This is a genomic window from Xanthomonas boreopolis (assembly GCF_046529185.1).
GTDB lineage: Bacteria > Pseudomonadota > Gammaproteobacteria > Xanthomonadales > Xanthomonadaceae > Pseudomonas_S > Pseudomonas_S boreopolis.
Map to the genome: position 1 here is coordinate 2,717,262 of NZ_CP097162.1, position 56,211 is coordinate 2,773,472.

Sequence of the window (56,211 nt, forward strand, 5' to 3'; positions counted from 1 at the left end):
CGAGCGCCTGCACCAGCGCGTGCGTACCGAGTTCTGGGGCTACGCCGGCGACGAAGCGCTCGACAACGAAGCGCTGATCGCCGAGCGCTACCGTGGCATCCGCCCCGCCCCCGGTTATCCGGCCTGCCCCGAGCACAGCGAGAAGGCCACGCTGTTCCGCCTGCTCGACGCCGGGGCCAACGCCGGCATGAGCCTGACCGAGAGCTTCGCGATGCTGCCGACCGCGGCCGTGTCCGGCTACTACTTCAGCCATCCCAAGAGCCAGTACTTCGTGGTCGGCCGACTCTCCAAGGAACAGGTCGCCGACTACGCCCGCCGCAAGGGCGCGGACCTGGCCCAGGCCGAGCGCTGGCTGGCCTCGAACCTGGACTACGATCCGGAGTGATCGCGATGAAGATCCTGGTCACCGGCAGCGCCGGCCGGGTCGGGCGTGCCATCCACGTCCGGCTGTCTGCCGCGCACGAGGTCGTGGGGCTGGACACCACCCCGAGTTCCACCAGCGAGCTGGTCGGCGACTTCACCGATCCGGCACTGCTGGCCAGGGCATTGGCGGGCACGGACGCGGTGGTGCACACCGCCGCGCTGCATGCACCGCACGTGCCCTATGCGTCCGAAGCGACGTTCCGCCGGATCAACGTCGACGGCACCCGCCGCTTGCTCGATGCGGCGGCGACGGCCGGCGTGCGGCGCATCGTGTTCACCAGCACCACCGCGCTGTACGGTACCGCGGCGACGCCGGCCGGGCGCGCTGGCTGGGTCGACGAAAACCTGCCTCCGGAACCGCAGACGATCTACCACCGCACCAAGCTGGAAGCCGAGCGGCTGCTCGAGCAGGCCGCGCTCCAGGGCGGTCCTTCGCTGCGGATCGTCCGCATGTCGCGCTGCTTCCCCGAGCCGGTACAGGTAATGGCGGCGTTCCGCCTGCACCGCGGCATCGACGTGCGCGACGTGGCCGCCGCCCATGCCGCTGCCGTCACGCACGCCGGCGCGGCGGCGGAGCGCTTCGTGGTCTCGGGCGCCACGCCGTTCCTGCCCGAGGACGCCGCGGAGCTGGCACGGGATGCGCCCAGCGTGCTGGCCAGGCGCGCGCCGGCGCTGGTGAGTCGCTACGCCGAGCGCGGCTGGGCGCTCCCGGCCGCCATCGACCGGGTCTACGATCCGGCCCGTGCCATCGCCCGGTTGGGCTGGCGTCCCCGCTTCGGCTTCGACGAGGTGTTGGCCCAGTACGATGCCGGCGTACCCGAGGTGCTGCCCTACCGCGCGGACGCGAACGTCGCGCGCGAGTGACGCCCCCCGGCGGCGGAGGCCGGCAGGCCGCCGGCCCCGTCGCCCCTGCGGGTCGCTCAACCCTGCCGCGGCCGCACCACGTTCAGCACCTCGTGGCAGGCGCCCATGGTGTGGTAGTCGGTCTTGCCGGCCGGGCTCTTCTCGTCGCTGTACTTGCGGTTGTCGGCGTCGAGGATGCGGTACCACGCGCCGTGGCGGTGATCGACCATGTGCTTCCAGGAATAGTCCCAGAGCCGGTCGTACCACTGCCAGTAGCGCTCATCGCCGCTGCGCTCGGCCAGCAGCGCCGCCGCGGCCAGCGATTCGGCCTGCACCCAGAAATACTTGTCGTCGTCGCAGATTTCCGCGCTCGTCAGCGCGGCGCCGGCGCGCTCGGACGCGGTGGGCGCGAAGCCGTAGTACAGACCGCCGCGCTTGTCGTCCCACGAGCGCGCCACCGCGGTATCGAACAGGTGCCGCGCGACCGGCAGCAGCCAATCGGCACGGGTGTAGCGGTCCAGGATCATTAGCAGCTTGGCCCACTCGGTCTGGTGGCCGGGCTGGAAACCCCACGGGCGGAACAGGTGCCTGGGGTTGTCGCGGTTGTAGTCCCAATCGATCTCCCATCGCGCGTCGTAGTGCTCCCACACCAGCCCGCCGGCCTTGGCGGCCTGGCGGCGGGTCATGTGGTCGGCCAGCAGCAGCGCGCGGTCGAGGTAGCGCTGCTCGCCGCTGGCCTCGTAGGCCGCCAGCATCGCCTCGCACATGTGCATGTTGGCGTTCTGGCCGCGGTAGCCGGTAAAGTTCCACCGCGCATCGGCCTCGTCCCTGTACAGGCCGTACGCCGGCTCCCAGAAGCGCTGCTCGAGCAGGTTCCAGGTCTCGTCCATCCACGCTCTCGCCTGCTCGATGCCGGCCTTGAGGCCGCACGAGTAAGCCAGCAGCACGAACGCCAGGCCGTAGCAGTGGTTCATGTCGTCCTCGACCTTGCCGTCGCGCAGGGTCCAGGCGTAGCCGCCGGTGGCGGGGTTGCGGTGCACGTCGCGCAGGTAGGCCAGGCCGTGGCCGACCGCGTCCAGGTATTCGGCATTGCCGAACTCGCGGTACGCCATCGCGTAGTTGAAGACGAAGCGCGTGCTGCTGACCAGGTGGCGGTGGCCGGCGTCGTAGACGCTGCCATCGTCGCGGAAGTAGTGGAAGAAGCCGCCGGCCGGATCGATGCAGCGCGGGTGGTAGAACGCCATCGTGTCGGCGATGTGGCTGCGCAGGAAATCGGCCGAACGGAAGTCCGGCGCGGGATGCTCGGGAAGTGGGGTCATGGTTGTTCCTGGATCAAGGTATCGACATCGGCGAGCGTCGGCATCGCCGCGAAAGCGCCCTTGCGGGTGACCGCGAGGGCACCGACCGCGGCGGCGAAGCGCAGTGCCTGCGCGATGGCCTCCCGGTCGGCGCAAAAGCCGTCCAGCGCCGCCGCGCCCTGCAGCCGCCGCGCGAGCTGGTAGAGCAAGCCGCCGACGAAGGCGTCGCCGGCGGCCGTGGTGTCCTGCACCTTCACGCGGAACGCCGGCACCTCGCCGCGTTCCGCGCGCGTGGCCCAGCGCAGCGCGCTGCCGCCGTCCGTCACCAGCAGCAGTCGTGCGCGGCCCTGCCAGAGCTTCCGCTCGACGGCCGCCGCATCGGCCCCGAGCGCGCCGGCCAGGTAGTCCAGTTCCTCGCGCGAGAGCTTGACCACGTCGGCCAGGGCCAGCGCCTGCCACAGCCACGGCGCCGGATCCACGCCGGCGGGCCACAGCATCGGCCGCAGGTTGAGGTCGAAACTGACGATCGCGCCGGCCGCCTGCGCGCGGCGCATGCCTTCCAGCGTGACCTCGGCGATGCCCGGCTCGGTCATGCTGTTGGAACACACGTGCAGCACCGCCGCCCCTTCGAACAGGCCCGCGGCGAAATGCTCGGCGCGGAACAGCAGGTCGGCCGCCGGCGGCCGGTAGAAGCTGAAGCTGCGCTCGCCGTGCTCGTCGAGCGCGACGAACGCCAGCGCGGTCTTGGCCTCGCGGGTGCGCACCACGCCATCGGTGGCGACCCCGGCCTCGCGCAGGCTCTGCAGCAGGAAATCGCCGAACATGTCCTCGCCCAGCATGCCGGCGAAATGGCTGTCGCCGCCGAGCCGGGCGACGGCCACGGCGACGTTGGCCGGCGCCCCGCCGGCGAACTGCAGGAACGCGCGCGGCGCGTCGGCGGTGGCCGGCGACTGCGCCAGCATGTCGATCAGCGCCTCGCCGAAACAGACGATCTTGTTCGCTCCGCTCACGCGCCAGCCTCCTTGGCCAGCTCGCCGCGCAGGCGCGAACCCCATACGCCGTAGAACACGATGTACAGGTAGCACAGCGCCGGCAGCAGGAACGACGGATGCAGGCCGATGTGGTCGGCCAGCTGGCCCTGCAGGTACGGCACGATCGCGCCGCCGACGATGGCCATGACCAGCAGGCTCGATGCGCGCCCGGTCAGCGGGCCGAGCCGCTCGATGCCCAGCGCGAAGATGGTCGGGAACATGATCGAGTTGAACAGCCCGATCGCCACCAGCGAATACACCGCGACCATGCCGGTCGTGGACACCGAGACGATCAGCAGCAGCGCGTTGACCAGCGCGAACAGCGACAGCAGCAGGCGCGGCGAGATCTTCGCCAGCAACGCCGAACCGACGAAGCGGCCGATCATCGCCATGGTCCAGTACGCCGACACGTAATGGGTCGCCTGCGCTTCGCTGAAGCCGCCGATCTGCGGCATCGAGAAATAATTGACCATCAGGCTGCCGATCGACACCTCGGCCCCGACGTAGAAGAAGATCGCCAGCACGCCGAACGCCACGTGCGGATGCCTCAACGCCTCGCCCAGCGTGTGGTGGTGGCCGGCGTCGCCCTTCTCGGTGGCCTCGGTCAGCGACGGCAGGCGGAACAGGAAGACGAACACCGCCAGCAGGAACAGCACGACCGCCAGGCCCAGGTACGGCCCCTGCACCGATTGCGCCTCCTGCACGCGGTAGGCGATCTGCTCGGCCTGCGGCAGCTGCGCGAGCTGGTCGCCGCTCATCACCGTGTTGGACAGGATCAGCCAACCGCCGATCAGCGGCGCGATCGCGGTGCCCAGCGAGTTGAACGCCTGCGCCAGCGTCAGCCGGCTCGATGCGCTGCGCTCCGGCCCCAGCAGCGAGACGTACGGGTTGGCCGCCACCTGCAGCACGGTGATGCCGGTGGCCAGCACGAACAGCGCGCCGAGGAAGGCGCTGTAGACGCGCAGCTCCGCCGCCGGCCAGAAGCCCAGCGCGCCGATGCCGGCGATCGCCAGTCCGGCGACGATGCCGTTCTTGTAGCCCAGTCGCGCCACCAGGCGCTCGGCCGGCAACGCCATCAGGAAGTAGGCGCCGAAGAAGGTGAACTGCACGAGCATCGCGCGCGCGAAGTTCAGCTCGAACACCGACTTCAGGTGCGGGATGAGGATGTCGTTGAGACAGGTCAGGAAGCCCCACATGAAGAAGATCGTGGTGACGACCGTCAGTGCGACGCGATGGGTGACGGAGCGTTGGGTGGTAGTCATCGGGATACCGGCCGGGTGGAAAGGACACCCGCACGAGGACGTGCGGCGCTGGGTGATGGAGTGGTTCGAGGTGGTCCGCCGCGGGCGCGCAGGCACGGAGCCGCCCTGGAAGGCAGCGTCCGTGACGGTACGGCGGGGACTTTCGGGCGTTGCAACAGGAATCCCGCCGCCCCACCCCGTCGGTCCAGGCCCCGACCCGTGCGGGTCATGCAGGATTACGCCACGGCGGGGGCAAGAAAATGGCGCGGAGCATCGCGGTCGGCAGGCCTGTCGTTTGGATCGATCCAATTAGACGGGTTCGCTCGCCCGGACGCATGCCGCACCGCACCATTTCATCGCCCGGCCGGTCTCTTTCCGGCGGGCACTGCCGGTATTCAGCCTGCCGGCGGCAACCGCAGCAGGTGCGCCCGGAACGCCGGCAGCAACACCCGGTTGCCATGGCCACTGAGGTGGTCCGCATCGAAGTACAGGGGCCGCCCATCCTGCTCGCCCGTGCACTGCGCCGGCCCGCACAACAGGGGGAACGGGTCCCACAGGCTCGCGTTCGGGAGCCGCGCGACGATCTCCTGCAAGGCTTCCAGCGCCGGCGCGCGATAGGCTTCCATCGCCGCGCGGCCGATGGGGATGCCTTTCGCGCAGACCGGATTGCCGCGATTGAACCCGTCCGAACAGCGGTAGGGCGGCGCCTGCAGCAAGGGCTTGGGCGCTTCGACCACCACGTGCACGCCGCGTGCGTCGAGCGGACGCAATTGCGCGACGGTGGCCGCGGCCAGCGCCGCCCGGCCGCTGACTGCGGCCGGGTCGCGCATGCTCGCCAGGTTCGAGGAAAGATCGAACAACTCGTCCTGCTCGGCCAGGCGCGGCATCCTCAGGCCGGGCAGGAACAGCACGTCGCCGGGGCGGGCACGGGCAAGCACGTCGTCGAGCGCGGCCTGCAGGCGGGCGGCGCATTCCGGCTGGGGCCCCTGCCAGGCCTGCATGTCCGCGATGGCGCAGCCGCCCGCTCCGTACAGGCGTACCGGCACGCCATCGACCAACGCCAGGCGCCGCAGCATCTCGTTGTAGGCCAATGCGTGAGAATCGCCGATCACGAACAGCCGGCGCCCGATCGCGACGGGCAGGTCGCAGCTTCCGCGCCCGAAGACCCGCACCTGCACGCCGTTCGCCGATTCGGTCGAAGAAGCTTGCCGGCAATGCGGGTATTCCTTGCGCAGGCCGCGAGCATAGGCGTACCAGTCCAGGGGATGCCGGCTGACCGTGCTCAACGAGGTATAGGGCTGGCTCTTGACCACCAGCGATTGCAGGCCTGCCGCGAGCACCAGCGCAGCGACGCCGGCGAGCACCAGGCGCCCGTTCCGCCACCGGTGCGCCCCACCGTGCCGGAACGGCGTTTCCACCCAGCGGTACGACACCGCCGCCAGCGCGAACGTGAGCGCCAAAGCGGCGGCTTTCACCGCCAGCGAATCGAGGCCGACGGTCCAGCGCAACACCACCAGCACCGGCCAATGCCACAGGTAGAGCGAGTAGGACATGCGGCCGATCGCCACCAGTGGCGGGATGGAAAGCCAACGCCCCACGCCATGATGGCCATGGCCGTGCAGGCACGCGATCAGCCCCAGCGTTCCCAGGACCGGCCATGCGCCGTCCGGCCACGGCGAATGCCCCGGTCGCGCCCAACCGAGGCCATACCCTACGGCGGCCAGCGACGCCAGCGCCAACAGCCATCGCACCGGCGCCGGCATGGCCACGCCGGCATCGGATCCGCGCACGTCGTCCCGGCTCTCCCGCCATGCCAGGACTTGGTAGAGCAGCACGCCGGCACCCAGTTGCCAGAAGCGCGTCGTGGTCAGGTAGAACGAATCGATCTCGTGCCCGGGTACGCGCGAACGCGTCCAGGCGTATGCCAGCGATCCCGCGCCCGCCAGGGCGAACAGCGCCAGCGACAGCGCACGCCCGCCCCGCCCGCGCGTCCAGGCCGCGAACAGCCAGGGGAACAGCAGGTAGAACTGCTCTTCCACGCCGAGCGACCAGGTATGCGTGTACCGATTGAACTCGGTGCGCGGCGAGAAGTAGTCGTTGCCGGTGCTGGCCAGCACCCAGTTGCTCAGCCCGACGAACGCCATCCGCCCGGTCTTGTCGCTGGTCTCGCTCAGCCAGGATTCGGGAATGAACAACGCGCTGGCAACCGAGGTCGCCAGCAGGCAGGCCACCAGCGCCGGGGCGATGCGGCGCAGGCGGCGCGCATAGAACCGCAACAGCTCCGCCGCGCCCCCGAGCCTCGGCAGGCGGTCGACCGAGGCGCTGACCACGAAGCCGGAAATGACGAAGAACACGTCCACGCCGGTGAAGCCGCCGGGCAGCCAACGGGCATCGAGGTGGTAGGCGATGACGGCCAGCACCGCGATCGCGCGCAAGCCGTCGATATGGGCGAAATAGCCATTCCCCTGGCGTGGGTTCATCCCTGCCTCGTCGATCAATGGGTCATCGTTCGGGCCGGACGAGGACCGCCGGCGATCGTTGCCTGGATGGGGCGGCGTCTACCAGACCAGATCGTCCGGTACCTGGTACTTGGGATCGGCGTACGGATCCTCCTCGGCCGGCGCGTCGGGATCCACCTTCAACGCGACCGCGGGCGCGAAGATCGCCTCGACCTCGGCCAGCACCTGGGCGGTCACCAGCAGGTAGCGGCCATTGAGCTGCACCACGCCCAGTTCGCCGGCATTGAGCGCCTTGAGCTGGTCGGCAGTCACGTAGATGCGCTTGATCTTGCCGCCGTAGGGAAAGTGCCGGGCAATCTCGGCGTCCACCTGGTTGAGGGCCTTGTCCTTGAGCATCGCTTCCAGCTTCGCGCGCGCCTCGCGGCGCTGGCGCGCCTCTTCCTGCTTGATGCGCTCGGCCTCGATGCGCTCGTCCTTTTCCTTCTGCGCGCGGATCGCATAGGCCTTGGCCAGGTCGATGTCCTCGCGCTCGCGCGGCTTGCCGCCGTGCGGGCGCTTGCCCTTCGCGTGCGCCGGATGCGGCTTGCCGCCTGCCGGCCTGGCGCCCTTGTCGGGGCGTGGACCGCGCTGTTCGGGTTTGCGTTCGGGCTTGGGGGCCGGCTTGAAGCCAAGGCCAAGCAACTGGTCGCGCAGGGAATTGCTCATGGGACGGACAACTCGATGGAACGTCGATGGGACTCGGCGGTCCGGCCGGCCGCGGCGGCCGGGCGGACCCGGTTGGGGCGCCATGGGCACCGGGACGGATGCGCATCCCGACGCCCGTGGCGTGCCTAGTAGTGCGGTGGCGGCGGCTCGTCCGCCGGATCGGAATACAGGGCCGAGCGCACCTTGCCGAGATCGTCCAGCAGGTGCCGGATCACCTCGGCGTTGCGCGCGCTGGCCATGCGCGCGTCGGCCAACGCCTCGCTCAGCTCGGCCAGGGCCTGCTCCTGGAACGACAGGCGCATTTCCAGTTCCACCAGCCGCGCCTCGATGGCCTGCTCGCGCGGCGTCATTTCCTCGTGCATGCAGCGAACGACCTCGTCCAATTGCGTCTCGGGCCACGGGGCCCCGTCGATGTCCGGCGGATCGTACCGATTGCCGCCGGCCAACACCATGCGGCCCCGGTACGCCCGGCCTCCCTGGGAGCCTGCACCGGCCACCGACGGGACCGTCGCCGGTCCCGTCGGTCGCGCGGACAGGGCCTCGCGCGGGATTACGGCAGGATGCCCAGCAGTTCCACGTCGAAGGTCAGGGTCGAATCCGGGCCGATCGGGCCGCCCGGCGTGCCATCGGGACCGTAGGCCAGGTTCGACGGGATCCAGAAGCGGTACTTGGAGCCCACCGGCATCAGCTGCAGGCCCTCGGTCCAGCCCTTGACCACTTGGCCGAGGCCGAACTCGGCCGGTTCGCCGCGCCCGTAGGAGCTGTCGAATACCGTGCCGTCGAGCAGCTTGCCCTCGTAGTTCACGCGCACCTTGCTGGTGGCGGTCGGGCGCTCGCCGCTGCCCTGGCGCAGCACCATGTACTGCAGGCCCGAGGCCGTGGTGATCACGCCCTTCTCGTTCTTGTTCTTGGCCAGGAAGGCATTGCCCTCCTCGCGGTTCTTGCTGGCCGCCGCCGCTTGCTTGGCGGCGCCGAAGGCCTGCAGCGTCGCGGCCGCTTCCTGCTGGGTCAGCGCCGGCGTGCCCTTCTCGAACACGGTGCGCACCGCCTGCATCAGCACCGGCAGCTCGATGTCGTCCTGGATGCGCGCCAGCGACGGGCCGACCGCGCGGTCGCCCAGCATCAGGCCCACGTTCTCCTTGGACACCGCCGGCGGCTGGCTGCCCGGCGCCATGCCCGGGACCTGCTGGCCGTTGCGCACCGCGAGCGCGGTACGCAGCGCGGTGTCGGTGGCCTGGGTCTGCTCGTCCGAGAGCAGCGGCTTGCCGCCCTTGAAGGCGTTCTCGATCGCGCGCTGCATGGCGGCCAGGTCGATGTCCTGGGCGATCGGCTCGAACGAGCGCGCCACGTCCAGGCCGATGGCATAGCTGACCTTCTGTCGGTCGGTAGTCAAAGTCTGAGTCTCCTTGCTGGCCGCCGGGGCGGCGGGTTGTTGCGACATTGCAGGCATGGAAACCGACATTGCCATGATCATCAGCGACGCTGCCGCGCCGCGCATTGCCATCTTCATTCGCTGCGATTCCTGGGTGATGAGAACAGCGCCGCCGCCGGCGCAAGTCTGATGTAAATCCCGGCACAGGGATGTGCCGTGCTGTTGTGGGGGACCCACGTCATTGTCGCATGCAGGCACGGCCGAAGTAGAGCGTCCGGCGCGATGCCGCGGCTCAGCGCGGGCGAGTGGGCGCCGGCGCCCTGAGCTCGCGCTCGATCGCGGCCAGCAAGGCCGGGTCGTCGGGACGCACCTTGCTCGGGAACTGCGCCACGACCCGGCCGTCCCGCGCGATCAGGTACTTGTGGAAGTTCCAGCCCGGCGCCACGCCGGTGTCGCGGGCCAGGGCCTTGTAGAGCGGCGTGGCCTCGCCGCCGACCACGTGCACCTTTTCGAACATCGGGAACTTGACCCCGTAGGTGAGCGTGCAGAACTCCTGGATCTCCTTCTCCGATCCCGGCTCCTGGCCCTTGAAGTCGTTGGAGGGGAAGCCCAGCACCGAGAACCCCTGGGGGGCGAAGCGCTGCTGCAGCGCCTCCAGCCCCTCGTACTGCGGCGTGAAACCGCACTTGCTGGCGGTATTGACCACCAGCAGCACCTTGCCGCCGTAACGGGCGTTCAGGTTGACCGGCGTCTTGCCGGCCAGCGGCCGGTAGTCCAGATCGAGCAGCGTCGCGGCCGATGCCGTCCCGGCGATTGCGAAAAACCCTGCGAATACAACGCTCAACAGCTTCTTGAATGCGCTCATGCGGACCCCGGTGCGGAGGTGGCGGGACCGGGCCGCCCCTGTCTTTGGTTGGGTATGACAGCGGGTTGACACCCTGCGTGCCGGTGTTATAGTCACATACAACACCAGTCATCCAGCGCAGGGGGCACCATGTACTCCAGGCTCTTCAAGCGACCGTTTCCGTTGTTGCTGTGTAGCGCCGTACTGCTTTCCGCGGGATGCCTGGGAGCCGCTTCCGGTCGGGTCACGGACACCGGCGCCGATTATGGCGCCTCGGAAACGGATCAGGAAAACGCGACGCCCCCCGGGGCCCCGAAGCGGCCTGCACGCCGCCAGCGCGCCTCGATGTCGATGCCCTACTTCTCCTTCGCGCAGATCCTGCGCCCACGGAGCTGACCTATGAGTGACATCCAGTGGAGCGACGGCGCTCCGATCTACCGCCAACTGAAGGAACGCGTCATCGCGATGATGCTGGACGGCATCCTGAAGCCGGGCGATGCCCTGCCCTCGGTACGGCAGGTGGCCGCCGAGTACCAGCTCAATCCGATCACCGTCTCGCGCGCCTACCAGGAACTGGCCGACGAGAACCTGGTGGAAAAGCGCCGCGGGCTGGGCATGTTCATGACCGAGGAAGCGGCGCTCAAGCTGCGCGGCAGCGAGCGCGAGCGCTTCCTCAACGAGGAATGGCCGGCCGTGCTGGAGCGCATCCAGCGGCTGGGATTGAGTCTGGAAGAATTGCTGCCCCCGGGGAAATCCTCATGAACGCCGCACCCGAACACGTCGTATCCGCCCATGGCCTGCGCAAGGCCTACAAGAACAAGCTGGCCCTGGACGGCGCCTCGTTCCAGATCGGTGCCGGCCGCATCGTCGGCCTGATCGGCCCCAACGGCGCCGGCAAGACCACCGCGCTGAAGGCGATCCTGGGCCTGACCCCGTACGAGGGCGAACTGAGCGTGCTGGGCCTGGACCCGCACACCCATCGCGACCGGCTGATGAACGAGGTGTGCTTCATCGCCGACGTGGCGGTGCTGCCGCGCTGGCTGCGGGTCGGCGAGGCGATCGACTTCGTCGCCGGCGTGCACCCGCGCTTCGACCGCGCCAAGTGCGAGCGCTTCCTCGCCAACACCCAGCTCAACCCGAAGCTGCGCGTGCGCGAACTGTCCAAGGGCATGATCGTGCAGCTGCACCTGGCGCTGGTGATGGCGATCGACGCGCGCCTGCTGGTGCTGGACGAACCCACGCTCGGCCTGGACATCCTCTACCGCAAGCAGTTCTACCAGCGCCTGCTGGAGGACTACTTCGACGAGCAGAAGACCATCCTGGTCACCACCCACCAGGTCGAGGAGATCGAGCACATCCTCAGCGACGTGATGTTCATCCGCGACGGCAAGGTGGTGCTGTCGGCCGAGATGGAACACCTCTCCGACCGCTACACCGAGCTGCTGGTGGCCGGCGAGCGCGTGGACGAGGCCCGCGCGCTGCGCCCGATCGACGAGCGCGGCCTGCCCTTCGGCAAGACCGTGATGCTGTTCGACGGCGTCCCCAAGGACCGGCTCGCCGCCCTCGGCGAGACCCGCACGCCCGGCCTCGCCGACCTGTTCGTCGCCATCATGAAGGGGACCTACGCATGAACGCCGTTTCGCTGAAGACGTCCAAGGGCAGCACCTTCGCCTGGCTGCTCAGGCGCGAGTTCTGGGAGAACCGCGGCGGATTCCTCTGGGCGCAGGTGATCACCGGCGGCATCGCGGTGTTCTTCGCCGCGCTCGGCGCGGTGATCAGCGTGATCAGCGCACGCCACAACATGGTCATCGAGGACGGCAAGGTCCGGATCGACGACGTGCAGGAGTACACCCGCACGCTGGGCTCGATCGGCGACGGCCTCCTGCTGGGCGGCATCGGCATCGCCTCGATCGTGCTCGCCTTCGTGGTGTTCTTCTACGCGCTGGGCAGCCTGTACGACGATCGCCGCGACCGCAGCATCCTGTTCTGGAAGTCGCTGCCGATCTCCGACACCCAGGCCGTGCTCGCCAAGGCCGCCTGGGCCTTGCTGCTCGCGCCGCTGATCGCGATCGTCATCGGCCTGTTGGTCGGCATCGCGTTGTGGCTGATCGCGATGCTGGGAGCGGCCGCCGCCGGCATGCCCAACCCGTGGGCGATGGCGACCCATTCGCATCCGTTCCGGGTGCTCGGACTGGTGGCGATGACCGTGCCGATGGGGCTGCTGTGGTCGCTGCCGACGGTCGGCTGGCTGATGTTTTGCTCGGCCTGGGCAGGCAGCAAGCCGTTCCTGTGGGCGGTCCTGGTGCCCTTGCTGGCCTGCGTGATGATCAGCATCCTCGCCGCGATGCCGGGCGTGCACCTGCCGCTGGGCTGGATCTGGTACATCGTCGCCTATCGCGGCCTGCTGAGCGTGTGGCCGGGTTCCTGGTCGCCGCGCGGCCTGCAGGGCAGTTCGATCGACAGCGACGCCCTCCATGGTCCGGCCGACCTGCTGAGCTGGGCCTTCCAGCACGGCAACCCGGCCAAGGTCTACGGCAACCCCGATATCTGGATCGGCGCGGTCGTGGGCATCGCCTTCATCGCCGCCGCCATCTACCTGCGCCGCCGCAACGGCGAGATCTGATCCTCCTGCACCGAGATGCGGGGCCGTCGAAGGCCCCGCCACGACCAAGGACATGACCATGCGACTGTTGCTTACCGCTTCCCTGCTGATGCTGGCCGCACCGGCGATGGCCGAGGACCAGTGCAAGTTCAGCGAGCCGCACTCGCTGGCCCTCGACCTGGCCGGCGCCAGGTCGGTGCTGTTCAAGGTCAACGCCAACGACCTGCACCTGCAGGCCGCCCCCGGCACCGGCAGCGCGCTGAAAGGCCGCGCCTGCGCCTCGAACGAGGACCTGCTGAAGGACCTCAAGGTGACGCAGAGGCGCGAGGGCGACCGCCTGGTCGTCGAGCTCGCCAACGACCGGCCGCTCAAGCTCACGTTGGGCCACAGCTATTCGTACCTCGACATCCAGGCCACCGTGCCGGAAGCGCTGCTGGTGCAGCTCGACGTCGGCTCCGGCGACGCCTGGTCCACCGGCGGCACCGTGCTGAGCGCGGACGTGGGCTCCGGCGACGTCGACATCCGCAACGTCAAGGGCATGGTCACCGCCAAGACCGGCTCGGGCGACATGAAGCTGCAGGACATCGGCGGCCTCAAGCTGCTCGACGTCGGCTCCGGCGACGTCACCGCCCGCACCGTGCGCGGTCCGGTCGAGGTCGGCGAAGTCGGCTCCGGCGACGTGAAGATCTCCAGCGTCGCAGGCTCGGTCCGCATCGGCCGGATCGGTTCCGGCGACGTCGAGCTCGCCGACGTCGACGGCAGCGTCACCGTCGATTCGATCGGATCGGGCGACCTGGGCGTGCGCAACGTATCCGGGAACCTGGAGCTGAGGCGCAAGGGCAGCGGCGACGTGCACCACAGCGGCGTGCGCGGCAGCGTGTCGCTTCCGCGCAAGGATTGAGCGTTCCCACGAACCCACAAGGCATCGTCCCCATGAAACTCCATCGACTCGTCCCGCTCCTGGTACTGACCGTCGCGCTCGCCACCGCCTGCAACCAGTCCGAGACCGCCCGCGTGCAAAGCAAGGACGGCGGCCACAGCATCCTGTTCCGCGACGGCAGCCTCGTGCTCGATGCCGACGGCCTGCCTTCGGCCACGATCACCGCCAGCGGCGACCTGCTGATCGACGGCAAGGCGGTGACGCTGACCGACGCGCAGCGCCAGCTGGCCCTGGACTATCGCAGCCAGCTCGGCGCGATCGCCCAGCAAGGCGTCGAAATCGGCAAGCAGGGCGCCCTGCTCGGCGTGCAGGCCGCCGGCGATGCGCTGAAGGGCGTGCTCAGCGGCGACACCGACAAGATCGGCGAGAAGGTCGAAGCCCAGGCCGACAGGATCAAGGAGCAGGCGCTGAAGATCTGCGACCACCTCGACCGGCTGAAGGCCGCGCAGGACGCCCTCGCCGTCCAGGTACCGGCGTTCAAGCCGTACGCCCACCTCGACACGGACAGCGCCACGGACTGCCGCAACGGCTGAGCCAGGACCGGGCCACCGCTCCCCACGAAGCCCGCGCGGCTGGGTGTGCGCCGGCGGCGGACTTGCCACCCCCTCATCTCATGGAGATAGCGATGCGTTCGAAGCTCCTCGCCATCCTGTTCGCCGCTTTCGCGGCTTCCGCCATCACCCAGGCCAACGCCCAGTCGGTCACGCCGTATGCCGACTACCTGTTCATCGGCAGCTACCACATGAACAACCCCGGGCGCGACGTGCACAACACCCAGGCGGACGACGTGCTGTCGGAGCGGCGGCAGCGCGAGATTGCGGAGGCCGCCGGCCTGATCGAACGCTACCGGCCGACCAGGATCATGCTTGAGGTGGATGGCGAGCAGCAGGAGAGGATCCGCCAGAACTATGCCGAGTCCTGCAAGGGCTCGCGCCCGCTGGGCAGGAGCGAAGCCGAACAGCTCGGGTTCCGGATCGCCTGCAGCCAGGGCTCGAGCCCGACAAGATCTACGCCGTGGACTCGGACGGCATGGGTGCCATCAAGGACGAGGAGAGCATCAACTACCCGAAGGCCATCGAACGCCATCAGCAGCAGAAACAATACGAGGCGTTTCTGGCGGAAGGAAAAATCTGGGCCGACAACGATCAACGCGTTCTCAACCAGGGTTCCATCCTGGACATGCTGAAGAACCTCAACTCGGACCAATGGCTCCGCAAGAACGCCAGGAGCTACTACCTCGTCGGCCTGTTCGGCACGCCTGACGACCCGATCGGCGCGAACTGGGTGCAGTACTGGTTCGGAAGAAACCTGGCGATCTTCAACAACATCGCCAGGAATACCGCCGAGGGCGACCGCATCCTGGTCATCTACGGGGCCGGACACGGCAACTACTTGCGACAAATGGCCGCAGAATCCGGCATCTATCGCATCCACGAGCCGCTGGACTTGCTTTCGGCCCAGTGAGGCAACCGGCGTGGGCCGGCGACATGCCAGCCCCTGAACGCAGGAGCGGCTTTTGTGGGGAGCGGCTTTAGCCGCGATGGGGCGTTGCCGGTAACGCCCCATCGCGGCCAAAGCCGCTCCTACAAAAAACGGACGGGACCCATAGAATGGCGCAATCTTCCTCCGCGCCGTTCTCCCATGAAGAAACTCCTCCTTCTTTGCCTGGCCGCGCTCCTGCTGCCCGCGCTGGTCGCCTGCGGCCGTTCGTCCTCCGACCGCGCCGAGCGCTCCAAGCCGCGCGTCTCGATCAGCAGCGACGCCGTGCTGCTGCGCCGCGCGCCGGCCGCCAATGCGCAGATCAGCCCCGACGGCACCCTGCGCATCGACGACATCGTGCTGCCGCAGCAGGCGCCCAACCGCGCCAAGCTGCAATTGCTGTTCGGCCACCTGCAGATGCTGCGCCAGCAAGCGCTGGCCGAGGCCAAGCCCGATCCGGACTATCGCGCGATCCCGGTGCGGTCCACGCCCGAGATCGACCAGCTCAGCGGCGAGCTGCTGCAGGCGATCCCGCCGTTGCAGCCGTACCGCGAGAGTTTCGGCAACCTGCAGGCCGAGCGGCATTGAGGCAGCGCCTGCTCCCCTCCCGGGGAGCGCAGTTCCTTCTCTCACCGGGAGAAGGTGGCGCGAAGCGCCGGATGAGGGTGCGGACGCCGCTTCGCCCGTACCCCCACCCCAGCCCCTCTCCCTGAGGGAGAGGGGCCTCAATCGAAGCGCAGCCTCAACCGCCGCCGCCGGCGCCTGCGTGGATGCCGCCTTCCGTCAGCGCGGCCGGATCCAGCAGCCGGCGCAGTTCGGCCTCGGACAGGCCGCTGTCCTCCTTGGCCACGTCCAGCACCGGCCGGTTCTCCTTGTAGGCGCGCTTGGCGATCGCCGCGGCCTTCTCGTAGCCGATCACCGGGTTCAACGCGGTCACCAGGATCGGATTGCGATCCAGCGCGCGCTTGACGTTGTCCTCGCGCACCTTCAGCCCGGCGATCGCCTTGTCGGCCAGCAGCGTCGAGACGTTCGCCAGCAGCCGGATCGAATCCAGCAGGTTGGCGGCGATCAGCGGCAGCGCCACGTTGAGCTGGAAGTTGCCGGTCTGCCCCGCCACGGTGATCGCGGCGTGGTGGCCGATCACCTGCGCGGCGGCCATCACCGTCGCTTCCGGGATCACCGGGTTGACCTTGCCCGGCATGATCGACGAGCCCGGCTGCAGCGCGGGCAGCTCGATCTCGCCGAGGCCGGCGAGCGGCCCGGAATTCATCCAGCGCAGGTCGTTCGCGATCTTGATCAGGGCCACCGCCAGCGCGTTGAGCTGGCCGGACAACTCGACCGCGTCGTCCTGCGCGGCCAGCCCTTCGAACTTGTTCCCGGCGCTCTCGAACTTGGTTCCGGCCAGCGCGGTCAGCGCCTTGGCGACCTTGCCGCCGAAACGCGGGTCGGCATTGATGCCGGTGCCGATCGCGGTGCCGCCCAGCGGCAGCCGGCGCAGGCGCTTGAGGCTGTCCTCGATGCGCTCCTGCGCCGACGCCAGCTGCGCCGACCAGGCGCGGAACTCCTGCCCGAAGGTCAGCGGCATCGCGTCCATCAGGTGGGTGCGGCCGGTCTTGACCACCTTGTCCAGGCTCCTGGCGCGCTTGTCGATGGTCTTGCGCAGGTGCTTGAGCGCCGGCAGCAGCTGTTCCACCACGCCCAGCTGCGCGGAGACGCGGATCGCCGTCGGCACCACGTCGTTGGAGCTCTGGCCCAGGTTGACGTGGTCGTTGGGATGGATGCCGCCCTTGCCCGCGTCCTTGGACGATCGCGACGCCAGCGTCGCGATCACCTCGTTGGCGTTCATGTTCGACGAGGTGCCCGAACCGGTCTGGTAGATGTCGATCGGGAAATGCGCGTCGTGGCGGCCTTCCGCCACGTCCAGCGCGGCGGCCTGGATCGCCTTGGACGCCGCCTTCGGCAACAGGCCGAGTTCGGCGTTGACCTGCGCGGCGGCGGCCTTGATCAGGCCCAGCGCACGGATGAAGCCGCGCGGCATCGGCTGGCCGGACACGGGGAAGTTCTGCACGGCGCGCTGGGTCTGCGCGCCCCACAGCGCATCGGCGGGCACCTGCAGCTCGCCCATGCTGTCGTGTTCGGTCCGGAAACGTTCTTTCATCGGAAACTCCCAGGTTGCGGAATGACGGGACTCGAACCGGAACGATCCTCCCTACGCCCCAATGCTCGGTGAAACGGGGCTCGGGCGTCCGGCAAGGTCGCGGCTGGCGAAGGGCGGGCGTGACCTGCGAAGCATAGCGCCGGGGCGTCCGGTAGGGCGTGTCGTCATGTCCGAGCAGGTCGCGCCGTCGCTGCGCGTGCTCGGGGCAAGGAAGAGCGAGGAAGTGGACGTCCGTCCACGCCCGAGCGATGACGCAGTCCCGGGTGCGCGCAGCGGCTGCCCCGTGGGTTGGGCCTGGAAAGCCGCCATCCGGCGCCGCGCGGCTTGACCTGACGGCCAGTCAGGCGCCGCGCCATGCAACACCGGCTGACGGCTTTCCAGACCCAACGCGGCCTACTCGGGACATGACGACACGCCCTACAATCGGGATTCCGCACGATTCCATCCCCTTGCATGGACGACGACCCCGACAGTCGATACCGACGACGCAACTCCTCCCGCTTCCGCCCTCGCACCGCTTGCGACGCGCCCCTCGGAACCGCCCCGGCACGAGGTGACGCGCGATGATCGGCAACCTGCTTCTCCTGCTGCTGGCCCTGCTGCTGGTGGCGCTCAACGGCTTCTTCGTCGCCGCCGAATTCGCCCTGGTCAAACTGCGCCATACCCAGGCCGTCGGCCTGGCGCGCGACCAGGGCTGGCGCGGCCGCCTGCTGCTCAGCGTGCACGGCCACCTGGACGCCTACCTATCGGCCTGCCAGCTCGGCATCACGCTCGCTTCGCTCGGCCTGGGCTGGGTCGGCGAGCCCGCCTTCGCCCACCTGCTGCAACCGCTGTTCGACGCGATCGGGCTGGCGCCGGAAACCGCGAGCATGGTCGCCTTCGTGGTCGCCTTCGGCACGATCTCGTTCCTGCACATCGTGCTCGGCGAACTGGCGCCCAAGTCGATGGCGATCCGCCGCCCCGACCAGATGTCGCTGTGGACCGCGGCGCCGCTGTACCTGTTCTACTGGCTGATGTACCCGGCGATCCGGCTGCTCAATGCCAGCGCAAACGGGTTGCTGCGCGCGCTCGGCTGGGAACGGCCCGGCCACCAATCGCACCGCTACAGCCGCGAGGAACTCAAGCTGATCGTCGGCCGCCAGCAGCCGGACCAGCCGCACGACGACGGCCTGTCGCTGATGAGCTCGGCGCTGGAACTGCCCGACCTGGTCGCCGGCGACCTGATGCGCAGCCGCGACCACCTGCGCGCGTTGCGCGAAGGCATGGACTTGCCGCAGGTGCTGGCCGAGTTCGCCGAATCCCGCTACAGCCGTTATCCGTGGTTCGCGCGCGACGGCGAGGACGTGCTCGGCGTGCTGCACACCAAGGACCTGCTGGTGGCGATGGCGGCCGGCAATCAAGCGCCGGAACCGGCCGGCCTGCTGCGCGCACCCACGCTGGTGCCCGTGCAGGCGCCGGTGCCGCAGGTGCTGGAACGCTTCCGTAGCGGCGCCACGCATCTGGCGCTGTGCACCGACGAGCATGGCCGGGTGATGGGTTTCTTCACCCTGGAAGACCTGCTGGAAGTGGTGGTCGGCGAGATCGAGGACGAGCACCTGCACGCCAGCACCGACGCCCCGACCCGCACCGGCGACGGCTCGTTGCGGGTGGCCGGCAGCATTTCGCTGTTCCGGCTGGAGCGGCTGCTCGGCCAGGACATCGCGGCGCCTGACCACATCAACTCGGTCGGCGGCTTGATCGTGCACACCCTGCAGCGCCTGCCCGAGCAGGACGAGAGCGTGGAACTGGACGGCCTGCGGCTGACCGTGCGCCGGCTGGCCGGGCACCGCATCCAGGCCGTGGACGTGGCCCGGCAGGCAGCGTTGGACCTCGCCGAGTAGCGGCACCGTCGTGCCGGAAGGCCGCTCGGCAAGACGCGGTTCTTCCGGCTCGCGTTTTTCGCCATCGGCATACCCACCGTCGTCCCCGCGCAGGCGGGGACGACGAAGTTGGAGATTGCCCGAACCGATGCCGGCCCGGTCCGGCCCGATCGAAACCGCCGCTTCCGCACGCCCCTTACGGCACGACCCGGAACCCGTAGCGGAATTCGCGCAGCTCACCGGCCACGCCCACCCCATCGACCACCACGTCGTAACGGATACCCGGGCGCAGCCCGGCCACGCGGAACTGCAGGTTGTTCGGCAGGCCGTAGTACTCGTTGTCGTAGCGCAGGGCCAGCAGCGGCAGCACGTTGCCGTCCGGATCGCGCACCTGCACCCGGGCCTGCCGGTAGTCCACCTCGTGGTTGGCGCCGCCGGGACGGCTGGGATCGACCAGCAGCGAGAACGAGAGCCAGGCGTTCGGATCGAAGTAGCGCCCCGGGTAATCGCCGACCGGCCAGGCCACCACCTCGCCGCCCCCGCGCAGCGGTTCGGCATTGGAGCCGCGTTCCAGTCGCAGCGCCGCCGCTCCACTCTGCATGCCGTTGGCGAGCGGCCCGGCCACCCAGGCGAAGGCGACCTCGCGCAGGAACGGATCGAGCAGCCAGCGCCGGTGGCCCAGTCCGTCGGCGACCAGGTTGTTGGTATCGCTCAGCCAGCGGGCGACGATGTCGTCCGCGCTCCCCATCGCCGGCAGCGGGGACACGGCGCCGCCGTAGAGCAGGCTGGTACGCGCGCCCTGCTGGGCCAGCGGCGATGCGCAGCGCCAGTCCGGCGCGGGCATGTGGCTGAGGGCGCCATTGGCGGCCATCACCAGGGCCGCGGCGTCGGCCTGGGCCTGCAGCTGGGGCGCATAGGCCACCGGGGCCAGGCCGTGCAGGGTGCGCAGCTGGTTGACCAGGTCCAGCACCCGCTGCAGGGTCGCCTCGCTCAGCCGGCCGGGCTCGCAGGTGGGGATATCGGGACGGACCTGGTATGGCAGGGCGATCGCCGCCGGTACGGCGGCCTGGAGCGGGGAAATCAGGAACGACGCGGACAGCAACGGCAAACGGACGAATACGTGGCGGTACATGGAAGGACATGGAGGGGAATGCGGGCACCACGCACGACGGGCGCCGCGCCATGCCGGTATCCGCCGGCACGGCCGCCGCCCGCGCCGGGCGGCGTAGAATACGCGCCCCGCCCGTTTCCAGCTCCTGCCCCATGTCGGATTCCGCCCTGCTCGCCCTGTCCCCGCTCGACGGCCGCTACGCCACCAAGGTCGACGCCCTGCGCCCGATCTTTTCCGAGTACGGCCTGATCCGCGCCCGCGTGAAGGTCGAGATCGAATGGCTGCTGGCGCTGGCCGCCGAGCCCGGCATCGCCGAGCTGAAGGACTTCAGCGAGGCCGGCAAGGCCAGGCTGCGCGCCCTGGCCTCCGGCTTTTCCGTCGAGCACGCCGCCCGCGTGAAGCAGATCGAGCGCACCACCAACCACGACGTCAAGGCGGTGGAGTACTTCATCAAGGAGCAGCTCAAGGACGATGCCGAGCTCGGCCCGGCGCTGGAGTTCGTGCACTTCGCCTGCACCAGCGAGGACATCAACAACCTGTCCTACGGGCTGATGCTGGACCAGGCCCGCCGCGAGGTGCTGGTGCCGGCGCTGCAAGGCATCGCCGCCTCGCTGCGCGCCCTCGCCCACGCCCAGGCCGGCCAGCCGATGCTCTCGCGCACCCACGGCCAGACCGCCTCGCCGACCACGCTCGGCAAGGAGATCGCCAACGTCGTGGCGCGCCTGGAACGCCAGGTCGGGCAGATCGGCGCGGTCGAGCTGACCGGCAAGATCAACGGCGCGGTCGGCAACTACAACGCGCACGTCGCCAGCTACCCGGACGTGGACTGGCCGGCCTTCGCGCAGCGCTTCGTCGAAGGCCTGGGCCTGGTGTTCAACCCGTACACCACCCAGATCGAGCCGCACGACAACGTCGCCGAGATCGGCGACGCGACCCGCCGCGCCAACACCATCCTGGTCGACCTGGCGCGCGACATCTGGGGCTACATCTCGCTGGGCTACTTCAAGCAGAAGCTCAAGGAAGGCGAAGTCGGCTCCTCGACCATGCCGCACAAGGTCAACCCGATCGACTTCGAGAACGCCGAGGGCAACTTCGGCCTGGCCAACGCCCTGTTCGAGCATTTCTCGGCCAAGCTGCCGATCAGCCGCTGGCAGCGCGACCTCACCGACTCGACCGTGCTGCGCGCGCTCGGCACCGCGTTCGGCCACACCCAGGTGGCGCTGGAATCGCTGGCCAAGGGCCTGGGCAAGCTGGAAGTGAACCCGCAGCGCCTGGACGCCGACCTCGACGCCGCCTGGGAAGTGCTGGCCGAGGCGGTGCAGACCGTCATGCGCCGCCACGGCCTGCCCAATCCGTACGAACAGCTCAAGGCCCTGACCCGCGGCCAGGGCATCACCGCCGAATCGATGCGCGCCTTCGTCGAGTCGCTGGAACTGCCCGCGGCCGACAAGCAGCGCCTGCGCGAACTGACGCCCGGCGCCTACACCGGCCTGGCCGAGCGACTGGCGCGCGCGATCTGATCCACGGCATGGTCCGCCCCGCGCGGGCCATGCCGTTTCCCGGGCACGCTGGTCCCGGCCACGACCGCGAGGAAGCGAAGATGCAGTTGCTGGTCAACCTCGACGTCCCCGACCTGGCCCGGGCCGAAGCCGTCTATCGGCAAGCCTTCGGCCTGGCCACCGGCCGCCGCCTCGGGAGCGGGTGCCTGGAACTGCTCGGCGCCGCCGTGCCGGTCTACCTGCTGGAGCAGCCGCCCGGCACCATCGCCGCCATGGACCGGCCGCGCGACTACGCCCGCCACTGGACGCCGCTGCATCTGGACGTGGTCGTGGACGATCTCGACGCCGCCCTGGACCGCGCGCTACGCGCCGGTTTCATCCAGGAAGGCGGCATCCGCGAGGCGGCCTGGGGCCGGCTCGTGCGGCTCGCCGATCCGTTCGGCCACGGCTGGTGCCTGCTGCAGTTCCTTGGCCGCGGCTACGACGAGATCGCCGATCCCGCCTGACGGCGGCGCCCACGGCGCAAGCCAGGCCGCCTCGTGCTGGGCGACAATGGCGCCCCATGGCGCCGCGCGCCTTCCGCGACCTTGCAATGAAGAAGACTTCCAATCCCCTGCCCTTCGAAATCCAGGCCACCCGCCAGCACCCGCTGGGCATGCCCGCCGAGCGCTTCCTGCGCGACTACTGGCACAAGCGGCCGCTGCTGGTCCGCAATGCCTTCCCGGATTTCCGGACCCCGGTGACGCCCGAGGACCTGGCCGGCCTGGCCTGCGAGGACGGCGTGCTCGCCCGCCTGATCCGCCACGACCGGGGCAGCGACGACTGGAGCGTGCGCAGCGGCCCGTTCCAGGAAGAGGATTTCCCGGGCCTGCCCGACCACGACTGGACCCTGCTGGTGCAGGACGTCGACAAGTGGGACCCGGACGTGCGCGCCCTGCTGGAGCAGTTCCGCTTCCTGCCGCGCTGGCGCATCGACGACGTCATGATCAGCTTCGCCGCCACCGGCGGCTCGGTCGGCGCGCACGTGGACCACTACGACGTGTTCCTGCTGCAGACCCACGGCCACCGCCGCTGGCAGATCGACGCGAGCGCCGCGATGGGCCGCAAGGCGCCCGACCTGGCCTTCCGCGACGACGTGGACATCAAGCTGCTGCGCACGTTCCGCCCGACCCACGACTGGGTGCTGGCGCCCGGCGACATGCTCTACCTGCCGCCGCTGGTGCCGCACCACGGCGTCGCCGAGGATCCGTGCCTGACCTTCTCGATCGGCATGCGCGCGCCCTCGTCGGCGGAGCTGATCGGCGACTACCTGGACACCCTCGTCGCCGAAGCGGACGAGGCCGTCCGCTACCACGACGAGGACCTCGCCGTGCCGGCCGACCCCTGGGAAATCGACACCGCGGCGATGGGCCGGGCGATCGCGGCGCTCAATGCGCTGCGCATGAACGATCCGGACAAGCTCGGCGACTGGTTCGGCCGCTTCATCACCACCTACCGCGCCTCGGGCGAGGTGATGCCCGCGCCGGACGCGCCCGACCGCGCCGCGCTCGAGCGGGCCCTGGCCGAAGGCCTGTCGCTGCACCGCCATCCCTGGTCGCGCGTGGCCTGGCGCCGGGCCAAACGCGGGGCCACGCTGTTCTGCACGGGCCTGTCGTACCCGCTCACCGTCGCCGATGCGCAACTGCTGGCGGAGCGGGAGACCCTCGACGCGGGCGACTACGCGCGGCTCTCGGAGAAGGGCCGGGCCGCGCTCGCGGACCTGGTCGCGGCCGGGCACTACCAGCCCGCCGGCACCGAAGACGAGGCCGGTTGACCGTCGCCCGGATGCCGCCGCCGTTCCCGCGAAGCGCCTCCGCGGGAACGGCGCCGCTCGAGCCCGCTCGCCTGTCTGCCTCCTGACCGGGCGGATTACTACTTTGGTCCAACGCACCCGGATTCCGGCCGCATCCCGTGCAGGCCAGCGGCGCGACCCGGGCCGCCATCCGCTCCCGGCGAAGCGAAAAAAGCAGGGTTATCCGCGCGTTTCCCGCCGGCTGCGCCCGGTCTGGCCGCGCCTTCCACGATATCCGCGCCATATCGCCCCATACCTGTTCCACACATCTGCGCTGTAGATGCGGGGGTATACTTTTTCGGCTTCATCCAGGCCCGGCGCGTGCCGTACCGGGCGCAGACCGCATCCAAGCCATCCCACCCGACCTACGATCGTGGACAATCTACTAAAGCAGTTCGCGCAGTCTTCGCAGCTCGCCGGCGGCAATGCCGCCTATATCGAGGACCTCTACGAGCAGTACCTCGTCTCCCCCGACAGCATCGATCCCAAGTGGAAAGCCTACTTCGACGGTTTCAAGGGCCGCGAAGCCGGCGACATCCCGCACTCGGCGGTCGTCGCCCACATCGCCGAAGCGGCCAAGCAGGCCCTGAACGACGGCATCGGCGGGGGGAGCGGTCCGAGCGACGAACGCGAACGCAACGTCGGTCGCCTGATCACCGCCTACCGCTCGCGCGGCCACCTCGGCGCCCGCCTGGACCCCCTCGGCCTGACCCCGCCGCTCAACCCGCCGGACCTGGACCTGCCCTTCCATAACCTGTCGCAGTCGGACCTGGACACCGAGTTCAGCACCGGAGGCGTCGGCGGCCAGCCGCGCATGAAGCTGCGCGACCTGTTCGCGCGCCTGAAGAGCACCTACAACGGCAGCATCGGCTCGGAGTTCATGTACATCTCCGACGTCGAGCAGCGCCAGTGGATCTACCAGCGCCTGGAGCAGGACGGCGGCAGGTACAAGGCCAGCGCCGAGACCCGCAAGCGCATGCTCGAGCGGCTCACCGCCGCCGAGGGCCTGGAGCGCTACCTGCACACCAAGTACGTCGGCCAGAAGCGCTTCTCGCTGGAAGGCGGCGACTCGCTGATCCCGATGATGGACGTGCTGGTGCGCCGCGCCGGCGAGGAGCGCGTGCGCGACGTGGTGATCGGCATGGCCCACCGCGGCCGCCTGAACGTGCTGATCAACACGCTCGGCAAGAACCCGCGCAAGCTGTTCGACGAGTTCGAGGGCAAGTTCGAGCACGCCCACGACGACCGTGCCCACACCGGCGACGTGAAGTACCACATGGGCTTCTCCGCCGACGTGGCCACCCCGGGCGGCCCGCTGCACCTGGCGCTGGCGTTCAACCCCTCGCACCTGGAGATCGTCGACCCGGTCGTCGCCGGTTCGGTGCGCTCGCGCCAGGAGCGCTACGGCGACGCCGACCGCAGCCGCGTGCTGCCGATCCTGATCCACGGCGACGCCGCCCTGGCCGGCCAGGGCGTGGTGATGGAACTGCTGCAGATGTCGCAGGCGCGCGGTTTCGCCATCGGCGGCACCTTGCACATCGTGATCAACAACCAGGTCGGCTTCACCACCAGCCGCGTCGACGACGCGCGCTCGACCCTGTACTGCACCGACGTGGCCAAGATGGTCGAAGCGCCGGTGTTCCACGTCAACGGCGACGACCCGGACGCGGTGGCCTACGTCACCGAGCTGGCCTACGACTTCCGCCAGAAGTTCAAGAAGGACGTCTTCATCGACCTGGTCTGCTACCGCCGCTGGGGCCACAACGAGGCCGACGAGCCGGCGGTCACGCAGCCGGTGATGTACCAGATCATCCGCAAGCACCAGACCACCCGCGAGCTGTACGCGGCGCAGCTGGAGAAGGACGGCGTGATCCAGCCGGGCGAGGCCCAGGCGCTGGTCGATGCCTACCGCGGCAAGCTCGATTCGGGCGAGTACACCACCGAGCTGGCGCCGCGCCGCGAGGACGAGTTCGCGATCGACTGGTCCAAGTACCTGACCGGCAGCCTGAAGGACAAGATCGACACCGGCTACGACAAGTCCAAGCTGGTCAAGCTGGCCGAGGTCATCAACACGATCCCGGCCGGGATCGAGATGCACAACCGCGTCAAGAAGATCTACGAAGACCGCGCCAAGATGAGCACCGGCGACCTGCCGGCCGACTGGGGCTTCGCCGAGAACCTGGCCTACGCCACCCTGCTCGAGGAAGGCCACCGCCTGCGCCTGGTGGGCGAGGACGCCGGCCGCGGCACGTTCTTCCACCGCCACGCGATCATCCACGACCAGAAGACCGACGAGTACTACCTGCCGCTGCGCCAGCTGGTGCAGAACCCGGACGACGCCACCGTGATCGACTCGCTGCTCAGCGAGGAGGCGGTGATGGGCTTCGAGTACGGCTACTCGACCACCGACCCGAACACGCTGTGCATCTGGGAAGCGCAGTTCGGCGACTTCGCCAACGGCGCCCAGGTCGTGATCGACCAGTTCATCGCCGCCGGCGAGGCCAAGTGGAGCCGCCTCAGCGGCCTGGTGCTGCTGCTGCCGCACGGCTACGAAGGCCAGGGTCCGGAGCACAGCTCGGCGCGCCTGGAGCGCTTCCTGCAGCTGTGCGCGATGGAGAACATGCTGGTCTGCACCCCGACCACGCCGGCCCAGTGCTTCCACATGCTGCGCCGCCAGCTGTGCATGACCACCCGCAAGCCGCTGGTGGTGATGTCGCCCAAGTCGCTGCTGCGCCACAAGCTGGCCGTGTCCACCCTGGACGAGCTGGCCACCGGCGAATTCCAGCACATCATCGGCGACGCCGTGGCCGATCCGGCCAAGGTCAAGCGCGTGGTGGTCTGCTCGGGCAAGGTCTACTACGACCTGCTGGAAGACGCCCAGAAGCGCGGCCAGGACGACGTGGCGATCATCCGCGTGGAGCAGCTGTACCCGTTCCCGCGCGCCCTGCTCGCCGCCGAGCTGGCCAAGTACGGCAACGCCACCGACGTGGTGTGGGCGCAGGAAGAGCCCCAGAACCAGGGCGCCTGGTACCAGATCAAGCACCACCTGCAGGCCGTCCTGCCGAAGGGCCGCGAGCTGCACTACGCCGGCCGCGCGCGCTCGGCCTCCCCGGCCGCCGGCCACATGGCCGAGCACGTCGAGGAGCTCAAGCAGCTGCTGGCCGACGCGCTGGTCAATCCGTTCAACGACCAGGTCGCTGAATAAGAATCCCCCTTCACCTTTCCCAAGAAACAAGAAACCCTAGGACGCCCCGCAAATGGCCACCGAAGTCAAAGTCCCGGTACTGCCCGAATCCGTCTCCGACGCCACCATCGCCAGCTGGCACAAGAAGGCCGGCGAAGCGGTCAAGCGCGACGAGAACCTGGTCGACCTGGAGACCGACAAGGTCGTTCTGGAAGTCCCGTCGCCCGTCGACGGCGTGCTGAAGGAAATCAAGTTCGACACCGGCAGCACCGTGACCAGCAACACCGTGCTGGCGATCATCGAGGAAGGCGCCACTGCCGCCGCGGCCCCGGCCGCGCCGGCCGCCGAGGAGAAGAAGGCCGAGGCCCCGGCTCCTGCCGCGGCCCCCGCTCCGGCCAAGGCGGCCGCCGCCCCGGCCCCGGCCGCCAAGTCGGCCGCCGACGGCCTGCCGCCGGGCGCCCGCTTCACCGCGATCACCGAGGGCGTGGACCCGGCCGAGGTCGAAGGCACCGGCCGCCGCGGCGCGGTGACCAAGGAGGACATCGTCAACTACGCCCGCAACGGCGGGGCCGGCAAGGCCGCCGGCGCGCGCCCGGAAGAGCGCGTGCCGATGACCCGCATCCGCAAGCGCATCGCCGAGCGCCTGATGCAGTCGAAGAACTCGACCGCGATGCTGACCACCTTCAACGAGGTCAACCTCGCCAAGGTCTCGGCCGCGCGCAAGGAACTGCAGGAAGAGTTCCAGAAGGCGCACGGCATCAAGCTCGGCTTCATGAGCTTCTTCGTGAAGGCCGCCGCCAACGCCCTGCAGCGCTTCCCGCTGGTCAACGCCTCGATCGACGGCGACGACATCATCTACCACGGCTACAGCGACATCTCCATCGCCGTGTCGACCGACAAGGGCCTGGTGACGCCGGTGCTGCGCAACGTCGAGCGCATGTCCTTCGCCGACATCGAGAAGGGCATCGCCGACTACGCCAAGAAGGCGCGCGAAGGCAAGCTGAGCCTGGAGGAACTGCAGGGCGGCACCTTCACCGTCACCAACGGCGGCACCTTCGGCTCGCTGCTGTCGACCCCGATCGTCAACCCGCCGCAGAGCGCGATCCTGGGCATGCACGCGATCAAGGAGCGCCCGATCGCCGAGAACGGCCAGGTCGTGATCGCGCCGATGATGTACCTGGCGCTGTCCTACGACCACCGCATCATCGACGGCAAGGACTCGGTGCAGTTCCTGGTCGACATCAAGAACCAGCTGGAGAACCCGGGCCGGATGCTGTTCGGCCTGTGATAAAGCCGTGATTCGTGATTCGTGAATGGTGATTCGCAAAGGCGACGCCATTCCCGCTTCAACGAATCACGAATCAAGAATCACGAATCACGTGAGCCAATGAAATGAGCGAACAACAGCAATACGACGTCATCGTCATCGGTGCCGGCCCGGCCGGCTACCACGCCGCCATCCGCGCCGCCCAGCTGGGCATGAAGGTCGCCTGCGTCGACGCGGCGCTCGGCAAGGACGGCAAGCCCGCCCTCGGCGGTACCTGCCTGCGCGTGGGCTGCATCCCGTCCAAGGCGCTGCTGGATTCCTCGCGCCAGTATTGGAACATGGGCCACCTGTTCGGCGAGCACGGCATCACCTTCAAGGACGCCAAGATCGACGTGGCGGCGATGGTCGGCCGCAAGGACAAGATCGTGAAGCAGTTCACCGGCGGCATCGCGATGCTGTTCAAGGCGAACAAGGTCACGCCGTACTACGGCTTCGCCCAGCTGCAGCCGGGCAACGTGGTCAAGGTCAAGCAGCACGAAGGCGGCGAGATCGAGCTGAAGGCCGCCAACGTGATCCTGGCCGCCGGCTCGGATTCGATCGAGCTGCCGTTCGCCAAGTTCGACGGCGAGACCATCGTCGACAACGTCGGCGCGCTGGACTTCACCGAAGTGCCCAAGCGCCTGGCGGTGATCGGCGCCGGCGTGATCGGCCTGGAGCTGGGCAGCGTGTGGAAGCGCCTGGGCGCCGAGGTCACCATCCTCGAGGCGCTGCCGGACTTCCTGGCCGCCGCCGACGCCGAGGTCGCCAAGACCGCGGCCAAGGAGTTCAAGAAGCAGGGCCTGGACATCAAGCTGGGCGCCAAGGTCAGCAAGACCGAGGTCACCGGCAAGGGCGCCAACAAGGAAGTGGTCGTCACCTACGCCGACGCCGAGGGCGAGAAGACCCTGACCGTGGACAAGCTGCTGGTGGCCGTCGGCCGCCGCGCCGCCACCAAGGGCCTGCTGGCCGAAGGCACCGGCGTCAAGCTCAACGAGCGCGGCCAGATCGAGGTCGACGAGCACTGCCACACCGGCGTCGACGGGGTCTGGGCGATCGGCGACTGCGTGCGCGGCCCGATGCTGGCGCACAAGGGCTTCGAGGAAGGCATCGCCGTGGCCGAGCTGATCGCCGGCCTGCCTGGCCACGTCAACTTCGACACGATCCCGTGGGTGATCTACACCGAGCCGGAAATCGCCTGGGTCGGCAAGACCGAGCAGCAGCTCAAGGCCGAAGGCGTGCCGTACAAGGCCGGCAGCTTCCCGTTCGCGGCCGTCGGCCGTGCGGTGGCGATGGCCGAGCCGGCCGGCTTCGTGAAGGTGCTGGCGCATGCCGAGACCGACCGCGTGCTGGGCCTGCACCTGGTCGGCGTCAACGTCTCCGAGCTGGTGCACGAGGGCGTGCTGACGATGGAGTTCAGCGGCTCGGCCGACGACCTGGCACGCATCTGCCACGCCCACCCGACCCTGTCGGAGGCGATCCACGATGCCGCGATGGCGGTGTCCAAGCGCGCCATCCACAAGGCGAACTGAAGCCGGGATCCGTGTTTCGGGATTGGGGATTCGCCAGAGCCCCCATTCCCGGATCGCCCTCCCGGACTTCCCCGACGCCGGGCCCAGGCCCGGCGTCCGCTTTTACGAATCCCCTGTCCCCAACCCCGAATCCCGATGAAAAGCATCTGCGTCTACTGCGGCTCCAACGCCGGCAACAAGCCCATCTACGCCGAGCGAGCCATCGTGCTGGGCCAGCGCATCGCCCGCGACGGCCTGCGGCTGGTCTATGGCGGCGGCAACGTCGGCTTGATGGGGCTCGTCGCCAACGCGGTGCTCGAAGCCGGCGGCGAAGTCACCGGCGTGATCCCTCAGCAGCTCGCCGACTGGGAAGTCGCGCACCGCGGGCTGACCGAACTGCAGGTCGTCGGCTCGATGCACGAGCGCAAGATGCGCATGTTCGACCTGTCCGACGCGTTCGTCGCCCTGCCCGGCGGCTTCGGCACGATGGACGAGATGTTCGAGATGCTGACCTGGCGCCAGCTCGGCATCGGCAACAAGCCCTGCGCGTTCCTGGACGTGGAGGATTTCTACGCGCCGCTGATCGGCATGATCGACCGCATGGTCGAAGAACGCTTCCTGCATCCGGCGCAGCGCGCCGACCTCTGGCACGGCTCGGACATCGACGCGATGCTGGAATGGATGCGGGGGTACACGCCGGCGCAGGCCGAGAAGTGGATCGACGAGAAGCGCCAGAAAGCGCTCCGTTGAGCCAAGCGATACGATCCCGGCGCGTGGCGACGCGCCAACCCGTTCAGCGCCTCCCTGCCACTGCGGCGCGGATCGACGAGAAGCGCCAGAAAGCGCTCCGTTGAGCCAAGCGATACGATCCCGGCCCGTGGCGACGCGCCAACCCGTTCGGCGCCTCCCTGCCACTGCGGCGCGGATCGACGAGAAGCGCCAGAAAGCGCTCCGTTGAGCCAGGCGATACGATCCCGGCGCGTGGCGACGCGCCAACCCGTTCGGCGCCTCCCTGCCACTGCGGCGCGGATCGACGAGAAACGCCAGAAAGCGCCCCGTTGAGCCAGGCGGTACGATCCCGGCGCGTGGCGACGCGCCAACCCGTTCGGCGCCTCCCTGCCACTGCGGCGCGGATCGACGAGAAGCGCCAGAAAGCGCTCCGTTGAGCCAAGCGATACGATCCCGGCGCGTGGCGACGCGCCAACCCGTTCGGCGCTTCCCTGCCACTGCGGCGCGGATCGACGAGAAACGCCGCAAGGCGCTGCGCTGATCCCCGGGGGCGATGGCGATTGCGGGAGGGGCGTCCGGTCCCGGCGCCCTACTGGCAAGGCCCGCCGGGGCTGAAGCCCCTCCCACGAGGAATCCGGCCCGCTACGCCGGCGCGCCCACCATTTCCGGCGCCGGCACGCCCAGCAGGTAGCCCTGCCCGTAGTGGCACCCGAACTCGCGCAGCGTCTGCAGCTGGCGCACGGTCTCGATGCCCTCGCCGACCGTCTCGATCCCCAGCGTGGCCGCCAGCGCCAGGATGCTGCGCACCAGCGCCAGCGAATCCTGCCCCTCGTTCGCGTGCAGGTTCGCGACGAAGCTGCGATCGATCTTCAGCGCCGAGATCGGGAAGCGGTGCAGGTACGACAGCGCCGAGTAGCCGGTGCCGAAGTCGTCCAGCTGCACCAGCACGCCGCGCGCGCGCAGCTGGTTCAGCGTTTCCAGGATGCGCGGCGCATCCTCCAGCAAGGCCACCTCAGTGATCTCCAGGCGCAGCCGGGCGGGGTCGGCGCCCGCAGCGTCGACCAGCCCCAGCAGGCGCCCGACGAAATCCGAGGAACGGAAATGCAGCGGCGACACGTTGACCGAGATGTAGCCGGCGCGGGTACCGGCCAGGTGCTTGATCACCTGTTCGTACAACTGCCAGTCCACGTACTCGATCAGGCCGCTGTCCTCGCCCAGGTGGATGAAGGCGTCCGGTCGCAGCAGGCCGCGGCTCTCGTGGTTCCAGCGCAGCAGCGCCTCGTAGCCGACCACCCGGCCGTCGTCGAGGCGCACGATCGGCTGGTAATAGGGCTGGAAATCGTGGTTCTTCAGCGCGCGTCGGATATCGGCCTCGAGGTCCAGGCTGCGCATCGCCTCCTCGCGCATCGCCTCGTCGAACACGGCGAAGCGCTCGTGCGCCTGCAGCTTGGCGCGGTACATCGCCGCGTCTGCGTCGCGCAGCAGTTCCTCTCCGCTGCGGTAGTGGCTGTTCCAGAACGCGACGCCCACGCTGCCCGACGGGAACAGCTCGCGCCCGGCCACCCACATCGGCTGGCCGAGCACGTGGTTCAACCGGCGCGCCAGTTCGCTCGCCGCCTCGACGCCTTTCGGGCAGTCCATCAGGATCGCGAATTCGTCGCCGCCTAGCCGGGCCACCACGTCCTCGGCCCGCACCGTGGCGACGATGCGCTGGGCGACCTCCACCAGCATCTGGTCGCCGGCCACGTGCCCCACGCTGTCGTTGACCAGCTTGAAGCGGTCCAGGTCCAGGAACAGCACGGCGAAGGGAGCATCGCCCTCCGCGGCGCGGCTGATCGCGTCGTCCAGGCGCTCGAGCAGGTGGGCGCGATTGGGCAGGCCGGTCAACGCGTCGTGCAGGGCCTGGTGGGTCAGGCGCTGCTCGGCGCGGATGCGCTCGGCGATCTGGCCGATCAGTTGCTCGTTGAGCTGCGCCAGTTCGCGGGTACGCTCCTGCACGCGCAGCTCCAGCTCCGCATGCGCCTGGCGCAACCGGGCCTGGCTGCGCTGCCGGGCCAGGCCGTTGCCGATGTTGTTCGCCGCGAACGCGAGCAGCCGCTGGTCGTCCAGCGAGTAGCTCACCTCGTCGGAGTAGCTCTGCACCACCACCGCGCCGACGACCTCGTCATCGATGAACAACGGCACCCCCAGCCAGCTGGCCGCCTGCTGCCCGAACCCCGACACCTCGCCCGCGGCGGCCAGCGCGTCGATCTGCTCGCGGTCGGCCAGCAGCGCGCTGTGCTTGGCGATGACGTACTCGGTCAGGCCCTTGCTGAAACGGCGCGGCGGGCGCTCGCCGTTGTGCTCGTCCACCGAATAGGGAAACTCCAGGTGCTGGCCGCTCTCGTCGACCAGGGCGATGTAGAAGTTGCGCGCGTCCAGCAGGCCGCTGACCACGCCGTGGACCTCGGCGTAGAACTGCTCCTGGCTTTCCGAGGCCACCGCCAGCTCGGAGATGCGGAACAGCGCCATCTGCAGCGTCTCGGCGCGCTTGCGCTCGGCGATTTCCTCCTGCAGGTTGCGGTTGGCGCGTTGCAGTTCCGCGGTGCGTTCCTCGACCCGCTGCGCGAGCTGGGCCTGCGCCTGGTGCCGGTCCAGCGCGGTCTGCACGTGCTGGGCGACGAAGACCAGCAGGCTGCGGTCCTGCTCGGTGTAGGCGATCTGCTCGTCGTAGCTCTGCACGACGATCGCGCCGGATACATGGCCGTCACGCAGCATGGGCACGCCGAGCCAATCGTGGCTGTCCGGGCCGCGGTCGGCGTCGGCGGGCATGCCCAGCCCCTGCGCCAGGCGGTTCGACGGCCCCCACAGCGGGATGCCCTGCTCCAGCAGCGCGAACGTCAGGCTGCTCGGGAAATCCGCGTGCGTATAACGCTGGTGCGGATCCGGCGCGAAGCTGTCCTGGGTATCGGCGAAGTAGACGAACCGCATGCTCTCGTCGAACGGATCGTATTCGACGATGAAGAAGTTCTCGGCGTACATCAACGAGGCCACGACCCGGTGGATGCGTTGCAGCATCTGCGGAAGCTCGAGCTGCGCGCCGGACAGGTCGGCGATCTCGTACAACGCCTGCTGCAGGCGCTTGGATTTTTCCAGCTCGCTGACCTGCGACTCCAGGTGCGATCGCTCGTGCGCCGCCTCGGTGGCGGCCCGGATCGCCTCCAGCCAGCCCGGCGGCGGCCGCCCGTCGGGCAGCGCGCCGCACTCCCAGGCCACGGCGAAGAGCACGTCGCCCGCGTCCGAGCGCCAGGCATGCGCCGTGCGCGCGTCGGCCCCGGCATGTCCCGCCAGCACCTCGGCGAGCGCGCTGCGCAGCGAAGCGGACGCCGGATGGAAGCCAGCCTCGCTACGCCCGGAAGCGACCTCGTGCCAGGCCACCGCGACCATGCCATGGCCCGGCAACAGGCCCGCCAGCGCCCTGGCCACCCGTTGGCAGGCCTCGGACGGCCGGAGCCAGGACGTGCTGTTGCCTGTAGCGATATGGCTGCCCATCCCTTCCTTTCATTCGTGTTCCGGTGCTCTCCCCGGCCGCGAGCATAACGTCTCCTGACAGCCATGCAACCAGGCGGCATCCACCGGCGCGTGCCGCCCTCCCGGACGGGACGCGCCGGGCCGCCAGCCACGCGGCGCCCCTCTCAAAGCGCAGCGCGCGCTCTAGAATCGAAGCGATGCCCGACACCCTCGTCCACCCCGTCCAGCATGCCCAGGACGTCAAGCACAGCCGCTTCCTCGCCCGCGCCGCTCCCATCGACAGCGGCCAGGCGGCGCTGATCTTTATCCGGGAAGCCTCGGACGCCGAGGCCACCCACAACTGCTGGGCCTATCGCTGCGGCGGCGACTACCGTTCCAGCGACGACGGCGAGCCGGCGGGAACCGCCGGCCGGCCGATCCTTGCCGCGATCGACGGGCAAGGCTTCGACCGCGTCGCGGTGGTGGTCGCCCGCTGGTTCGGCGGGGTCAAGCTCGGCGCGGGCGGGCTGGTGCGCGCCTATGGCGGTACCGCCGCCGAATGCCTGCGGTTGGCACCACGCTCGCCGCTGGTGCCGATGCGCCGGTTGCGGCTGCATTGCCGCTTCGACGACATCGGCCTGGTGCATGCCCTGCTGCCCGCGCATGCGGCGGCCAAGCTGGACGAAACCTTCGACGCCGACGGCCTGCGATTGCGCGTCCAGTTGCCGGCGGACCAGGAGGACGCCTTGAAAACCCGCCTGCGCGACGCCACCCGCAATCGCATCGGCATTTCCGAAGAACGGACAGATGAATGACTCCCCCGGCAGGTCGACGAAGTCGCTGAAGCAACTGGGCAGCCTGCGCACGCTGTGGCCGTTCGTGCGCCGCCACCTGCGCCTGTTCGTGCTGTGGCTGGTGGCGCTGGCCCTGTCCTCGGCCGCCACCTTGAGCCTGCCGACCGCGGTCAAGCAGGTCATCGACCATGGCTTCTCCGGCGGCGGCCAGATCAACCGCACCTTCGTGCTGCTGTTCGGGGTGGCGGTGGTGCTGGCGTTCGCCACCGCCGCGCGCTTCTACTTCGTGTCGCTGCTCGGCGAGAAGGTCGTCGCCGACCTGCGCAACCGGCTGTACGCGCACCTGATCGGCCTGGATGCCGGTTTCCACGACCGCAACCGCAGCGGCGAGCTGGTCTCGCGCCTGTCGGCCGACAGCGAACTGTTGCGCAGCGTGATCGGCTCGACCATGTCGGTGGCGCTGCGCAGCACGGTCACGGTGGTCGGCAGCCTGGCCATGCTGTTCGTCACCAGCCCGCGGCTGGCGGCGTACTCGCTGGTCGGCATCCCGCTGGCGGTGCTGCCGATCGTGCTCGGCGCGCGCCGCCTGCAGAAGATCTCGCGCGCCAGCCAGGACCGCGTGGCCGACGCCAACACCCTGGCCGCGGAAACGCTCGGCGCGGTCCGCACCGTGCAGGCGCATGCGCGCGAATCCTACGAACGCAAGCGCTTCGGCGCCGCGCTGGACGCCTCGGTGCAGACCGCGCGGCGGCGCATCCGCACCCAGGCCCTGGTCACGGCCATCGCGATCGTGCTGGTGTTCGGCGCGATCGTGCTGGTGCTGTGGTCGGGCGCGCACGACGTGATCGACGGCCGCATGACGCCCGGCACGCTCGGCCAGTTCGTGCTGTATGCGTTGATCGGCGGCGGCTCGGTCGGCGCGCTGGCGGAAGTGTGGAACGAGCTGCAGCGCGCCGCCGGCGGCATGGGCCGCATCGCCGAGCTGCTGCAGGAACGCCCTGGCGTCGTCGCCCCGGCATCGCCGCGCGGCCTGCCCGAGCCCCTGCGCGGCGAGATCCGCTTCGACAACGTGGTGTTCCACTACCCGCAACGGCCCGATCACGCGGCGCTGGACGGCTTCGACCTGCACGTGCGGCCGGGCGAGACCGTGGCGCTGGTCGGCCCGTCCGGGGCCGGCAAGAGCACGGTGCTGTCGCTGCTGCTGCGCTTCCACGATCCGGACAGCGGCAAGGTCCTGGTGGAAGGCCACGACCTCCGGGAATTCGACCCGGCCGCGCTGCGCGAGCGCATCGCCCTGGTGCCGCAGCAGCCGGCGCTGTTCGCCGCCAGCGCGGCCGACAACATCCGCTATGGCCGCCTCGACGCCAGCGATGCCGAGCTGCAGGCCGCGGCGGAGGCCGCCGAGGCCGACGAGTTCATCCGCGCCCTGCCCGAAGGCTATGCCAGCGAACTGGGCGAACGCGGCGCGCGCCTGTCCGGCGGCCAGCAGCAGCGCATCGCGATCGCGCGGGCGCTGTTGAAGGACGCGCCGATCCTGTTGCTCGACGAGGCGACCAGCGCCCTGGACGCGCAAAGCGAACGCGCCGTGCAGCAGGCGCTGGAACGGCTGATGGCGGGCCGCACCACGCTGGTGATCGCCCACCGGCTGGCCACCGTGCTCAAGGCCGACCGCATCGTGGTGATGGACCACGGCCGCATCATCGCCCAGGGCACGCATGCCGAGCTGCTGGCGCAAGGCGGCCTGTACGCCGAACTCGCGCGCCTGCAGTTCATCGATTGAGCCCGCCGGGGCATCCGCGCCGCGGGCCAAGCACCGGCAGCGGGCTCGACAGGGCCCGCAGAAACCGAACGCGGCCTGTCCGGGCCGGGTGACGCGTCCTTAACGCCGGCCTTCGCATGCTCACGTTGCCGGCATCGCCGGCGGCAATCGATCCAGGAGGTGCGCAATGTCTTTCCGCCAGTTCCCCGCTGTCGCTCCGGATGGCGAGACCTACGTGATCATCGAGTTCCGCGACGAATCGAACAACGCCGGCGAACAGCCTTCGCCGCGCTACGAGCTGGCCGATGGCCGGCACCTGGTACGCCAGGGCCAGCAGTACACCACCACCGGCGGCGAACTCCGGCTGTCCGCGGCCTGAGCGGACGCCGGCCATTTTTTCGCCATCCGTCTTGACACGCCCGCGCCGCAAGGCGCGCGGCGCGTTATCCACATGCTTGTCCGCATTTCATCCACAGCCGGTGTGGATGAAATGCGCGACGATGGCGCTTGCCGGCCGCTCCCGCGGGCGGAGAGAGATGGCGGTACGCCCACCTCAGCGCGACAGCACCCGCCCGATGCCGCTCTCGTCGATCTCGTGCGCGGCGCGCGCCAGGGCCGCGGCGTCGCTGGCATGGTCGAAGCCGATGCGGAAATGCAGCTCGCCCGCCGGCGTGCGCGAGGAATGGATCGAGGAGAGATTAACGGCGTGCCGCTCGAATACGTGCAGCAGCACGCGCAGCGAGCCGGGCTGGTCCTCGGGCAGGTAGACGCTCAACGCGCGCGCCTCGGTCAGGTCGGCCAGCAGGTACCCCACGCGCTCGTAGCTGTAGTTGCCGCCTTCCAGCGCCTGCGCGCCGATCGCGGCCTTGTTGTCGTGCAGGAAGATCTCGCGGAAACGGGCGCGCGCCGCATCGTCGCCGCGGGCGACCAGCGCGCGCAGTTCCTGCAGGTGCGAAAGCAACCGGTCGAGCATCTCGCCGACGTGCGGGTTGCCGAACTGGATGTCCTCGTAGATCGCCGGATTGAGCGAGAGGATGCGCGCGATGATCGCCGTGTCCAGCTCGAACGAGGCGGAACGGAACGGCATCAGGGCCGGCAGCTGGCCGAGCAGCGGCGCGTAGTCGCGCAGCACCCCGGCCTGGGCCAGGTGGGTCGCATGCACCATCGCCTGCACCAGCGCCATCACCCGGTCGTGGTGTTCGGGCGTGGCGGGCACGCATTCGGCCTCGAGCGCGTCGCACAGCGTCTGCAGCCATGCGCGCCAGGCATCGAGCCGCGCCTCGCAGACCACCATCACCCGGCCCTTGAGCGTGGGCGACTTCGGCGGCGCGGTCATCGGATGCAGGCCGACCACCTCGGCCTGCGATTCCAGCATCGCCGCCACCGGCCCCTGCTTGATCGAGGTGATGTCCAGCCACAGCCGGCCGCGCTCGCGGCCGGCGGCCAGCGCCGCGTAGCGGCGGATCAGCGCTTCGGTCTGGCGGATCGGCGCCGAGAACACCAGCACGTCGGCGCGGTCCACCAGCGCCTGCTCGTCGAGCGAGGCCGGATCGGCCGGATCGTGCCCGACCGCCTCCAGCTGCATGCGTTCGTGCAGGAATCGCTGCAACCACCGGCCATAGGCACCGGCGCTGCCGACGATGCCGACGACGGGACGCGCCGTCATGCCAGGCGCTCGACGGCGAAGCGCCCCGGCGTGGACAGTGCCGCCGGCGCGGCGGCGAGCACGTCGAACTCCTCGTAGCCATCGGCCAGGGTCGCCTCCAGCGCCGCGTGCACGCCCGACAGCGCGCGCCCGGCCGCCGATTCGAACGACTCGCCCTGCAGCAGGAAACCGATCAACAGCGACATCAGCACGTCGCCGGTACCGGCCACGTCCACCGGCAGGTACGGGGTCGCCCAGCGCCAGACCGCGTCGCGGCTCACCGCCAGCGTCACCAGCTGGCCTTCGGCGCCGGCCACGCTGTGCGCGAGCACCCACTCCGGGCCGCGCTCGAGCAACTCGCGCGACGCGGCGATCGCATCGTCCTGCGCCAGGCTGTCGCGGCCGCTCAGGCGGCCCAGCTCGTACGCATTCGGCGTCACCAGCCAGGCCTTGGGCAGCAGCCGCTCGACGAACACCTTTTCCAGCGCGGGCTCCACGTAGGGCCCGGTGTGGGTATCGCCGATCACCGGGTCCAGGCAGTAGCGCAGCTGCGGCGCCAGGTCCTGCAGGCCATCGAGCCAGTCGGCGAACGCCTCGCCGTTGGCGAGGCTGCCGAGATAGCCGGAGACCAGCAACTTGGCGCGCTGCGGCAGGCCGCGCTCGCTCGCGCCCAGCAACAGGTCGGAGAACCAGTCCACCGGCAGGATGCGCCCGCGCAGGGTCGAATAGAACGGCGCATTGCTGAGCAGCGTGGTCGGGATCTCCGCCACGCGCACGCCCAGCGCGCGCAGCGGGGGGATCGCCGCGCTGTTGCCGGCGTGGCCGTAGACCAGTTGCGACTGGACGGAGATGACGTCGACCGGCGCGGGCCCATCGGGGCGCTGGCGACGGCCGTGGACGAGGTGTCCGGGTTGCGATTGGCTCATCGCCGCATTGTAGGCGCGCGCAGGCGGCACGGCACGTTCGCCTTTGCATTTCGCAGGAGCGACTTCAGTCGCGGCGGGGCTTTACCGAAAGCTTCTTCGCGACTGAAGCCGCTCCTACGAAGAGCGAAAACAGCCGGCACTTCGGGAAAGCCCGTCGGGACTGAAGTCCCTCCCACGAGAATGTCGTCGACTCGATGGGCGTCTGGAGCAAAGCCCCCCTTCCGTTAAGGGGGGCGCGCCGACAGGCCGGGGACGGGCAAGGCAGAAGCGGGGCCCGCGGTTTTGCGAGGCAAAAGCATGGGGGTGCAGCCCGCGAAGCGGGATGCACTACGACGTCATCCGGTCCCAGAAACTCTTCACCCCGTCCATGAAGGTCGCCGATTTCGGCGAATGCTTGCGCGCCTCCTCGCCGACGAACGTGGCCTCGAACTGCTCCAGCAGCCTGCGCTGCTCCGCGGTGAGGTTGACCGGCGTCTCCACCACGACGCGGCAGTACAGGTCCCCCGGCACGCGGCTGCGCACCGACTTGACGCCCTTGCCGCGCAGGCGGAACAGCTTGCCGGTCTGGGTCTCGGCCGGGATGCGGATCTCGGCTTCGCCGTCCAGCGTCGCCACGCGCACGCTGTCGCCGAGCGCCGCCTGGGCGATGCGGATCGGCACTTCGCAGTGCAGGTCGTCGCCGTCGCGCTGGAAGATCGCGTGCTCGCGCACGCGCACTTCGACGTACAGGTCGCCGGGCGGCGCGCCGGGCGGCCCGGCCTCGCCCTCGCCGGCCAGGCGGATGCGGTCGCCCGTGTCCACGCCGGCCGGGATCTTGACCGACAGGACCTTCTCTTCCTCGACGCGGCCGGCGCCGTGGCAGGTCTTGCAGGGATTGCGGATGATGCTGCCGCGCCCGGCGCAATGCGGGCAGGTCTGCTGCATCGCGAAGATGCCGCGCTGCACGCGCACGTTGCCGCGGCCGCCGCAGGTGGTGCAGGTCTCGACCTTGCCGTCCTCCGAGCCGCTGCCGTCGCATTGCCGGCATTCGGCCAGGGTCGGGATCTCGATGCGGCGCTCGACGCCGGCCACCGCTTCCTCCAGCTCCAGCTCCATCACGTAGCCGATGTCGGCGCCGCGGCGCGCCTGGCGCGCACCAGCGGCTCCACCGAAGATGTTGCCGAAGATGTCGCCGAAGATGTCGCCCATGTCCGGGCCGCCCGGACCGCCGCCGCCCATGCCGTGTTCGAAAGCGGCATGGCCGTGCGCGTCGTACATCCGGCGCTTGCCGGCGTCGGCGAGGACCTCGTAGGCCTCCTTGCATTCCTTGAAGGCCGCCTCGGCCGCCGCATCGCCCGGATTGCGGTCGGGGTGGTACTTCATCGCGCAGCGGCGATAGGCCTTCTTCAGCTCCTCGTCGCTGGCGTTGCGGGCGACGCCCAGCACCTCGTAGTAGTCGCGCTTGCTCATGTGGACGTGATTCGTGATGGGTGATTGGTGATTCGAAAAAGCATCGGTATCGCCATCAGCCGGGATTCCGGCGCCCGGAGGAGCGAGGCATGGCCCCGCTCCTTCGAATCACGAATCCCGAATCACGAATCACGGCTTCTTGTCGTCCTTGACCTCGGTGAACTCGGCGTCCACCACGTCGTCGTTCGCCTTGGCCTGCGGGCCGGCATCGCCGCCGCCGGCGGCACCCTGCTCGGCCGCCGCGGCCGCCGCGTACAGCGACTGGCCGGCCTCTTCCAGCGCCTTGGTCTTGGCCTCGATCTGGGCCTTGTCGTCGCCCTTCATCGCGGTCTCCAGCTCCGCCAGCGCGCCCTCGACCTTGCCGATCACGTCGCCCGGCACCTTGCTGCCGTGCTCGTTGATCGCGCTGCGGGTCGCATGGATCAGGCCGTCGGCCTGGTTGCGGGCCTGCACCAGCTCCTGGAACTTCTTGTCCTCGTCGCGGTGCGCCTCGGCGTCGGCCACCATCCGCGCGATCTCGTCCTCGGACAGGCCCGAGCCGGCCTTGATCTCGACCTTCTGCTCCTTGTTGGTCTTCTTGTCCTTGGCCGACACGTGCAGGATGCCGTTGGCGTCGATGTCGAAGGACACCTCGATCTGCGGCAGGCCGCGCGGCGCCGGCTCGATGCCGGTCAGGTCGAACTTGGCCAGCGACTTGTTGAAGCGGGCCTGCTCGCGCTCGCCCTGCAGCACGTGCACGGTGACCGCGGACTGGTTGTCCTCGGCGGTGGAGAAGACCTGCGAGGCCTTGGTCGGGATCGTGGTGTTCTTCTCGATGATCTTGGTGAACACGCCGCCCAGGGTCTCGATGCCCAGGCTCAGCGGGGTCACGTCGAGCAGCAGCACGTCCTTGACGTCGCCGGCCAGCACGCCGCCCTGCACCGCCGCGCCCAGCGCCACGGCCTCGTCCGGGTTGACGTCCTTGCGCGGCTCCTTGCCGAAGAACTCGGCCACGGCCTGCTGCACCTTCGGCATGCGGGTCTGGCCGCCGACCAGGATCACCTCGCTGATGTCGCTGGCGCGCAGGCCGGCGTCGTTCAGCGCCACGCGGCACGGCTCGATCGACTTCTTGATCAGGTCCTCGACCAGCGCTTCCAGCTTGGCGCGGGTCAGCTTGATGTTCAGGTGCTTCGGGCCGGAGGCGTCGGCGGTGACGTACGGCAGGTTGACCTCGGTCTGCTGCGAGGACGACAGCTCGATCTTGGCGCGCTCGGCCGCGTCCTTCAGGCGCTGCAGCGCCAGCGGGTCCTTGCGCAGGTCGATGCCCTGGTCCTTCTGGAACTCGTCGACCAGGTACTCGATCACGCGGTTGTCGAAGTCCTCGCCGCCCAGGAAGGTGTCGCCGTTGGTGGCCAGCACCTCGAACTGCTTCTCGCCGTCGACCTCGGCGATCTCGATGATCGACACGTCGAAGGTGCCGCCGCCCAGGTCGTACACGGCGATCTTGCGGTCGCCGCCGGCCTTGTCCAGGCCATAGGCCAGCGCCGCGGCGGTCGGCTCGTTGATGATGCGCTTGACGTCCAGGCCGGCGATGCGGCCGGCGTCCTTGGTCGCCTGGCGCTGGCTGTCGTTGAAGTAGGCCGGCACGGTGATCACCGCCTCGGTCACCTTCTCGCCCAGGAAGTCCTCGGCGGTCTTCTTCATCTTCTCCAGCACCTTGGCGGAGATCTCCTGCGGCGCCAGCTTCTTGCCGTCGCTGGTCTGCACCCAGGCGTCGCCGTTGTCGTGCGCGAGGATGGTGTACGGGACGTGCGCAATGTCCTTCTGCACCTCGCCGTCGGTGAACTTGCGGCCGATCAGGCGCTTAACCGCGTAGAAGGTGTTCTTGGGGTTGGTGACGGCCTGGCGCTTGGCCGAGGCGCCGACCAGCACTTCGCCGTCCTTGGTGTAGGCGACGATCGACGGGGTGGTGCGATCGCCTTCCGAGTTCTCGATGACGCGGGCCTTGCCGCCGTCCATGATCGCCACGCACGAGTTGGTGGTGCCGAGGTCGATACCGATGATCTTGCCCATGTGGGATGGCTCCTGAAGAGTGTTCTTAACTGTCTGTCCGGCCCGCGCCGGTTCTGGTCCAGATGTGGGGATGGCGCGAACCCATTCAAGCCATCCGCACGAAACTGCGTTGCATGGACGGTGCCGCGCCGATCAGTCGTGGCGCGCGACCACCACCAGGGCCGGGCGCAGCAGGCGCTCGTTGAGCAGGTAGCCCTTCTGGAACACCTGCAGCACGCTGCCGGGGGCCACCCCCTCGGGCGCCTCGGCCTGGCTGATGGCCTGGTGGTGTTCCGGGTTGAACGGCTGGCCGGCCGGGTCCAGCAGGGTCAGGCCGTTGTCGGCGGCGACCTTCAGCAGCTGCTTGTAGGTCAGCTCCAGGCCGTCGCGCAGCGGGCTCGGTTCGTTGCCGGCGGCGGCCAGCCCGGCATCCAGGCTGTCGAACACCGGCAGCAGCTCGCCCAGCAGCTTCTCGTTGGCGAACTTGCGCGCGTTCTCCACGTCGCGGGCGATGCGCTTGCGCTGGTTCTCCAGGTCGGCCCGTTCGCGCAGCGCGTCGGCCTTGAGCAGGGCGATCTCGCTGCGCAGCGCCTCGACCTCGGCCTGGAGCGGATCGGCCGGCGCCTGGTTCTGGGATGGGTCTTCGGAATCGAATTCGGGGTGGTCTTGGTTCATGAACAATTCCCGGGCGGGAGGAACACCCGCCCCACCGGCTCCCTATGTGGGCGTATCGACGGGTTTCAAGCGATCGATCGGAACCAGAGGCCGCGCCTATCGCGGTGGCGGCTCCATCGCGGCCCCCAGCATCTCGGCGGTGACCTGGACCAGCGGGATCAGCCGGTCGTAGGCCATCCGTTTCGGCCCGATCACCCCGAGCACGCCCAGCACCTGGCCATGGGCGGCGTACGGCGCGGTGACCAGCGAGACGTCCTCGAGCGACACCACGCCGGTCTCCTCGCCGATGAAGATCTGCACGCCCGGGGCCTGGATCGTGCGCTCCAGCAGTTGGAGGATCTCGCGCTTGCTGGCGAAGGCCTCGAACAGCTCGCGCAGGCGGTCCAGGTCGGACAGGTCCTGCACGCCCATCAGCCGGGTCTGTCCGGCCAGCAGCATGTCGTCGCTGGCGGCCGGGGCCAGCACCTCGCCGGCCAGGTCGACGCTGTGCGACAGCAGCTGCTCCATCTCGTCCTTGGCCACGCGCAGCTCGCGCAGCAGCGTGGCGCGGATGTCGGCCAGGGTACGCCCGGCGAAATGCGCGTTGAGGTAGTTGGCGACCCGCTCCAGTTCGACCGGCCCGTAGGCCCGCCGCGGCTCGATCACCCGGTTCTGCACCTCGTTGTCGGCGAACACCACGATCGCCAGCACCTTGCGCGCGTCGATGCCGACGAAGTCGATGTGCTTGAAGGCGAACTGCTCGCGCCGCGGCGCGCTGACCACGCCGACGAAGTGGCTCATCGCCGACAGCATCTGCGAGGCGCTGCCCAGCAGCGACTGGGTCCCGGCCCCGGCCGGCAGCTCCGCGCGCAACCGGCGCACCTCGTCCTCGCCCGGCGGCTGCATCTGCACCAGGCTGTCGACGAACACCCGGTAGCCGTGCGCAGTCGGCACGCGGCCGGCCGAGGTGTGCGGCGAGCTGAGCAGGCCGATGTCCTCCAGGTCCGCCAGGATGTTGCGGATCGTCGCCGAACTGACGTCCAGCCCGGCGTGCTGGGCCAGGGTCTTGGACCCGACCGGCTCGCCGTCGCGGATGTAGCGCGAGATCAGCGTCCGCAGCAACTGGCGGGCGCGGGGATCGAGCGAGGGCGTGGAAGATGCGCGCATGGGATCAGTCTGTGAGACGAAGCATAGATAATGTCTGCCCGGAGCGTTGGCAAGCCGCGCCTGCCCCGCCCTCCCAGAACCCAGACCGTCCCGACGCCTGCATGCTCAGACATCTCTCGATCAAGGATTTCGCCGTCGTCCGCGCCACCGAGCTGGAATTCGGCCCAGGCATGACCGTGGTCTCCGGCGAGACCGGCGCCGGCAAGTCGCTGATGGTGGACGCGCTCGGGTTCCTGTCCGGGCTGCGCGCCGACAGCGGCGTGGTCCGCCACGGGGCCGAGCGGGCCGAACTGTCGGCCGAATTCATGTTGCCGCCCGGGCACCCCGCCCAGCGCTGGCTGCGCGAGAACGAACTGGACGACGACGGCCAGTGCCAGCTGCGCCGGATCATCCGCGCCGATGGCGGTTCGCGCGCCTGGATCAACGGCCGCCCCGCCCCGCTGTCGCAACTGGCCGAACTGGCCGGCCACCTGGTCGAGATCCATGGCCAGCACGAGCACCAGGCCCTGCTTTCCCGCACCAGCCAGCTGGACCTGCTGGACGCCTACGCCCGCAATGCCGGCGAACGCGAGCAGGTGCGCCGGGCCAGCCAGCGCTGGCAGGCCCTGCTGGACGAGCGCGAGGCGCTCTCGGCCCAGGGCGACGTGTCCGACCGGATCGGCTACCTGGGGCACCAGCTCGCCGAACTGGAACGCGAGGACCTGGAGCCGGCCTCGATCGCGGCGCTCGACGCGAACCACCGCCGCCAGGCCCATGCCGCGGCGCTGATCGACGCCTGCGGCCAGGCCGCCGACCGCCTCAACGGCGACGAGGGCGAGTCCGCCCTTGGCCTGCTGCAGGCATGCCGCCATGCCCTGTCCCGGGTAGCCGAGCACGAACCCCGCCTGGCCGAGGTCGACACCCTGCTCGACGGCGCGGCGATCCAGCTCGACGAAGCGCTGTCCCTGCTCGACCGGATCCGCGACGACCTGGACGCCGACCCGGCCCAGTTCGAGGCGATGGAGCGGCGCATGGCCCGCCTGCACGACCTGGCGCGCAAGCACCGCGTCGCCCCCGACCAGTTGGCCGAGCAGCGCGACCGGCTCGCGGCCGAGGTCGAGTCGCTGCGCGGCGCCGATGCCCGGCTGCAGAAGATCGACGACCTGCTCGCCGAGGCCAGCGGCGAGTGGCGCCAGGCCGCCGCCGCGCTTTCGGCCACCCGCGCCCGCGCCGCCGCCGCGCTGGGCGAGGCCACCACCGCGCTGATCGGCGAGCTGGGCATGGGCGGCGGCCGCTTCCTGATTGAACTGCAGCCGCAGGACGCGCTGCGACCGGACCCGAACGGCGCCGAGCGCGTGGAGTTCCTGGTGGCGGCCAACGCCGGCCAGCCGCCCCGGCCGCTGCGCAAGGTCGCCTCGGGCGGCGAGCTGTCGCGCGTGTCGCTGGCGATCGAGGTCGCCGCGCTCGGCCTCGACGCGGTGCCGACCATGGTGTTCGACGAGGTCGACTCGGGCATCGGCGGCGCGGTCGCCGACATCGTCGGCCAGAAGCTGCGCGCCCTCGGCGAGCAGCGCCAAGTGCTGTGCGTCACCCACCTGCCCCAGGTCGCCGCCAAGGGACATGCCCACTACCGGGTCAGCAAGGCCCCGGTGGACGGCATGACCCAGAGCTCGGTCGAGCTGCTCGACGCCGGCGCCCGCCAGGAAGAGCTGGCGCGCATGCTCGGCGGCGTGGAAGTGAGCAAGGAGGCGCGCGCGGCCGCGCGCAAGCTGCTGCAAGAGGTCTGACCCCCCCCACTGCTTCCCAGGAGCGGCTTCCGTGGGAGCGGCTTCAGCCGCGATGGGGCTTGCATGCAGGTCCCTCTGCGGCAGCCTGCACATCCCTGTGCAGGGGTTCAAACGGGAAAACCCATCGCGGCTGAAGCCGCTCCCACGGAAGCCGGCCCTTCGAATGCGGAAGGCGGCCGACCGGCCGCCTTCGCGTATCCCGGTAAGACCCGCCCCTCAGCGCGCGCGCTTCTTGCGCACGTACAGCACGAGGGAATGGTCCTCCAGCTCGTAGCCGTGCTCGGCGGCGATCTTGTGCTGCAGCGCCTCGATCTCGTTGCTCTCGAACTCGATGATCTTGCCGGTGTCCACGTCCACCATGTGGTCGTGGTGGCCGCCCCGGTCCAGCTCGTAGACGGCCTGCCCGCCTTCGAAGTTGTGCTTGAGCACCAGCCCCGCGGCCTCGAACTGGGTCAGGACCCGGTACACCGTGGCCAGGCCGATCTCGTCGCCGTGCTCCAGCAGTTGCCGGTAGATGTCCTCGGCGCTCAGGTGGTGCTGGGCGCTCTTCTGCTCCAGCAGCTCGAGGATGCGCACGCGCGGGTGGGTGACCTTCAGGCCGACTTTGCGCAGGTCGTGGGATTCCATGGAGTCTCCGGTGTTCCTATTCATTGGCGATTTAGCGCCAGCTGCCGGGGATGGGTCGCGGCGACCGTGGGGAGTGTATCATCGCGGTGATTTTCACTCCGTACCGTCCCCGATGCGCAATCTCCTGCTGGTCGCCGCCGTTGCCCTGTCCACCGCCGGCTGCGGCATCATCTACAAGCAGCCCATCTATCAGGGCAACCTGATCAAGAAGGAAGCCGTGGATCAGCTGCAGGTCGGCCAGAGCAAGCAGGCCGTGATGGCGCTGCTGGGAACGCCGTCGATCCCGGACCCGTTCCACGCCCAGCGCTGGGACTACACGTCCACCCAGCGCACCGACCGGCTGGCGCGCACGGAGATCAAGAACTTCACGGTGTTCTTCGAGAACGACCGGGTGGTCCGCTGGGAAGGCGACTACTTCCCCAACCAGGACGAGCAGCTGGCCAAGTCGGCGCGCAAGCAGTTCGGCCCGAACCTGGCCAAGGACAAGAAGAAGGGGCGCTGACCCTTCGCCCGGGTCAGGGGGCCCGGGCGCGCCTGCGCCGGGCTTCCTTGGGGTCCACCAGCAGCGGCCTGAGCAGTTCCAGCCGGTCGCCGTCGCGCAGCGGCTGGTCCGTCCGGGCCAGGACCCCGTGGATGGCGCAGGCCCGGCTCTCCCCGCCAGGGTCGAGTGCCGCGGCTTCGACCGCATCGGCCACGACGGCGCCCTCCGGCAGCTCGACGGAGCGCTCCAGGTAGCGGTCCGGCCACGCGATGACCACGTCCACGCGCATGGCTAGCCCTCTTCGCGGTCGGCCACGCGCACGAAGTCGTTGACCATGCGGTCGGCCAGCCCCTGCAGGCCCAGGGCCAGTGCCGGCCCCAGCAGGCGCGAGGTCGGCTCGAAGTCGAGCACCAGGCTGACCTTGCACGCGTTCTCGTCCAGCGCGTGGAAGTCCCAGCGGCCTTCCAGGCGCTTGAACGGGCCGTCGCGGAGCTTCATATCGATGCGATGCGGCCGGTCCAGCGTGTTCTCGGTGGTGAACCAGGTGCGGAACGAGCCCAACCCCAGGTCCAATCGCGCCACCATGCGCCCATCGCCCTGCTCCAGCAGCTGGGCGGCATCGCACCAGACAAAGCGGCGGGGATAGGCGGCGACATCGTTGACCAGGTCGAACATGCGCACGGCGCTGTGTTCGACCAGGGCGCTACGGCGGACAGTAGGCATGGATCAGGGCACGGATCGTTCGGCGGCGCCGAATCGGAGACAATAGACAGATGAGCAAGAAACCCGCCAAGGATAAAGCAAACGGCGCGACGGCCAACAAGACCATCGCCCTGAACAAGCGCGCCCGCTACGACTACCACATCGTGGAGCGCTACGAGGCCGGCATGGCCCTGCAAGGATGGGAGGTGAAGGCGATCCGCGCCGGCCGTGCCAACCTCACCGACGGCTACGCCTACGTGCGCAACGGCGAGATCTTCCTGATCGGGGCGCAGATCACCCCGTTGATCCAGGCTTCCACGCACGTGGTGGCCGAGGACCGGCGCACCCGCAAACTGCTGCTGCACCGGCGCGAGATCGACAAGCTGATCGGCGGCGTGGAGCGCGACGGCTACACGCTGGTGCCGACGGCGATGTACTGGAGCAAGAACAAGGTCAAGCTCGAGATCGCGCTGGCCAAGGGCAAGCAGTCCCACGACAAGCGCGAAGCCACCAAGGAGCGCGATTGGCAGCGCGACAAGCAGCGGATCATGCGCCAGCACAACCGGGATGCGTGAGAGGCCCGGGCTCGGGGCTGGCGCCTGCCGTTCCCTTCTCCCGTACACGGTAGAAGGTGCCCCGAAGGGGCGGATGAGGGTGCAGGCGAAGCCGCACCCCTCACCCCGACCCCTCTCCCGTGCACGGGAGAGGGGCTTTCGACCTTCTTGCTTTGCCGGGTCTCCAGTCCCGAGCCCCGGCCCCCTCAGGTCTCTCCGAGCATCCGCATCAGATTGGGCACCCCGCGCCCCTGCATGTAGGGATCGCGCTGCAGGTCGGTGCAGGTCCGCAGCATCAATTGCTTGACGCGGTCCGGGAAGCCGATGAATTCGCGGCGCACCGACAGGAACCCCGCCACCAGGCCGGCCACGTGCGGGGCCGCCATGCTGGTGCCGCTCATCTCGACCATCAGGCTGAGCGGATCGTCGGCGCGGAAATCGTAGTGCGCCGAGATGATCTTCTCGCCCGGCGCCACCACGTCCGGCTTCTGCCGGCCATCGGCGGTCGGACCGCGCGAGGAGAAGTACGACACGCCGTAATTGTGCGGCTGGCTCTTGTGCACCGATCCCACCGCGATCGCCTCCTCCAGGTTGGCCGGATCGCCGATGCTCAGGTCCATGTTGGTCGGATAGGCCTCGCCATCGCCCTGCACCAGCCATGCCATGCCTTCGTTGCCGGCGGCCAGCACCACCACCACGCCCTGCCGCCACAGCCGGCGCAACTCGTTGCACATCGGCGTGAACCCGCAGCCGTAGCTTTCCGGGTCGAAATACCCGCCCAGGCTCAGGTTGACGCCATGGATGACCAGCCCGCCGGCGCGCTCGTTGATCTCGGCCACCTGCTGGATGCCCTTGATGATCCACGAATCCCGGCCGTTGCCCTCGTCGTCGAGCACCTTGAAGCCGTACAGCTGCGTTTCCGGCGCGACGCCGGCGAACTCCACCGGCGGCAACGGCTTGCCGTTGCGGTCGGGCAGCGAGGCCATGCTGCGCCCGGCGATGATCCCCGCCACGTGGGTACCGTGGCCGTTGCCGTCCAGCCGCGCGAAGCGCTCCCCGTCGGCGCGCACCAGCCGCCTGGGCCGGCCGCGCTGCGTGCAGTCCCACTGTTCGACCACGCTGTCGCGCACGCCCGGCTCGAAGAAATGCGGATGCCCCGCGGCGATGCCGGTATCGAGCACCGCCCAGCCGATCCGCTGTCCCAGCGCCCGGTAGGCGATCCGCGCCGCATCGGCGTGGATCACGCTCGACGACTCGCGGATCAGCGCGCGCTTGCCGGCATCGCGCCACAACCGCCAGACGCCGAGCGAACGATACTCGTCGCGCAATACCTCGATCTCGAAACGGGTCAGCCGCGCCGATACGAAACGCTGCAAGTGGTCCTCCAGCTCGATCGCATCGTCCAGGCGCTCGCCCTTCAGCCCGGTGGTGCGCCCGGCCAGTTCGCGCAGGCGCGCCACCAGCCGCGCGCGCGCATGTTCGGCATCGATGCCGGGCAGCAGCTTGTCCAGCTCGATCAGCACTTCGTGCCGATGGTCGGGCCCGTGCGCCTCGAGTTGTTCGGAAAGATCCTTGATCAGCACGGCGCTGGACACCGGCTGGTCGAAGCCGACGCCCACCGCGTTGCGCACTTCCGCCCGCACCTGCGGGATCGACAGGTAGCCCGAGCCGGAATGCGGGTTGCTGCGCCAGTCCGGATTGATCCGGTCGCCGTCGATGTTCGCGAAACGATCCCGGGCGCCGGCGATGTCGTCGCCGAGGTCCTCGTCCAGCGCCACCGGATCGCGGCGCTCGGCGACGTTCACCCAGCGCCGCACGCAATCCGGGAACGGCAGCTTCCTGGTGCCGGTCCAGCGCTTGAACATGCTGCGCACCACCGGCAGCCCCAACGGCGAGCCGATGGTGACGAACAACGAGACTTCGATGCCCTCGTCCTTCAACTGGCGCAGCACGTCGTAGGCGATCATCGAGCCCTGGCTGTGCGCCACCACCACGAACGGCCCGCCGCCGGAGCGCAGGCGCTCGAGCAGGCTCTGCTGCATCGCCTCGCGCCGCGCGGGCACGAAGAAGAAGTCGTGCACGTCCTGCAGCAGCGCCGCCGATACCAGCCTCAGCAGCACGCGGTTGACCACGTCGATCGCGCCGCGGGCCTGCGGCCCGGCGTTCGCGCCCTGCCCGCCCTGCCCTTGCCCCAGCTCGTCCAGCAGGCGGTACAGATCCTGGCGCTCCTGCGGCGAATCGGCCAATCCATCGGCCAGGGCATGCAGGTCCTGCCCGGTCGGCAGCAGCCCGAGCGCGCCGAGCACGCGCTGCTCGGATGGACTGGGCGCCGGCCCTTCGTCGCGGTCCGTGCAGGTCCCCGGTTCGGGCACCGGGTAGCGTTCGCGGTTGACCCAGTAGGCCATCCGGGTGCGCTCGCCCATCGGCCGCCCGAACAGCGCGTTGTCCCACTGGCAACGCAGCACCTCGGCCGGCGGCTTGTTGCCGATGCCATGGATGTACACCACGGTGCGCGCCTGGCCCTGGGCCAGGGCCAAGGCCGCCTTGGCCGACACCGCCTGCCCCGGCGTCGCCGCGCTCACGCGGCTCCCTCGCGTTCTCGCGCCGCCGCTCGCCTGCGCCTTCCCGGTACCGCCCTTGCTGCCGCGTGAAGTCCCCGTCTTCTTTCCTGCCGCCATCGCGTCTCCTCCTTCGCCGCCTGCCCGATGTTCGCCCCGGGCTCGTCGACGGCGCTGAAGCCACTTTAAGCAGGCGCTGTCGCAATACTTGTGACCGGCACCCCCGATCACTACACTTCAAGGGTCAGCGCTTTATGTTTCTCCCCGGGGGTGCACTGGTTTCGACGGGAGTCGCGAAGTCGCTTGGCGCATGCCGAGGGGGCAGCTTTCCTCGTAAATCCAGCGGCAAAAATCTAGTTGCCAACGACGACAACTACGCTCTGGCCGCTTAAGGCCTAAGCCCCGAAACTGCTTGTGTCCGTGCTCGCAGCGTAGGGTCACTATCACGGAACCGCCGGTGGTGGCTGCCCGTCAGCTACCGGTTAAACAAAGCGGGCTGGTTCTCGGGTGCGCTTTGCCGATCGTGCTGCCCGGGGACGAGACTTAACGAGCGGATAAGCATGTAGGGCCGAGGATGGAGTGCTTTCGGACGGCGGTTCGATTCCGCCCACCTCCACCAATACCCAAACCCCAACTGTTCTCAGTTGGGGTTTTTTTCTTGCCCGATCGCGCCGGTTCCCGCGTGTTCGCGGGGCTTCCTGCGAAAGCCTGCGGACTTCGGCGTCCGGCCCCTGGCCCCGTCCAAGGCCACCTTCCTCTCTCTCCCGGCCGTTTTTCTCTCCGGCCTCGCTCCCCCATACACGCCCGAAGTCCGCAAACGCCGCGAACAAGGCCATTATAAATCAATGCGTTACGCGCGGACGAATCAAGCGGTTGGATTGCAGCATTGGGTGGCAGAGGAAACACCTTGTCAGGACAATGTCCGGACGCCTACAATAGAAGCATCCAAGATCAATCCGGAGGGGCACCATGAGCACCCTAAATCTTTCCAAGACCGAACGCATTGACGTTCGTGCCAGCACGCCGGTCAAGCAGCTGCTGCAGGAAGCCGCGCGCGCCTGCCACAAGAACGTCAGCGAGTTCCTGCTCGACGCGGGCGTGACGGCGGCCGCGCAGACGCTGGCGGATCGTCGCCAGTTCGTGCTGGACGACACACAGTGGCAGGCCTTCCAGGAGGCGCTGGACCGCCCGGTGCAAAGCAAGCCGCGCCTGAAGAAGTTGCTGCGTGAACCTGGGGTGCTGGATTGAGCAATGACTACTCACCCGTTCGCAAGCTGGCTGCAACGGATCAGGTCGATGCGTTCGACTGCGGCCAGGCCGCGCTGAACCAGTTCCTGCAGCGCTACGCGCTGATCAACCAAAAGGCCAATAGCGCGCAGACCTATGTCTGCTGCCAGGGTGATGTGGTGGTCGGCTTCTACAGCCTCGCGGTCGGCAGTGTCGATCCGGAAGCCGCGCCGTCGCGAGTGATGAAGGGGCTGGCGCGTCACCCGGTGCCGGTCATGATCCTGGCTCGGCTCGCCGTGGACAAGGCGCATCAGTGTAAAGGTCTGGGCCAGGCCTTGCTCAAAGACGCCCTGCTGCGCACCGCACAGGCTGCCGACATCGCCGGGATTCGCTGCCTGTTGGTCCATGCCAAGGACGACGCGGCGCGGCAGTGGTACGAATCCTGGGAATTCGAGCCCAGCCCGACCGATCCGTACCATCTGTTCCTGATGCTCAAGGATCTCAAAAGCATGTTGAGCTGAGGCGGAGTTTCCGCCTCAGAGTCCGACTCTCTCCCGCTGCTCATCCCACAGCGCCGGTGGATCAACCGCCAGGTCGAACAACGTGATGTGGCTCGGCAGCGTATCGTCCAGGATCGCGGCTACGATGTCCGGCGCCAGCGTGGTCAGGTTGACCATCCGGCTCACGTAGCTGTTGTCGATCCCCTCCCGCGCGGCGATCTCCTTCAAGGACTTCGCTTCTCCCGACTCCAGCATGGCCAGCCAGCGGTGCCCCCTGGCCAGCGCCAACTGGAGCGGCGTCGGTGTCATATCCCACGGCCGCACGGGAGCGGTTTCGCCGTTCGGCAAGGTGACCAGCTTGCGCCCGCCGCGGCGTTTGATCCGGATCGGCACCGACAGGGTCAGCCTGCCGTCGCTGGTCTGGAGAATATCCGGCTCGCCGGTCTTCTGAATGCGGATGTCGCTCATGCCAACGCCTCCTCCGTCTGCTTGACGGGCTCAGGACGCAGCTCCAGCACCAGACGCTCGATGCCGTTGGCGCGCAGCCGCACCTCGAGATCGTTGGGCGACACGATGACTTTCTCAACCAGCAGCCGGACGATCCGGCTCTGCTCGGCCGGGAACAGCTGATCCCAGATCGCGTCGAGCCGGGTCATGGCCACCGTGACCTGCGCTTCATCCAAGGTCGGGTCGAGCTTGATCGCCTGCGGCAATACCGCGCCCAGGAGATCAGGCGCGCGCAGGATCGCGCGCAACTGGTCGAGCACCGCCGATTCCAGTTCGGCGGCCGGCAAGCGCGGCAACCCGGACGCTCCCGCATATTCCTTGCAGTCTCGTTGCGGGACGTAATAGCGATAGCGGCGCCCGTTCTTTTTCGTGGTGTGCCAGGGCGACAGCGCCCGACCATCGTTGCCGAACACGATGCCCTTGAGCAGATAGGGCACGGTCGCCCGCGTGGTATTGCCGCGGACCCGGCCGTTGGTGGCCAGGATGGCGTGAGCCTGATCCCACAGCTCCCGGTCGATGATCGGCGGATGCTCGGCCGGGTACCACTGCTCCTTGTGGCGCAGTTCGCCGAGGTAGGTGCGGTTGTTGAGCAGCTTGTACACCAGGCTCTTGTCGATCGGCTTGCCTTCCCTGACCTTGCCGTCCTGCGTGGTCCAGGACTTCGACGTCACGCCATCCAGTCTCAACTCCTTGACGAGCATCGTGCTGGAGCCGAGCTCGACGAAACGGCGGAAGATGTGGCGGACCAGCTTGGCCTCGCTTTCGTTTGGGACCAGCCGGCGGTTCTCGACGTCGTAGCCAAGTGGCGGCACGCCGCCCATCCACATGCCCTTGCGCTTGCTGGCGGCGATCTTGTCGCGAATGCGCTCGCCGGTCACCTCCCGCTCGAACTGGGCGAAGGACAGGAGGATGTTCAACATCAGCCGTCCCATCGACGTGGTGGTGTTGAACTGCTGTGTGACCGAGACGAAGGACACCCCGTACCGCTCGAACACTTCGACCATCTTGGAGAAGTCCGCCAGACTGCGTGTCAGGCGGTCGATCTTGTAGATGACAACCACATCGATCTTGCCGGCCTCGATATCCGCCAACATCCGTTTGAGCGCCGGCCGGTCCATGTTGCCGCCCGAGAACGCGGGATCGTCGTAATCGTCGGCAACTGGAATCCAGCCCTCGGCGCGCTGGCTGGCGATGTAGGCATGGCCCGCGTCGCGCTGCGCATCGATGGAGTTGTATTCCTGGTCCAGGCCTTCGTCCGTGGACTTGCGCGTGTAGACCGCGCAGCGCATGCGACGCTTCAAGACTTCGCTCATCGCCGGCCTCCCTTCCTGGTGCCAGGCTTGGGATTGGCCGACGGCTTGAGTCCGAAGAACAGCGGACCGGACCACCGTGTGCCCGTGATCTCGCGGGCGATCATCGAAAGGCTGGCGAAGGTGCGCCCCTGGAATTCGTACTGACCATCGGCGGTAGCGACAACCCTGTACTCGACGCCCTTGTATTCCCGGGTCAGCACCGTGCCGGCCGCCGGCCGATAATCGCGGTCGTGCTTCCTGACCTTGCCGGTTTCCACCAGATCGGCGATCCGCCGCTTGTTGCGATCCAGCAGGCCGACATTGGCCTTGCGAAATTCTGCTTCCTGCAGCCGGTACGCGATGCGTCGCTCAAGGAACTGGCGGTTGTGCGTGGGCGCGTCCTCACCGACCAGCTTTTTCCAGAGCGCCCTGATCTCGGCCATCGGCAGCTCGGGCAACCGGGCGATTTGCGCCGCCACCGATGGCGGCGGTGAAAATGTCTCTTTCGACGTGCTCATTCTGACTCCGTAGTTGTCTTGTTGACGGGGTCTGAATGAACGCGCTGGTTGCCGGAGAAGCCAAGCTCAAACTCGCTCTCTGCGGCTATGTTTGCGGACTGTGCAGCACAGTCGTTGCGCAAGCGCACCAGCCCGTTTGCCAGCAGGGATGCAATCTCGCGCCGACGCTGCTCCGGCGTCATCCGGTCGGGTGGTAGATGGTTGAATCGATGCATCGGTAGCGGTCCTGTCTGTCCAACTCGCATGCAGCGAAATTGTCCGGACGGACTGCCGCCGACACCATGAGGGAGTTTCGGAGGCGTGCGGACTGATGCGGGCTGTGGCGAAAAGCCGGTCCCTGTCAGTTCGATAGATGACGGGCGAGGATCGTCTTCACCAGCGAATCTCCCGGCTGAGCGCTGGCGCTCATTTCCCGGATCTGCTCGTTGACGCGCTGGGCAGGGACGCCTGCGCCTGCCGCCGCCCGCGTGACGGCCGAATAAGCATCGAGCACATCAGCCCCGGTGATGTCGTAGCCATGTCCGAGGGAGATCCAGTGCAACGCGGCCAGGCCGGCGGCGAGCGCGAAGTCAGGCTGCTTCACGGCAAAATCGCGGGCGGCGCGGGTCAAGGTGCGCGGATCGGTCGGGCTGCGTGTCGCCAGTTCAGCAGCCAGGGCGAACAGCCCCGCGTCCTTGGCGGCGGCAAACCATTTGCCCTCGGCGCCGGGCGTGCTGGCAATCAGGTCGCGCAGGATCGCTTCCGGCTGCTTGTTGGGATACTTCTTGGCAATGGCACGAAACGTCGCCAGGTTCGTTGTGCCCTGATTCGCCTCCAAGGCGTAACGCCGGTAGGCCTCGTCGGTCAATCCGGAGGACAACAGGAGGGCCTCGCAGGCTTGCGCAATTTGCCAGCCCGGGTCATTGAGACCACGTGATTCCTCGGCGTAGCGGATCGCCTCCGCCTTCTTGCCCATCGCCGACAGTGCCTTCACACCCCAGCGCCGATCGTGCCACCACTTGAATGGGGCCTTGTCGATCAGCGCCAGTAGTTCCTGGTGGCGGCCTGCGGCGTACAAGGATGCCAGGCAGGCGCTGGTGCCCTTGAAAAATCCGTGACCAGACGCCTTCGGACTCCACACGCTTTCAACGACAGGCAGGAACT

Annotated in this window: 51 protein-coding genes and 1 other RNA gene (2 of these 52 running past the window's edge); 26 read left to right on the plus strand and 26 right to left on the minus strand. The window is 68.9% G+C overall.

Features of this window, described 5'->3' with window-relative positions; translation table 11 throughout:
- A protein-coding gene (metH, locus tag M3M27_RS12155; RefSeq protein WP_434025792.1) for a methionine synthase crosses the window boundary here: on the plus strand, positions 1–385 show its end. It extends 2,384 nt beyond the left edge of the window; only the last 385 of its 2,769 coding nucleotides appear in the window; the start codon falls outside the window, past its left edge; its stop codon occupies positions 383–385.
- 5 nt (positions 386–390) lie between these two features.
- Positions 391–1,287 (plus strand): NAD-dependent epimerase/dehydratase family protein, encoded by an 897-nt coding sequence (locus tag M3M27_RS12160; protein WP_434025793.1) that lies wholly within the window; start codon positions 391–393, stop codon positions 1,285–1,287.
- Positions 1,288–1,343: 56 nt separating this feature from the next.
- Here M3M27_RS12160 and M3M27_RS12165 read toward each other — a convergent pair whose 3' ends face one another.
- The 8 genes from M3M27_RS12165 to M3M27_RS12200 all read right to left on the minus strand — a co-directional run bounded on the left by M3M27_RS12165 (position 1,344) and on the right by M3M27_RS12200 (position 10,237).
- Positions 1,344–2,585, minus strand: a complete 1,242-nt coding sequence (locus M3M27_RS12165; protein WP_434025794.1) for an AGE family epimerase/isomerase — start codon at positions 2,583–2,585, stop codon at positions 1,344–1,346.
- Positions 2,582–3,619: a carbohydrate kinase family protein gene (locus tag M3M27_RS12170; protein ID WP_434025795.1), complete on the minus strand. Its 1,038-nt coding sequence runs from the start codon at positions 3,617–3,619 to the stop codon at positions 2,582–2,584. Before M3M27_RS12170 ends, M3M27_RS12165 begins: the two co-directional genes overlap by 4 nt.
- Complete coding sequence (fucP, locus tag M3M27_RS12175) at positions 3,571–4,857, minus strand: L-fucose:H+ symporter permease (RefSeq protein WP_434025796.1); 1,287 nt, start codon at positions 4,855–4,857, stop codon at positions 3,571–3,573. Before fucP ends, M3M27_RS12170 begins: the two co-directional genes overlap by 49 nt.
- Positions 4,858–5,231: 374 nt before the next feature.
- Complete coding sequence (locus M3M27_RS12180) at positions 5,232–7,316, minus strand: acyltransferase family protein (protein WP_434025797.1); 2,085 nt, start codon at positions 7,314–7,316, stop codon at positions 5,232–5,234.
- A 78-nt stretch (positions 7,317–7,394) separates the two neighbouring features.
- Positions 7,395–8,000, minus strand: coding sequence for a DUF2058 domain-containing protein (locus tag M3M27_RS12185; RefSeq protein ID WP_434025798.1), 606 nt, complete (start codon positions 7,998–8,000; stop codon positions 7,395–7,397).
- A 125-nt stretch (positions 8,001–8,125) separates the two neighbouring features.
- Positions 8,126–8,362, minus strand: coding sequence for a SlyX family protein (locus M3M27_RS12190; RefSeq protein ID WP_140721874.1), 237 nt, complete (start codon positions 8,360–8,362; stop codon positions 8,126–8,128).
- A 188-nt stretch (positions 8,363–8,550) separates the two neighbouring features.
- On the minus strand, positions 8,551–9,498 hold the full coding sequence (locus M3M27_RS12195) for an FKBP-type peptidyl-prolyl cis-trans isomerase N-terminal domain-containing protein (protein ID WP_434028015.1): 948 nt from the start codon (positions 9,496–9,498) through the stop codon (positions 8,551–8,553).
- A 166-nt stretch (positions 9,499–9,664) separates the two neighbouring features.
- Positions 9,665–10,237, minus strand: coding sequence for a glutathione peroxidase (locus M3M27_RS12200; protein ID WP_434025799.1), 573 nt, complete (start codon positions 10,235–10,237; stop codon positions 9,665–9,667).
- Between the two features lie 378 nt (positions 10,238–10,615).
- On the opposite strand from M3M27_RS12200, the gene M3M27_RS12205 reads away from it, so the two are divergent.
- From M3M27_RS12205 to M3M27_RS12235, 7 genes are all read left to right on the plus strand, one after another.
- Positions 10,616–10,978 carry a GntR family transcriptional regulator gene (locus tag M3M27_RS12205; protein ID WP_140720371.1) on the plus strand — a complete coding sequence of 121 codons (363 nt, stop codon included), beginning with the start codon at positions 10,616–10,618 and terminating at the stop codon, positions 10,976–10,978.
- Entirely contained in the window at positions 10,975–11,847 is an 873-nt protein-coding gene (locus M3M27_RS12210; RefSeq protein WP_434025800.1) for an ABC transporter ATP-binding protein, read from the plus strand. The genes M3M27_RS12205 and M3M27_RS12210 overlap by 4 nt, the downstream gene beginning before the upstream one ends.
- Positions 11,844–12,839, plus strand: coding sequence for an ABC transporter permease (locus M3M27_RS12215; RefSeq protein WP_434025801.1), 996 nt, complete (start codon positions 11,844–11,846; stop codon positions 12,837–12,839). The genes M3M27_RS12210 and M3M27_RS12215 overlap by 4 nt, the downstream gene beginning before the upstream one ends.
- Positions 12,840–12,897: 58 nt before the next feature.
- Positions 12,898–13,719: a DUF4097 family beta strand repeat-containing protein gene (locus tag M3M27_RS12220; RefSeq protein WP_434025802.1), complete on the plus strand. Its 822-nt coding sequence runs from the start codon at positions 12,898–12,900 to the stop codon at positions 13,717–13,719.
- 32 nt (positions 13,720–13,751) lie between these two features.
- Positions 13,752–14,291, plus strand: a complete 540-nt coding sequence (locus M3M27_RS12225; RefSeq protein ID WP_434025803.1) for a DUF2884 family protein — start codon at positions 13,752–13,754, stop codon at positions 14,289–14,291.
- A 496-nt stretch (positions 14,292–14,787) separates the two neighbouring features.
- Positions 14,788–15,222, plus strand: coding sequence for a DUF5694 domain-containing protein (locus M3M27_RS12230; RefSeq protein ID WP_434025804.1), 435 nt, complete (start codon positions 14,788–14,790; stop codon positions 15,220–15,222).
- A 177-nt stretch (positions 15,223–15,399) separates the two neighbouring features.
- Positions 15,400–15,825, plus strand: coding sequence for a hypothetical protein (locus M3M27_RS12235; RefSeq protein ID WP_434025805.1), 426 nt, complete (start codon positions 15,400–15,402; stop codon positions 15,823–15,825).
- 154 nt (positions 15,826–15,979) lie between these two features.
- On the opposite strand, the gene M3M27_RS12240 is transcribed toward M3M27_RS12235, so the two are convergent.
- A complete protein-coding gene (locus M3M27_RS12240) occupies positions 15,980–17,395 on the minus strand; it encodes a class II fumarate hydratase (protein WP_140720342.1) in 1,416 nt (471 codons plus the stop codon).
- Positions 17,396–17,958: 563 nt separating this feature from the next.
- Between M3M27_RS12240 and M3M27_RS12245 the strand changes: the two genes are divergently transcribed.
- Complete coding sequence (locus tag M3M27_RS12245) at positions 17,959–19,275, plus strand: hemolysin family protein (protein ID WP_434025806.1); 1,317 nt, start codon at positions 17,959–17,961, stop codon at positions 19,273–19,275.
- Positions 19,276–19,450: 175 nt separating this feature from the next.
- On the opposite strand, the gene M3M27_RS12250 is transcribed toward M3M27_RS12245, so the two are convergent.
- Positions 19,451–20,386, minus strand: coding sequence for a CAP domain-containing protein (locus M3M27_RS12250; RefSeq protein ID WP_434025807.1), 936 nt, complete (start codon positions 20,384–20,386; stop codon positions 19,451–19,453).
- Positions 20,387–20,517: 131 nt separating this feature from the next.
- Here M3M27_RS12250 and purB point away from each other — a divergent pair, with 131 nt between their 5' ends.
- The 7 genes from purB (at position 20,518) to M3M27_RS12285 (ending at position 30,443) form a co-directional block, all read left to right on the plus strand.
- The gene (gene purB, locus M3M27_RS12255; protein WP_140720335.1) at positions 20,518–21,885 is read left to right on the plus strand and encodes an adenylosuccinate lyase; all 1,368 of its coding nucleotides are present in this window, start codon (positions 20,518–20,520) and stop codon (positions 21,883–21,885) included.
- A gap of 29 nt (positions 21,886–21,914) precedes the next feature.
- Positions 21,915–22,370, plus strand: coding sequence for a VOC family protein (locus M3M27_RS12260; RefSeq protein WP_434025808.1), 456 nt, complete (start codon positions 21,915–21,917; stop codon positions 22,368–22,370).
- An 86-nt stretch (positions 22,371–22,456) separates the two neighbouring features.
- Complete coding sequence (locus M3M27_RS12265) at positions 22,457–23,677, plus strand: JmjC domain-containing protein (protein WP_434025809.1); 1,221 nt, start codon at positions 22,457–22,459, stop codon at positions 23,675–23,677.
- A gap of 391 nt (positions 23,678–24,068) precedes the next feature.
- Positions 24,069–26,900: a 2-oxoglutarate dehydrogenase E1 component gene (locus M3M27_RS12270; RefSeq protein ID WP_140720330.1), complete on the plus strand. Its 2,832-nt coding sequence runs from the start codon at positions 24,069–24,071 to the stop codon at positions 26,898–26,900.
- Positions 26,901–26,952: 52 nt separating this feature from the next.
- On the plus strand, positions 26,953–28,167 hold the full coding sequence (gene sucB, locus M3M27_RS12275) for a dihydrolipoyllysine-residue succinyltransferase (RefSeq protein WP_140720328.1): 1,215 nt from the start codon (positions 26,953–26,955) through the stop codon (positions 28,165–28,167).
- Between the two features lie 104 nt (positions 28,168–28,271).
- Positions 28,272–29,714: a dihydrolipoyl dehydrogenase gene (gene lpdA / locus M3M27_RS12280; RefSeq protein WP_434025810.1), complete on the plus strand. Its 1,443-nt coding sequence runs from the start codon at positions 28,272–28,274 to the stop codon at positions 29,712–29,714.
- 135 nt (positions 29,715–29,849) lie between these two features.
- Complete coding sequence (locus tag M3M27_RS12285) at positions 29,850–30,443, plus strand: TIGR00730 family Rossman fold protein (protein ID WP_434025811.1); 594 nt, start codon at positions 29,850–29,852, stop codon at positions 30,441–30,443.
- 621 nt (positions 30,444–31,064) lie between these two features.
- Here the strand turns inward: M3M27_RS12285 and M3M27_RS12290 are convergent.
- Positions 31,065–33,848 (minus strand): bifunctional diguanylate cyclase/phosphodiesterase, encoded by a 2,784-nt coding sequence (locus tag M3M27_RS12290; RefSeq protein WP_434028016.1) that lies wholly within the window; start codon positions 33,846–33,848, stop codon positions 31,065–31,067.
- 281 nt (positions 33,849–34,129) lie between these two features.
- On the opposite strand from M3M27_RS12290, the gene M3M27_RS12295 reads away from it, so the two are divergent.
- The 3 genes from M3M27_RS12295 (at position 34,130) to M3M27_RS12305 (ending at position 36,843) form a co-directional block, all read left to right on the plus strand.
- The gene (locus tag M3M27_RS12295; protein ID WP_140720320.1) at positions 34,130–34,726 is read left to right on the plus strand and encodes an IMPACT family protein; all 597 of its coding nucleotides are present in this window, start codon (positions 34,130–34,132) and stop codon (positions 34,724–34,726) included.
- Positions 34,719–36,485, plus strand: a complete 1,767-nt coding sequence (locus M3M27_RS12300) for an ABC transporter transmembrane domain-containing protein (protein WP_140720318.1) — start codon at positions 34,719–34,721, stop codon at positions 36,483–36,485. Before M3M27_RS12295 ends, M3M27_RS12300 begins: the two co-directional genes overlap by 8 nt.
- Positions 36,486–36,651: 166 nt before the next feature.
- Positions 36,652–36,843, plus strand: coding sequence for a hypothetical protein (locus tag M3M27_RS12305; RefSeq protein ID WP_140720316.1), 192 nt, complete (start codon positions 36,652–36,654; stop codon positions 36,841–36,843).
- A 174-nt stretch (positions 36,844–37,017) separates the two neighbouring features.
- On the opposite strand, the gene M3M27_RS12310 is transcribed toward M3M27_RS12305, so the two are convergent.
- From M3M27_RS12310 to hrcA, 6 genes are all read right to left on the minus strand, one after another.
- Positions 37,018–38,130 carry a prephenate dehydrogenase gene (locus tag M3M27_RS12310; protein WP_434025812.1) on the minus strand — a complete coding sequence of 371 codons (1,113 nt, stop codon included), beginning with the start codon at positions 38,128–38,130 and terminating at the stop codon, positions 37,018–37,020.
- The gene (pdxY, locus tag M3M27_RS12315; protein ID WP_434025813.1) at positions 38,127–39,035 is read right to left on the minus strand and encodes a pyridoxal kinase; all 909 of its coding nucleotides are present in this window, start codon (positions 39,033–39,035) and stop codon (positions 38,127–38,129) included. Before pdxY ends, M3M27_RS12310 begins: the two co-directional genes overlap by 4 nt.
- Positions 39,036–39,362: 327 nt before the next feature.
- Entirely contained in the window at positions 39,363–40,484 is a 1,122-nt protein-coding gene (gene dnaJ / locus M3M27_RS12320; protein WP_140720310.1) for a molecular chaperone DnaJ, read from the minus strand.
- A 129-nt stretch (positions 40,485–40,613) separates the two neighbouring features.
- Complete coding sequence (dnaK, locus tag M3M27_RS12325; RefSeq protein ID WP_140720308.1) at positions 40,614–42,536, minus strand: molecular chaperone DnaK; 1,923 nt, start codon at positions 42,534–42,536, stop codon at positions 40,614–40,616.
- 132 nt (positions 42,537–42,668) lie between these two features.
- Entirely contained in the window at positions 42,669–43,190 is a 522-nt protein-coding gene (gene grpE / locus M3M27_RS12330; protein WP_140720306.1) for a nucleotide exchange factor GrpE, read from the minus strand.
- Between the two features lie 96 nt (positions 43,191–43,286).
- Positions 43,287–44,336, minus strand: a complete 1,050-nt coding sequence (hrcA, locus tag M3M27_RS12335) for a heat-inducible transcriptional repressor HrcA (RefSeq protein WP_434025814.1) — start codon at positions 44,334–44,336, stop codon at positions 43,287–43,289.
- A 101-nt stretch (positions 44,337–44,437) separates the two neighbouring features.
- On the opposite strand from hrcA, the gene recN reads away from it, so the two are divergent.
- The gene (gene recN, locus M3M27_RS12340; protein WP_434025815.1) at positions 44,438–46,102 is read left to right on the plus strand and encodes a DNA repair protein RecN; all 1,665 of its coding nucleotides are present in this window, start codon (positions 44,438–44,440) and stop codon (positions 46,100–46,102) included.
- Between the two features lie 216 nt (positions 46,103–46,318).
- Here recN and fur read toward each other — a convergent pair whose 3' ends face one another.
- Positions 46,319–46,729: a ferric iron uptake transcriptional regulator gene (gene fur, locus M3M27_RS12345; protein ID WP_140720299.1), complete on the minus strand. Its 411-nt coding sequence runs from the start codon at positions 46,727–46,729 to the stop codon at positions 46,319–46,321.
- Positions 46,730–46,841: 112 nt separating this feature from the next.
- Between fur and M3M27_RS12350 the strand changes: the two genes are divergently transcribed.
- Positions 46,842–47,231, plus strand: a complete 390-nt coding sequence (locus tag M3M27_RS12350; RefSeq protein ID WP_140720296.1) for an outer membrane protein assembly factor BamE — start codon at positions 46,842–46,844, stop codon at positions 47,229–47,231.
- Positions 47,232–47,244: 13 nt separating this feature from the next.
- Here the strand turns inward: M3M27_RS12350 and M3M27_RS12355 are convergent, their stop codons facing one another.
- Both M3M27_RS12355 and M3M27_RS12360 read right to left on the minus strand, forming a co-directional pair.
- Positions 47,245–47,499, minus strand: a complete 255-nt coding sequence (locus tag M3M27_RS12355; RefSeq protein ID WP_140720294.1) for an RnfH family protein — start codon at positions 47,497–47,499, stop codon at positions 47,245–47,247.
- Between the two features lie 2 nt (positions 47,500–47,501).
- Positions 47,502–47,933 (minus strand): type II toxin-antitoxin system RatA family toxin, encoded by a 432-nt coding sequence (locus tag M3M27_RS12360; protein WP_140720291.1) that lies wholly within the window; start codon positions 47,931–47,933, stop codon positions 47,502–47,504.
- 50 nt (positions 47,934–47,983) lie between these two features.
- On the opposite strand from M3M27_RS12360, the gene smpB reads away from it, so the two are divergent.
- Positions 47,984–48,487: an SsrA-binding protein SmpB gene (gene smpB / locus M3M27_RS12365; protein WP_140720288.1), complete on the plus strand. Its 504-nt coding sequence runs from the start codon at positions 47,984–47,986 to the stop codon at positions 48,485–48,487.
- 185 nt (positions 48,488–48,672) lie between these two features.
- On the opposite strand, the gene M3M27_RS12370 is transcribed toward smpB, so the two are convergent.
- On the minus strand, positions 48,673–51,144 hold the full coding sequence (locus tag M3M27_RS12370) for a S8 family serine peptidase (RefSeq protein WP_434025816.1): 2,472 nt from the start codon (positions 51,142–51,144) through the stop codon (positions 48,673–48,675).
- A gap of 146 nt (positions 51,145–51,290) precedes the next feature.
- Here M3M27_RS12370 and ssrA point away from each other — a divergent pair.
- The 3 genes from ssrA to M3M27_RS12385 all read left to right on the plus strand — a co-directional run bounded on the left by ssrA (position 51,291) and on the right by M3M27_RS12385 (position 52,772).
- Positions 51,291–51,643: a transfer-messenger RNA gene (gene ssrA, locus M3M27_RS12375) on the plus strand.
- A gap of 350 nt (positions 51,644–51,993) precedes the next feature.
- Complete coding sequence (locus tag M3M27_RS12380) at positions 51,994–52,272, plus strand: DUF1778 domain-containing protein (RefSeq protein ID WP_029577227.1); 279 nt, start codon at positions 51,994–51,996, stop codon at positions 52,270–52,272.
- Positions 52,269–52,772: a GNAT family N-acetyltransferase gene (locus M3M27_RS12385; RefSeq protein ID WP_029577226.1), complete on the plus strand. Its 504-nt coding sequence runs from the start codon at positions 52,269–52,271 to the stop codon at positions 52,770–52,772. Before M3M27_RS12380 ends, M3M27_RS12385 begins: the two co-directional genes overlap by 4 nt.
- 15 nt (positions 52,773–52,787) lie before the next feature.
- On the opposite strand, the gene M3M27_RS12390 is transcribed toward M3M27_RS12385, so the two are convergent.
- The 5 genes from M3M27_RS12390 to M3M27_RS12410 form a co-directional block, all read right to left on the minus strand.
- On the minus strand, positions 52,788–53,219 hold the full coding sequence (locus M3M27_RS12390) for a hypothetical protein (RefSeq protein ID WP_434025817.1): 432 nt from the start codon (positions 53,217–53,219) through the stop codon (positions 52,788–52,790).
- Positions 53,216–54,571, minus strand: coding sequence for a recombinase family protein (locus tag M3M27_RS12395; protein WP_029577224.1), 1,356 nt, complete (start codon positions 54,569–54,571; stop codon positions 53,216–53,218). The genes M3M27_RS12390 and M3M27_RS12395 overlap by 4 nt, the downstream gene beginning before the upstream one ends.
- Positions 54,568–55,068 (minus strand): DUF2924 domain-containing protein, encoded by a 501-nt coding sequence (locus tag M3M27_RS12400; RefSeq protein WP_434025818.1) that lies wholly within the window; start codon positions 55,066–55,068, stop codon positions 54,568–54,570. The genes M3M27_RS12395 and M3M27_RS12400 overlap by 4 nt, the downstream gene beginning before the upstream one ends.
- The gene (locus M3M27_RS12405) at positions 55,065–55,283 is read right to left on the minus strand and encodes a hypothetical protein (RefSeq protein WP_434025819.1); all 219 of its coding nucleotides are present in this window, start codon (positions 55,281–55,283) and stop codon (positions 55,065–55,067) included. The genes M3M27_RS12400 and M3M27_RS12405 overlap by 4 nt, the downstream gene beginning before the upstream one ends.
- 125 nt (positions 55,284–55,408) lie before the next feature.
- Positions 55,409–56,211: the 3' portion of a hypothetical protein gene (locus M3M27_RS12410; RefSeq protein WP_434025820.1), read on the minus strand. The gene runs 412 nt beyond the window's last position; only the last 803 of its 1,215 coding nucleotides appear in the window; the start codon falls outside the window, past its right edge; its stop codon occupies positions 55,409–55,411.

Bases quoted from the DNA above. Each gene is read 5' to 3' on its own strand.
- M3M27_RS12160 (WP_434025793.1), top strand. From the start codon at position 391: ATGAAGATCCTGGTCACCGGCAGCGCCGGCCGGGTCGGGCGTGCCATC.
- M3M27_RS12165 (WP_434025794.1), bottom strand. From the start codon at position 2,585: ATGACCCCACTTCCCGAGCATCCCGCGCCGGACTTCCGTTCGGCCGAT.
- M3M27_RS12170 (WP_434025795.1), bottom strand. From the start codon at position 3,619: ATGGGGTTCGCGCCTGCGCGGCGAGCTGGCCAAGGAGGCTGGCGCGTG.
- fucP (WP_434025796.1), bottom strand. From the start codon at position 4,857: ATGACTACCACCCAACGCTCCGTCACCCATCGCGTCGCACTGACGGTC.
- M3M27_RS12180 (WP_434025797.1), bottom strand. From the start codon at position 7,316: ATGAACCCACGCCAGGGGAATGGCTATTTCGCCCATATCGACGGCTTG.
- M3M27_RS12185 (WP_434025798.1), bottom strand. From the start codon at position 8,000: ATGAGCAATTCCCTGCGCGACCAGTTGCTTGGCCTTGGCTTCAAGCCG.
- M3M27_RS12190 (WP_140721874.1), bottom strand. From the start codon at position 8,362: ATGCACGAGGAAATGACGCCGCGCGAGCAGGCCATCGAGGCGCGGCTG.
- M3M27_RS12195 (WP_434028015.1), bottom strand. From the start codon at position 9,498: ATGCGCGGCGCGGCAGCGTCGCTGATGATCATGGCAATGTCGGTTTCC.
- M3M27_RS12200 (WP_434025799.1), bottom strand. From the start codon at position 10,237: ATGAGCGCATTCAAGAAGCTGTTGAGCGTTGTATTCGCAGGGTTTTTC.
- M3M27_RS12205 (WP_140720371.1), top strand. From the start codon at position 10,616: ATGAGTGACATCCAGTGGAGCGACGGCGCTCCGATCTACCGCCAACTG.
- M3M27_RS12210 (WP_434025800.1), top strand. From the start codon at position 10,975: ATGAACGCCGCACCCGAACACGTCGTATCCGCCCATGGCCTGCGCAAG.
- M3M27_RS12215 (WP_434025801.1), top strand. From the start codon at position 11,844: ATGAACGCCGTTTCGCTGAAGACGTCCAAGGGCAGCACCTTCGCCTGG.
- M3M27_RS12220 (WP_434025802.1), top strand. From the start codon at position 12,898: ATGCGACTGTTGCTTACCGCTTCCCTGCTGATGCTGGCCGCACCGGCG.
- M3M27_RS12225 (WP_434025803.1), top strand. From the start codon at position 13,752: ATGAAACTCCATCGACTCGTCCCGCTCCTGGTACTGACCGTCGCGCTC.
- M3M27_RS12230 (WP_434025804.1), top strand. From the start codon at position 14,788: ATGGGTGCCATCAAGGACGAGGAGAGCATCAACTACCCGAAGGCCATC.
- M3M27_RS12235 (WP_434025805.1), top strand. From the start codon at position 15,400: ATGAAGAAACTCCTCCTTCTTTGCCTGGCCGCGCTCCTGCTGCCCGCG.
- M3M27_RS12240 (WP_140720342.1), bottom strand. From the start codon at position 17,395: ATGAAAGAACGTTTCCGGACCGAACACGACAGCATGGGCGAGCTGCAG.
- M3M27_RS12245 (WP_434025806.1), top strand. From the start codon at position 17,959: ATGATCGGCAACCTGCTTCTCCTGCTGCTGGCCCTGCTGCTGGTGGCG.
- M3M27_RS12250 (WP_434025807.1), bottom strand. From the start codon at position 20,386: ATGTACCGCCACGTATTCGTCCGTTTGCCGTTGCTGTCCGCGTCGTTC.
- purB (WP_140720335.1), top strand. From the start codon at position 20,518: ATGTCGGATTCCGCCCTGCTCGCCCTGTCCCCGCTCGACGGCCGCTAC.
- M3M27_RS12260 (WP_434025808.1), top strand. From the start codon at position 21,915: ATGCCGTTTCCCGGGCACGCTGGTCCCGGCCACGACCGCGAGGAAGCG.
- M3M27_RS12265 (WP_434025809.1), top strand. From the start codon at position 22,457: ATGAAGAAGACTTCCAATCCCCTGCCCTTCGAAATCCAGGCCACCCGC.
- sucB (WP_140720328.1), top strand. From the start codon at position 26,953: ATGGCCACCGAAGTCAAAGTCCCGGTACTGCCCGAATCCGTCTCCGAC.
- lpdA (WP_434025810.1), top strand. From the start codon at position 28,272: ATGAGCGAACAACAGCAATACGACGTCATCGTCATCGGTGCCGGCCCG.
- M3M27_RS12285 (WP_434025811.1), top strand. From the start codon at position 29,850: ATGAAAAGCATCTGCGTCTACTGCGGCTCCAACGCCGGCAACAAGCCC.
- M3M27_RS12290 (WP_434028016.1), bottom strand. From the start codon at position 33,848: ATGGTCGCGGTGGCCTGGCACGAGGTCGCTTCCGGGCGTAGCGAGGCT.
- M3M27_RS12295 (WP_140720320.1), top strand. From the start codon at position 34,130: ATGCCCGACACCCTCGTCCACCCCGTCCAGCATGCCCAGGACGTCAAG.
- M3M27_RS12300 (WP_140720318.1), top strand. From the start codon at position 34,719: ATGAATGACTCCCCCGGCAGGTCGACGAAGTCGCTGAAGCAACTGGGC.
- M3M27_RS12305 (WP_140720316.1), top strand. From the start codon at position 36,652: ATGTCTTTCCGCCAGTTCCCCGCTGTCGCTCCGGATGGCGAGACCTAC.
- M3M27_RS12310 (WP_434025812.1), bottom strand. From the start codon at position 38,130: ATGACGGCGCGTCCCGTCGTCGGCATCGTCGGCAGCGCCGGTGCCTAT.
- pdxY (WP_434025813.1), bottom strand. From the start codon at position 39,035: ATGAGCCAATCGCAACCCGGACACCTCGTCCACGGCCGTCGCCAGCGC.
- dnaJ (WP_140720310.1), bottom strand. From the start codon at position 40,484: ATGAGCAAGCGCGACTACTACGAGGTGCTGGGCGTCGCCCGCAACGCC.
- dnaK (WP_140720308.1), bottom strand. From the start codon at position 42,536: ATGGGCAAGATCATCGGTATCGACCTCGGCACCACCAACTCGTGCGTG.
- grpE (WP_140720306.1), bottom strand. From the start codon at position 43,190: ATGAACCAAGACCACCCCGAATTCGATTCCGAAGACCCATCCCAGAAC.
- hrcA (WP_434025814.1), bottom strand. From the start codon at position 44,336: ATGCGCGCATCTTCCACGCCCTCGCTCGATCCCCGCGCCCGCCAGTTG.
- recN (WP_434025815.1), top strand. From the start codon at position 44,438: ATGCTCAGACATCTCTCGATCAAGGATTTCGCCGTCGTCCGCGCCACC.
- fur (WP_140720299.1), bottom strand. From the start codon at position 46,729: ATGGAATCCCACGACCTGCGCAAAGTCGGCCTGAAGGTCACCCACCCG.
- M3M27_RS12350 (WP_140720296.1), top strand. From the start codon at position 46,842: ATGCGCAATCTCCTGCTGGTCGCCGCCGTTGCCCTGTCCACCGCCGGC.
- M3M27_RS12355 (WP_140720294.1), bottom strand. From the start codon at position 47,499: ATGCGCGTGGACGTGGTCATCGCGTGGCCGGACCGCTACCTGGAGCGC.
- M3M27_RS12360 (WP_140720291.1), bottom strand. From the start codon at position 47,933: ATGCCTACTGTCCGCCGTAGCGCCCTGGTCGAACACAGCGCCGTGCGC.
- smpB (WP_140720288.1), top strand. From the start codon at position 47,984: ATGAGCAAGAAACCCGCCAAGGATAAAGCAAACGGCGCGACGGCCAAC.
- M3M27_RS12370 (WP_434025816.1), bottom strand. From the start codon at position 51,144: ATGGCGGCAGGAAAGAAGACGGGGACTTCACGCGGCAGCAAGGGCGGT.
- M3M27_RS12380 (WP_029577227.1), top strand. From the start codon at position 51,994: ATGAGCACCCTAAATCTTTCCAAGACCGAACGCATTGACGTTCGTGCC.
- M3M27_RS12390 (WP_434025817.1), bottom strand. From the start codon at position 53,219: ATGAGCGACATCCGCATTCAGAAGACCGGCGAGCCGGATATTCTCCAG.
- M3M27_RS12395 (WP_029577224.1), bottom strand. From the start codon at position 54,571: ATGAGCGAAGTCTTGAAGCGTCGCATGCGCTGCGCGGTCTACACGCGC.
- M3M27_RS12400 (WP_434025818.1), bottom strand. From the start codon at position 55,068: ATGAGCACGTCGAAAGAGACATTTTCACCGCCGCCATCGGTGGCGGCG.
- M3M27_RS12405 (WP_434025819.1), bottom strand. From the start codon at position 55,283: ATGCATCGATTCAACCATCTACCACCCGACCGGATGACGCCGGAGCAG.